This window comes from Providencia sp. wls1914, from assembly GCF_009706645.1.
In the GTDB taxonomy this organism is placed as follows: domain Bacteria; phylum Pseudomonadota; class Gammaproteobacteria; order Enterobacterales; family Enterobacteriaceae; genus Providencia; species Providencia zhijiangensis.
Map to the genome: position 1 here is coordinate 1 of NZ_WLUN01000010.1, position 40673 is coordinate 40673.

Below are 40673 nucleotides of genomic sequence, written 5' to 3' on the forward strand. Positions count from 1 at the left end.
ATCAGACAATCTGTGTGAGCACTTCACAAGTACACTTCAATGGTAAGGAGGTGATCCAACCGCAGGTTCCCCTACGGTTACCTTGTTACGACTTCACCCCAGTCATGAATCACAAAGTGGTAAGCGCCCTCCCGAAGGTTAAGCTACCTACTTCTTTTGCAACCCACTCCCATGGTGTGACGGGCGGTGTGTACAAGGCCCGGGAACGTATTCACCGTAGCATTCTGATCTACGATTACTAGCGATTCCGACTTCATGGAGTCGAGTTGCAGACTCCAATCCGGACTACGACGTACTTTATGAGTTCCGCTTGCTCTCGCGAGGTCGCTTCTCTTTGTATACGCCATTGTAGCACGTGTGTAGCCCTACTCGTAAGGGCCATGATGACTTGACGTCATCCCCACCTTCCTCCGGTTTATCACCGGCAGTCTCCTTTGAGTTCCCACCATTACGTGCTGGCAACAAAGGATAAGGGTTGCGCTCGTTGCGGGACTTAACCCAACATTTCACAACACGAGCTGACGACAGCCATGCAGCACCTGTCTCAGAGTTCCCGAAGGCACTAAAGCATCTCTGCTAAATTCTCTGGATGTCAAGAGTAGGTAAGGTTCTTCGCGTTGCATCGAATTAAACCACATGCTCCACCGCTTGTGCGGGCCCCCGTCAATTCATTTGAGTTTTAACCTTGCGGCCGTACTCCCCAGGCGGTCGATTTAACGCGTTAGCTCCGGAAGCCACTCCTCAAGGGAACAACCTCCAAATCGACATCGTTTACAGCGTGGACTACCAGGGTATCTAATCCTGTTTGCTCCCCACGCTTTCGCACCTGAGCGTCAGTCTTTGTCCAGGGGGCCGCCTTCGCCACCGGTATTCCTCCACATCTCTACGCATTTCACCGCTACACATGGAATTCTACCCCCCTCTACAAGACTCTAGCTGACCAGTCTTAGATGCCATTCCCAGGTTAAGCCCGGGGATTTCACATCTAACTTAATCAACCGCCTGCGTGCGCTTTACGCCCAGTAATTCCGATTAACGCTTGCACCCTCCGTATTACCGCGGCTGCTGGCACGGAGTTAGCCGGTGCTTCTTCTGTTGGTAACGTCAATCGTTGATGATATTAGCATCAACGCCTTCCTCCCAACTGAAAGTACTTTACAACCCTAAGGCCTTCTTCATACACGCGGCATGGCTGCATCAGGCTTGCGCCCATTGTGCAATATTCCCCACTGCTGCCTCCCGTAGGAGTCTGGGCCGTGTCTCAGTCCCAGTGTGGCTGATCATCCTCTCAGACCAGCTAGGGATCGTCGCCTTGGTGAGCCATTACCTCACCAACTAGCTAATCCCATATGGGTTCATCCGATAGCGCAAGGACCGAAGTTCCCCTGCTTTGCTCCTTAGAGATTATGCGGTATTAGCTACCGTTTCCAGTAGTTATCCCCCTCTATCGGGCAGATCCCCATACATTACTCACCCGTCCGCCGCTCGTCAGCGAGAAGCAAGCTTCCCCTGTTACCGCTCGACTTGCATGTGTTAGGCCTGCCGCCAGCGTTCAATCTGAGCCATGATCAAACTCTTCAATTAAAAAGCTTGATGCTCAAAGAATGTTACTGTCGTTTGATTTCCGAAGAAACCAAATTACCTATTAGTTCATATATATGAATTAACGTGTTAGTCACTCTTCAAGACTTAAAATCAAATATTTTTTGATAGTGTCCTGTGAGTGCCCACACAGATTGTCTGATAAATTGTTAAAGAGCGGTGCGACATTTCTTGAGAAATTCGACTCAGTTTTTATCAACTTAGGTCGTTGTCGCGAGGTGGCGTATATTACGCTTTCCCCAGTGAGAGTCAAGCATTTTTTTTGCTTAATCTTTTCAGATTCTCTCGCTGCCAGTTCAGTGTCCATCGCGCTTTGCGTTGGCTTGTTCCCGGTCAGTGGATGCGCATTATAGGGAGTCGCAGAAATCCTGCAACCCTTTTTTTAAGATTTTTTACGGTTTTTAGTTCAACTGCTGCATTCCACAGCAAAACCCCTATTTATACCCACTTACACACAGATTTATCCACAGACTGAAAAAATAGTGAAAATAGTTCGCGCATTACGCAAACGTTTGCGCTACAATTAGCGCGAAAATTCGGCATTGATTTTATTTTGATGCTCTGAAATTGTTAGTGACTTATATATAGATATTGCTTCTTTATCCAAATCCAAGGGATCTATCTCATGCAACAGCTTCGTCCTATTCGCCGTGCCCTGCTTAGTGTGTCTGATAAAACAGGGGTTGTTGAATTCGCTAAGGCGCTTTCTCACCGTGGTGTTGAACTGCTTTCTACCGGTGGAACCGCTAAATTATTAGCAGAGCAAGGCCTTAAGGTCACTGAAGTTTCAGATTACACCGGTTTTCCTGAAATGATGGATGGTCGCGTTAAGACTCTGCACCCGAAAGTTCACGGTGGGATCTTAGGTCGTCGCGGTAAAGATGATGCCATCATGCAGCAGCATAACATCGCACCTATTGATATGGTGGTTGTGAACCTTTATCCATTTGCTCAAACCGTCGCAAAACCAAACTGCACATTAGAAGATGCCGTTGAGAATATCGATATTGGTGGCCCAACTATGGTTCGCTCCGCAGCGAAGAACCATAAAGACGTGGCTATCGTGGTTAACAGTAATGACTATGACAAAATCATCGAAGAGATGGATAACCACGAAAATTCCCTGAACTGGTCAACACGCTTTGACTTAGCTATTAAAGCATTCGAGCACACTGCCGCTTATGACAGCATGATTGCTAACTACTTTGGTGAGCTGGTCGCGCCATATCACGGTGATACTACTCAGCCATCAGGTCGTTTCCCTCGTACCCTGAATTTAAACTTCATTAAGAAGCAAGATATGCGCTATGGCGAAAACAGCCATCAAGACGCGGCTTTCTATATAGAAGAAAATCCAAAAGAAGCGTCGATTGCCACTGCGAACCAAATTCAAGGTAAAGCACTTTCTTATAATAATATCGCAGACACTGATGCCGCTCTTGAGTGTGTTAAATCTTTCGATGAGCCTGCCTGCGTCATTGTTAAGCATGCCAACCCTTGTGGCGTTGCCATTGGTGACAATATCCATGCCGCTTATGATAAAGCATTCAAAACTGATCCAACCTCAGCATTCGGTGGCATCATTGCGTTTAACCGTCAATTAGATAAAGCCACCGTAGAAGCCATCATTGAACGCCAATTTGTTGAAGTGATCATTGCCCCTTCTATTGCTGAAGATGCATTACCTTCTTTATCTACCAAGCAAAACGTACGCGTTCTGGTGTGTGGTGAGTGGAGCAAGCCTGTTGCTGGTTTAGATTTCAAACGCGTGAATGGAGGTTTACTGGTTCAAGATCGTGACTTAGGTATGGTCGAAGCGGAAGATTTACGCGTCGTGACCACACGCCAGCCAACTGAGCGTGAATTGAAAGACGCACTGTTCTGCTGGAAAGTGGCTAAGTTCTTGAAATCAAATGCGATTGTTTATTCTAAGAATGACATGACTATCGGTATTGGTGCAGGCCAAATGAGTCGTGTGTACTCTGCTAAGATTGCAGGGATCAAAGCTGCTGATGAAGGTTTAGAAGTCGCAGGCTGTGCAATGGCATCCGATGCATTCTTCCCATTCCGCGATGGCATCGATGCCGCTGCCTCTGTAGGCGTGACTTGCGTTATTCAACCAGGTGGATCTATTCGTGATGATGAAGTAATTGCCGCTGCGAATGAACATGGCATCGCAATGATCTTCACTAACATGCGTCACTTCCGTCACTAATTGCTAGGGGTTTCTATGAATATACTGATTATTGGTGGTGGCGGCCGCGAGCACGCTTTAGCATGGAAAGCCGCACAATCTCCATTAGCTGATAAAGTGTATGTTGCGCCGGGTAACGCGGGTACTGCACTGGAACCTGCTCTGGAAAATGTCGATATCTCAGCAACTGACATTGATGGCTTACTCCAATTTGCCAAAGACAAGCAAATCGGTTTAACCATCGTAGGCCCTGAAGCACCATTGGTTATCGGTGTGGTTGATGCATTCAAGCAAGCTGGCTTAACCATTTTTGGGCCAACTCAAGGTGCTGCGCAGTTAGAAGGTTCTAAAGCGTTCACCAAAGATTTCTTAGCGCGTCACAGCATTCCGACCGCAGCTTATGAAAACTTTACGGAAATTGAGCCCGCTTTGGCTTATTTAGATAAAGTTGGCGCACCTATCGTTATCAAGGCTGATGGTTTGGCTGCTGGTAAAGGCGTGATTGTGGCGATGACGCTGCAAGAAGCTAAAGATGCCGTCCATGATATGCTAGCTGGCAATGCATTCGGTGATGCGGGTCATCGTATCGTTATCGAAGAGTTCCTTGATGGCGAAGAAGCGAGTTTCATCGTCATGGTGGATGGTGAGAATGTCATTCCGATGGCAACCAGCCAAGACCATAAACGTGTTGGCGATGGCGATACTGGCTTAAACACTGGCGGTATGGGTGCATATTCCCCAGCGCCAGTGGTGACAGATACGGTTCATCAACGTGTTATGGAGCAAGTCATTTATCCAACCGTTAAAGGAATGGATCAGGAAGGGAACCGTTATCAAGGTTTCTTATATGCAGGTTTGATGATTGATAAAGCGGGCAATCCGAAAGTTATCGAGTTTAACTGCCGTTTCGGCGACCCAGAAACTCAGCCAATTATGATGCGCTTACAATCTGATTTAGTCGCTCTGTGTTTAGCGGGTGCTAAAGGCGAACTCGCAGGTAAAGATTCCCTGTGGGATGAACGTCCAGCGCTAGGTATCGTGATTGCGGCAGGTGGATATCCAGGTGATTATCGCAATGGTGATGTGATTTCGGGTCTACCAACGTCAGAAGCAGCTGATAGCAAAGTGTTCCACGCAGGTACCAAGCTAAACCAAGCAGGCGAAGTCGTCACTGCCGGCGGACGCGTTCTGTGTGTCACTGCGTTAGGTAATGACATCGCAAAAGCCCAAGCTAAAGCGTACGAAGTTGCCAAGACTATCAATTGGTCTGGCAGCTTCTATCGCAACGATATCGGTTACCGTGCCATCGCCCGCATCAAGTAATAGAACAAATAATAGAAGCAAATAACCCACAAGCTGATAAGAGGAAACTTTTATCAGCTTTTTGCTTTTCTGTTTCTTGTTTTTACCTTTGACCTTCACCCAGCCAATGGCTCTAAGTATTTCGAAGCATAGCTAGGCGGCGAGGTTACTTATGCCCAGGAGCATAGATAACTATGTGACTGGGTTAAGTCACCGAAGCCAACAACGCTAGGATTTGAAAGACGACGAGCGGTGAGATTAGAGCGAATCTTTAGAAGGTTGCCAGCTGCAAAAATTAGTATCCGCCACCATCAAAAGCTGACTTCCCTCTGGTGACTCCAGCCACGCCAAATTCAGCTCTTTCGTCCAGACTTTGGCTCTATCATCAAGCCATTTCTGTGCATACGGTTCGAAAGTAACATCGCGCTGTTCACCATCACAAGTGGTGATTTTACCTTGCTTCCAATACCCTTGATGTAGCTCTACGCCCCCCACAATCAGTGCGGTATTAATATTCAAGATACGGTCAGCTTCAAAGCGCCAACGGCTAATTTCATCAGAGGAAAGCGGGGTTTTGATATTATTTTGCGCGCGCTGCATAAACACAATTTCATTATCTTTACTAAAGCGCAGTTGTTCCGTGATGTTGTTATCCCCTTGATTGAGGACTTGGCTGCGGATTTGCCACAATTTGCCATCACGATATTCGAAGAAATTGACGGAGGTGTCGGTTCGTTTATAGGGGCTATACACCACCATTAAGACCAACGGCTGACTCTTCGCATCATTCAGTCTCCACATTCGAATTACGCCTTCATCGGCAATAAATCCGCTGGCACTAAACTCAGGGAGTCGAGGCGAATTAGAAGAACAGGCGCTTAGTATTGAGACTGCTCCCAACACCAGCAACCTTTGGCGAATAAACAAAAGGGGTAACTTCATACCCCCTCTGATAATTCTCGTAGACAATGTACTTATTTTACAGCGTCTTTCAGTGCTTTACCGGCAGAGAATGCTGGTACAGTTGTTGCAGGAATTTGGATTTCTGCTTTAGTTTGTGGGTTACGACCGGTACGAGCTGCACGGTGGCTAACTTTAAAAGTACCGAAACCGACCAGTTGTACTGCTTCGCCGCTTTTCAGAGAATCTGAAATTGCGCTCAGAGTTGCTTCTAAAGCTGCTTTAGCTTGAGTTTTAGTCAGATCTGCTGATTCTGCGATAGCATCAACTAATTCAGTCTTGTTCATAAATTATCCTTACACAGTGTGTTTATCGTTTGCAAAGCATCGAGTGCGTCGGATATGCCAGATAGACAGCCCCTGATACACGCCCCCGATAGCCACTTCTTCTCGCCCCTAAATGTAGAACAGAGTAGGGGTAAATGTGAAGTCTTAGTACACAGCATTACTGCTTTAAGTCACGTTTTCGCACTTAAAAGTGCAAAATTTACGCGACAGTAATGCCGATATTGCTGACACCCGCTTCGCGGAGGTCAGATTTTAATCCTTTAATTAACTCTAAGTCTCGTTCTTCGCAAGCGGCTAATAAGCGGAAAATGTCCCATTGAATGTCCCACTCTTCTTCCACAGCAGGCACCACTTTTAGCTCTTCATCGGTCATTTCACGCCCTGCTTGAGTCATTTCAAGCATAGCAACAGTACGAATCGATGCTTCACTGACTAAGATTGCGTGCTCAAGGGTTTCACCACTCAGTTTTGCATGAATGAGTTCACCTAAAGCAATACAAGCGTCGATAGCGGGATAAACACCGTACATATCGAAGTCATCGGCGACTGGAATAATTTCTTCTAACTTCTCTAACTGATTGTCGAAATTGACTTTGCTATCTTTGATAACCAAGGTTTCCCAAACTAAATCAAGGATGGCACGATAAACCTTCGCATCAGCAAATTCAGTTTGCTGGCAAAACATTTGATAATTAGGATACATTCTCTCGCACAGGGATGCCATGAAGGTCATATGCTGCCAGCTTTCTAGTTTCTCTAACCTCAAATGAATAGGATTTCTTAACATAATTTCTGACTCATCAATCTCAATACTTCGCAGTTTACCTGAAAATCTGCCAATGCCACATATTTTGCTGATAATTAGCCAATTTTCTCATTCATTCGCTTAAAAAATGTGCGATTCGAAGCGATTCCATCAGCAAAACGGGTCGGTTCTGGCAATCTATACCCCTGAATACACCGTTTTACCCACTCTAGCGAGGAAATAAAACTGACTTTGTGACCCGGAGAAAGATATAAAGGATTACAGCGTTTCTTACTGCGATAAACCCACCCTAATTGCTCTTGAGCCGCTTTCAACATTTCGACACTTTCAGGTTCAGCATTGAGTTCGACAACATCACCACATAAACGGCTTTTTGCTACCCCTATCGTCGCGACATCGGCCAATAATCCAAAATGACAAGCCACCCCAAAACGCCGCGGATGAGCAATACCTTGACCATCCACCAGCACTAAATCGGGCTTATGTTGGATTTTTTCCCACGCAGCCATTAATCCTGGGACTTCACGAAACGAGAGCAACCCGGGTATATAGGGTAATTGAGTTGGGATCCGTGCTATTTGATACTCCACCAATTGCAGCTCAGGCCATGAAAGCACCACAATCACTGCGCGAGTCACAGTGCCGTCTTGCTCAAAACCGACATCTGCACCACCAATAAAACGCGGCGGGACAAACTCATCATGCAAAATGACTTGTTGAGCTAGCTCTACCTGCTGTTGTCGCAACTGCTGAGTATCAATTGCCATCACGGAACCATTATTAATAAGGATTAATCATAGATGATAATGATGCACTTACAAGATCCTGTAAATACATCGCTTAAATCAGAGATACAAATAGCGGCAAATCACTGCAAAGTGACGCCGCTATTGGGAATGAAAGGCTATTGGTGATATTGACGAGAGAAACGGTGAACCGCGTCCACAAACGCACCCGCATGTTCAGGCGCTACATCTTGATGAATACCATGACCTAAATTGAAGACATGCCCTTCACCTTGACCAAAGCCCGCTAAAATATGCTGTACTTCTTGCTCAATACGCGCAGGTGGCGCATATAACATTGAAGGATCCATATTGCCTTGCAGCGCCACTTTGTCACCAACACGGCGACGAGCATCTGCGATTTCGGTCATCCAATCCAAACCTAGCGCATCACAGCCTGTTGCCGCCATCTCTTCTAACCACTGACCGCCACCTTTGGTAAATAGGGTCACAGGTACACGACGACCATCATTTTCGCGGATTAAGCCATCGACAATTTTGTGCATATAGCGCAGGGAGAATTCCAGATAATCACGCTTAGTTAATACGCCGCCCCACGTATCGAAAATCATCAGGGATTGTGCGCCAGCACGCACTTGAGCATTCAGATACAAAATCACGCTATCTGCCAGCTTATCCAGCAGCAAATGCAGCGTTTTTGGGTCTTCATACATCATTTTTTTGATTTTAGTGAACGCTTTGCTACTGCCACCTTCAACCATATAGGTCGCTAATGTCCACGGGCTACCCGAGAAACCAATCAGTGGTACATCACCATTTAAGGCTTTACGGATGGCACGAACTGCGTCCATCACGTAGCCCAGTTCCATTTCTGGATCGGGAATTGGGATATTTTTAACATCGGCAGCGCTTGCTACTGGTCTTTCAAAACGAGGACCTTCCCCTGTTTCGAAATAAAGACCCAGCCCCATTGCATCAGGAATGGTTAGAATATCAGAGAATAAAATTGCGGCGTCTAATGGAAAACGACGAAGTGGCTGTAATGTGACTTCACACGCTAACTCCGTATTTTTACACAAAGCAATAAAATCACCAGCTTCTGCACGAGTTGCTTTATATTCTGGTAGGTAACGCCCTGCTTGACGCATCATCCATACTGGGGTCACATCTACAGGCTGGCGTAGCAACGCACGTAGATAGCGGTCATTTTTCAACTCAGTCATTATTTACTCCATTATTATTGTGGCCGCCGCAAATGGCTAAGGCGCCATATTATACCAGCAAAGGGAAACAATATCAGCGCCAGCGCAATTAGTGGTTATCTTCATCAAATTGACGACATAGCACCACACTATCTTCAATTAATCGCCGAGCTATTGTATCTCCCGGCGGGATCAGCGGCAGTGAGTTATAGTGATACCAGTTAGCGCTCACTAACTCTTTAGGATCTACTTGAATGTCCCCACTATCATAATCCGCTAAAAAGCCCATCATCAGCGAGTGTGGGAATGGCCAAGGCTGGGAAGAGACATAACGAATATTGCGTACTTTTATATGGCTCTCTTCCATCACTTCGCGAGCCACCGCCTCTTCTAAGGTTTCCCCCACTTCCACAAACCCTGCCAGCACTGTGAACAGCGGATTTTGTGAATGGCGACGGTGTTGTGCCAGCAAAATATGATCATCGCGGCGTATACCAACGATAATACATGGGGCAATTTGTGGATAATAACGTTCATGGCAGTGGTCGCACAGGCACGCCCATTCCGTTGAACTATGGCGCATCGCCGTTCCGCAATATCCACAGTAACGATGAGAGCGATAAAATTCCGCGAGCTGTACACCACGCCCTGCGAGGCGAAATAGCCCTTCATCTTGGGAAGCGACCACGCGAGGCGAAGCCATATCCGATGACATTTTTTCAGCAATCAGCCAGACAATTTCCCCTTGCCACTCACCGATCGGAGTCGCGAGTTTTCCCGTTAATCCAAACTGCTGTGCAGCACCTCTAGGTACATCACCTTGGGGCAACCACAACCGCCCCGCAAAGCAGACAAACCACCAGCCGCTTTCGGTTCCTGCTAATGTGTGTTTATTCATTCTGTTTCTCTATTTCAGCACGCTGAGTTGCGGTTAAAGATACGCTTGTTTTATAGATTGTCATACAACCGTTTGATTCGTCACTACCCTTTCACGATTTTGACACTTTTTAGACATTTAAAAGTCACAGCATCTAAAAAGTGTCACACAACTGTCAATTCATTGTCATCTCGAATAATTAGCATGCCAACTAACCAATACGGCGACTCTTACAGAGAGAAACAAGATGAAAGCTATCGTACCTGCAATTTTACTGTCACTCAGTGCGTCTCAAATGGCATTTGCGGCTGACAGCGATTTAACCCAACTTATCGAAGCTGCAAAGAAAGAAGGCCAAGTTTATAGCGTCGGGATGCCTGATACATGGGCGAACTGGAAAGGCACATGGCAGGATTTATCGACAGAATACGGTTTAAAGCATCAAGATACAGACATGAGCTCTGCGCAGGAAATTGCAAAGTTTGCTGCTGAAAAAAATAACGCCACCGCAGATATCGGTGATGTCGGCGCATCTTTCGGCCCTGTTGCTGTGCAAAAAGGTGTGACTCAGTCGTACAAACCGACCACTTGGTCACAAGTACCGGACTGGGCAAAAGATAAAGACGGTCATTGGGCGCTGGCTTATACCGGCACTATCGCGTTTATGATCAATAAAGACTTAGTTAAAGACGCACCAAAAAGCTGGGATGATTTACTTAAAGGAAAATACAAAGTCACCGTTGGGGATGTAGGCATTGCTGCACAAGCCAACAACGCCGTATTGGCTGCCGCTTTTGCTCGTGGTGGTGATGAAAATAACCTGAAGCCTGCCATTGAATTCTTTGGCGAATTAGCAAAACAGAAGCGTTTATCCGTCAATGACCCAACGGTTGCCAACATCGAAAAAGGCGAAGTGGAAGTGGGCATTTTATGGGACTTCAACGCACTGAACTACCGTGACCAAATCAACCGCGACCGCTTTATTGTGGTGATCCCATCCGATGGCAGCGTTATCTCCGGCTACACCACCATCATCAATAAATTTGCTAAAAACCCAAATGCCGCGAAATTAGCCCGCGAGTTTATTTTCAGTGATAAAGGACAAATCAACCTTGCAGAAGGTTATGCGCGCCCAATTCGTGCTCAATACCTGACACTGCCTGCGGATATCCAAGCCAAATTACTGCCAGATGAGCAATACAAAAATGTTCACCCGATTAAAGATGCTGAAGGCTGGGAAAAGTCATCACGCAACTTACCGAAAATGTGGCAGCAGCAAGTATTAATTCACCAGCAATAATCGCAATTAGGAATCAACAGTCTGATGTCTGAAAAAGTCATACTTGTTGTTCTCGACGGTTTAAGTTATTCAGTAGCCCATCAATGTATGGGCTATCTCAATGGTCTTATCAAAGCCGATAGAGCAACACTTTATAAAATGGAGTGTGAGCTCCCATCCATGTCTCGCCCGCTGTACGAATGCATTTTGACGGGTATTCCTCCGGTTCAAAGTGGCATCGTCAACAACGATGTGGTGCGACTTTCTCACTTCGAGAACATCTTTTCACTGGCTCACCAAGCCGGAAAAACCACCGCAGCGGCAGCTTACTATTGGGTCAGTGAGCTGTATAACCACGCGCCATTTGAGGCGAACCGCGACCGATTTACCCATGATAAACAGCTACCGATTCAGCATGGTTGCTTCTACCAAGCAGACCACTACCCTGATGATCACCTGTTTATGGATGCAGAATATCTACGCACCCAGCACGACCCCGATTTTTTGCTGATCCACCCCATGAATATCGATGATGCAGGGCATAAGTTTGGATTTGACTCGTCCCAGTATCGCAATGCGGCTCGCAAAGCAGACATTTATTTATCCCATTACTTACCGATGTGGATAGAGCAGGGCTACCAAATCATCATCACCAGCGACCACGGAATGAATAACGACCGTAGCCACGGTGGTATTTTGCCGGAAGAGTGTACAGTTCCGCTGTTGACTATTGGTAGCGCATTCTCTCATCGCCCCGACGTTCCGATGGAACAAACGGCGATTTGTGGCACCGTTTGCCAGCTACTGGGTGCGCCATTCACAGACAAAACTGTATGCCATGATTTATTAGCAGGAGGTCGCTAATGGCGGATATCCCAGCCAACGACCAGCCCCGCCAGCAAGAGAGAGGCTTAACGATGTTTAACAAGCCCAATGTACATTTTCACTGGCGTGCCGCACTGTTAATCGTGCCGTTTATTGTGCTGTTTTGCCTGTTTCAAATCGCCCCGATGATTTGGGTACTCTTCAACAGTTTTGTCTACGAAGAAGCGTGGTCTTTTGAAAATTACGTTGAAATTTTCTCCAATGATTTCTACCTACAAGCGTTTCAAAACACCCTATGGCTATCGCTAATTTGTAGCTTTGTTGGTTTGCTGATCGCCTGCGTAACGGCATTTTCTATCTACAAAATGCAAGGCAAAGTGCGCAATTTCATGATTTCGTTTACCACCATGGCAAGCAACTTCAGCGGCGTCCCATTAGCTTTCGCATTTATTATTATCTTAGGTTTTAACGGGGCGATTACCCTGCAACTTAAAGCCTGGGGATGGATTGATGATTTTAATATTTACAGCGCCAGTGGCTTGATGCTGCTGTATATCTACTTCCAAATCCCGCTTGGTATTTTACTGCTTTATCCTGCATTCGATGCACTCAAACCTGAATGGGAAGATGCGGCCAAAACCATGGGTGCCAGCAAATTAACTTACTGGCTGAAAGTAGGCATCCCTGTCATTTCCCCTGCACTGTTAGGCACATTTATTATCTTGGTTGCCAATGCTGTTGGCGCTTATGCCAGTACTTACGCACTCACCAGTGGAAACTACAACTTAGTCACTATCCGCATCGCTAGCCTTGTCTCTGGCGACCTGTTCTTAGAGCCAAATATGGCAGCCGCGCTGTCCGTGGTGCTGATTGCGATCCTCGGGTTTATCACCGCCATCCACCACTGGCTATTAAAGCGGAGCTACCATGCTAAATCCTAATATTCGTAGCCCAAAAGCACCGAGCTTACTGTTTCATAAAATGGTTCTCGGCACCGTTGCCGCCATTCTTGCGCTGCCAATTATCGCCACTTTTATTTACTCCATTTCGAGCTCATGGGGTGCGACGATTATGCCTGATGCCCTATCCATCAAGTGGTATCTACAACTGTGGCAAGATCCGCGCTTTTTAATGGCATTTGGGCGATCGCTACTGATCTGCTTTGGCACATTGCTGATCAGCGTACTGGTCATTTTGCCAATGACTTTTGCCGTTTTTTATCGCTTTCCAAAACTCAAAGGGTTGATGGATTTACTTATTATTCTCCCCTTTGCGATCCCACCCGTGGTTTCTTCAGTCGGTTTACTGCAAATCTTTGCTGATGAGCCATTTATGTTGGTCGGTACCCCGTGGATCTTAATTGGCACCTACTTCACCATTACGTTGCCATTTATGTACCGCGCGCTGGCGAATAGCTTTCAAGGGATCAACTTGCATGACTTAATGGATGCTGCACACCTACTCGGCGCCAGCACCTTTAAAGCCTTTTTAATGATAGTCCTGCCAAATATCCGTAAAGGGTTATTGGTTTCTTTACTGATTTCCTTCTCATTCTTAATGGGAGAATTCGTATTCGCCAATATCTTAGTGGGAACCCGCTTCGAAACCTTGCAGATCTATCTGTTTAATATGCGCCAAACTAGCGGACACTTTACCTCTGCGCTAGTGATGTCTTACTTCCTATTTACGTTGCTGCTGACTTGGTTAGCAACGCGCTTGAATCGTGAGGGAAATGAACGATGAGCTACGTCATTGCTGAAAACCTAACAAAATCCTTTGGTCAGAACCAAGTATTCTCCGATATCCAGTTTACGATTGAGCAAGGGGAATTTATTACGCTATTGGGGCCAAGTGGCTGCGGAAAATCCACGTTACTGCGTTGTATCGCCGGGCTTGAACAACCCGACAGCGGGGAGCTGTATATCAACCGCCAGAATATCACCCAGCAGCCAGCTCAACAGCGCGGCGTGGGCATGGTATTCCAAAGCTACGCCCTATTCCCAAATATGACGGTGGCTGAAAACATCGCGTTTGGGTTGAAAATGCGTAAGATACCCGCCAATGAGCGAGATAAAGCCGTGGCGGAAGTCATCGATATGGTGGAATTACAAGGCAAAGAGAACCAATATCCGCACCAGCTTTCGGGTGGTCAACGCCAGCGTGTTGCTCTTGCTCGCGCATTGGTGATGAAGCCGCAAATTTTACTCCTCGATGAGCCGTTATCCGCCCTTGATGCCCGTATTCGTAAACATTTACGCCAGCAAATTCGTGAAATTCAGCGAGAGCTGAAGCTCACCACCATTTTCGTCACCCACGACCAAGACGAAGCGATGATTATGTCTGACCGCATCTTCTTAATGAACAAAGGCTCGATTATCCAAAGCGATACTGCGGAAAATATCTATACTCAGCCGGCTACTGAATTTGTGGCTCGGTTTATGGGGCACTACAATCTGGTGGACGCTGAAAAAGCCAATGGGATGCTGGGCGTGAATTTACAAGGCACCCTAGCCATTCGCCCTGAATCCATTTATGTTCGCGAAGTGGGACGGCAATATGGCAACCATATTTCGGCGCCTGTGGATGCCGTGATCCTTGACCACCAGCTTTTAGGGAATATCATTCGCTATAGCGTGAACACGCCTGCGGGGGATATGACCGTGGACTTGCTCAACCGCTCATCTGAGCGTTTATTTGAGCCAGGCACACGCCTTGAGTTAATGTTTAATAAAAATGAAATTCGAGCTCTAAGCTAGTCAACGATAAGCTAGTCAGTGAAAGGAACCCCATGCAAAACCCATCTACACAAACCAAATTAGCGATTTTTGATCTCGATGACACCCTGATCCGTGGCGATAGCAGCGTACTTTGGACGCAATATTTATGGGATAAGAAAATCATTACCGACCCGCGTTTTGTCGAAGCCGATAAAGAGATGATGGCACAATACAACGCGGGCAATTTGGATATGGTGACTTACTTAAAGTTTAGTTTGCAGACCCTTGCTGGCATCAAGACAGAGCAAGTCGATGAGTGGTTGGATGATTTTGTGGATACCATTATCATTCCGCGCATTTACCCTAACGCACTAAGCACCGTCGCCTCATATCGATCTCAAGGGATCCCGATCATTGTGATCTCCGCAACGGTTACCTTTATCGTGAAGAAGGTAGCGGATCGCCTTGGCGCCGATGTCACGATGGGTATTGATATTAAGCGTTCAAATGGCTGTTACACCACCGAAGTCGATGGCATCCCGACCTTCAAAGAGGGCAAAGTTAAGCGTTTAACTCAGTGGATCGCCCACCAGCCCATCACCGATGCGTATATTTATTTCTACACCGATTCCGCCAATGACTTACCAATGTGTCATTTCGCCGATGAGACGTTCATCATCAACGGCGACCCGCGCCTACTCCAAGCCGCCAACGAAAATCACTGGCCGCAATATTCGTGGAATTTGTAAAACCCCATTTTTAATCTTTAATTTTTAATTTCTAGGTTTTGTTTTTTTACCTAATACACTGATTTCCCCTAAATTATTCAAGCTAGAAGAAGGCGGCAAGCGAGGATATCCCTAGGAGCATACATAAGTATGTGACTAGGGTAGCCGAGAGAAGCCAACGCACTTATCGCTTGAAGAATGGCGGGGAAACTCTATACTGATTAACTCTTGTCGGAGTGCCTAGTATGCATATGCATCAGGCTGAGACCGTTAATTCGGGATCCGCGGAACCTGATCGGGTTAATACCCGCGAAGGGAACAAGAGTAATCATTCAGCGCAATTTTCGCTTATTTATTTGGCGAAAAACTAGCCGCAACGCCTTACCATTACTCCTCCGAACTCCAGACAAGCAACTTTCTTTCGATAAACCCGCTATTGGCGCTTTACGCCCTATAGCCTGTGACGATGTCAGGAAATTGCTATGTCCAATAATGCTAATAATTCAGTTATACCGAGTACCGATATTTCCCCTAAAGCTGCGCCAGCACGCACTCGAAAAGAGCAACGTGACGCCGCAGAAGACTTTATCAATACCCTTTCCGGTGTTTCATTCCCTAACTCTGAACGTATTTACCTGCAAGGCTCGCGGGACGACATCCAAGTTCCCATGCGCGAAATCCAGCTCTCCCCGACACTTATCGGCGGTGACAAAGATAATCCCAAGTTTGAAGATAACGAAGCCGTTCCTGTGTATGACACTTCAGGCCCTTACGGCGACCCAGCTTCTGAACTCAATGTTCACAAAGGATTGAAAAAAATCCGTGCACCGTGGATCAGTGAACGCGCCGATACCGTTGCCGTCGAAAACCTAAGTTCCGACTTTACCCAGCAGCGCTTAGCGGATGCGGGCTTAGACCACCTGCGCTTTAATAATCGCCCTGCACCACTGAAAGCGCAAACAGGCAAATGCGTCACTCAGTTGCATTATGCTCGCCAAGGCATTGTGACCCCTGAAATGGAATTTATCGCCATTCGTGAAAATATGGGGCGTGAACGTATTCGCAGCGAAGTTTTAAGGCAACAACATCCAGGGCAAAGCTTCGGTGCTATTTTGCCAGAAAATATTACGCCGGAATTTGTACGCCAAGAAGTGGCTGCGGGTCGCGCTATCATCCCTGCGAATATTAACCATCCAGAATCTGAGCCGATGATTATCGGGCGCAATTTCTTAGTGAAAGTGAACGCGAATATCGGTAACTCCTCGGTGACTTCATCCATCGAGGAAGAGGTGGAAAAACTGATTTGGTCTACTCGCTGGGGCGCAGATACGGTGATGGATTTATCCACTGGTCGCTATATTCACGAAACCCGCGAATGGATTTTACGTAATAGCCCAGTACCAATTGGTACCGTGCCTATCTACCAAGCCCTCGAAAAAGTGAACGGCGTTGCTGAAAACCTCACTTGGGAAATGTTCCGCGATACCCTGCTAGAACAAGCCGAACAAGGGGTAGATTACTTCACTATCCACGCTGGGGTTTTACTGCGCTACGTGCCAATGACGGCGAAGCGCCTGACCGGCATTGTCTCCCGAGGCGGCTCTATCATGGCGAAATGGTGTTTATCCCACCACCAAGAGAACTTTCTGTATGAGCATTTCCGTGAAATTTGCGAAATTTGCGCCGCTTATGATGTATCGCTGTCTCTTGGAGATGGGTTACGTCCGGGTTCTGTGCAAGATGCCAACGATGAAGCGCAATTCTCAGAGCTGCATACCTTAGGTGAACTAACCAAAATTGCGTGGGAATACGATGTGCAGGTAATGATTGAAGGCCCGGGGCATGTGCCAATGCAGATGATCCGCCGCAATATGACCGAAGAGCTAGAGCATTGCCACGAAGCGCCATTCTATACTTTAGGCCCCCTAACCACCGATATCGCTCCGGGCTATGACCACTTCACTTCCGGTATTGGCGCGGCGATGATTGGCTGGTTTGGTTGTGCAATGCTGTGCTACGTGACGCCAAAAGAGCACCTTGGTTTACCGAACAAAGAAGATGTCAAACAGGGGCTGATCACCTATAAAATTGCTGCCCACGCGGCTGACCTCGCGAAAGGTCATCCAGGGGCGCAGATTCGTGATAATGCGATGTCCAAAGCGCGTTTTGAGTTCCGTTGGGAAGACCAGTTTAACCTCGCCCTAGACCCTGAAACCGCTCGTAAATATCACGATGAAACCTTGCCGCAAGCGTCAGGGAAAATCGCCCACTTCTGCTCTATGTGTGGACCAAAATTCTGCTCCATGAAAATTTCCCAAGAAGTTCGTGACTATGCTGCACAAAAGGAAGCGGGTATGGAGCAGATGTCGGAAGCATTCCGTGCTCACGGTAGCGAACTCTATCATGGGACTGAGATTGCTGAGGTCGTGAGTGATGAACAAAACGCTTAATCTCCCAAAAAGTCCATTTCCACCGACCGAGCATTGCCTCGGTCTATATCCGGTTGTGGATTCTATTGAATGGATTGAACGCCTGCTAAATGCAGGTGTTTCCACCTTGCAATTGCGCATCAAAGACAAGCAAGACCACCAAGTTCGCGATCAAATTCAGCAAGCAATAACGCTTGGCAAGCAGCATAACGCCCGATTATTTATTAATGACTATTGGCGTTTAGCCATAGAGCTGGGCGCCTATGGCGTACACTTAGGGCAAGAAGATCTGGAAACCACCGACCTAGTTGCTATTCACCAAGCTGGGCTACGGTTGGGGATCTCCACCCACGATCCTGATGAAGTCGCGATTGCCAAAACCGTGCGTCCGTCTTATATCGCCCTTGGGCATATCTTCCCAACCCAGACCAAGCAGATGCCCTCCTCGCCACAAGGTTTAGAGGCGTTAAAGCAGATGGTAGAGGAGACGCCAGACTATCCGACCGTGGCCATCGGTGGGATCTCCATTGACCGCGTACCTGCGGTGCTTGCCACTGGCGTTGGCAGTGTAGCGGTTGTCAGTGCCATCACCCAAGCCGATGATTGGCAAAGTGCAACACGAACATTGCTGGATCTGGTTGAATCGACCTCTCGCTTAAAGGAAAACGACCATGCTCAATGATCTCGAATTTATGCGTTATAGCCGCCAATTGCTGCTTGAGGATGTCAGTCCTGAAGGGCAACAAAAACTCAAACAGAGCAAGGTATTGATTGTCGGTTTAGGTGGACTAGGCTCCCCTGCAAGTTTGTATCTCGCGGGGGCGGGTGTCGGTGAATTATGGATAGCGGATCATGATGACCTGCATGTGTCTAACTTGCAGCGCCAAGTGCTGTATGACACACAGGATATTAACCAGTCGAAAGCTCAGCTGGCCGCAGCGCGTTTAAAGCGGCTTAATCCCCATACCAAGATGCACATTTTCCAACAAAAGCTGGATGCTGAAAGTTTGCTTCCCTTAGTGGAGCAGGTGGATTTGGTGCTGGATTGCTGTGACAACATGGCCACTCGCCATGCGGTCAATGCCGCGTGCGTCATTAGCAATATCCCGCTCGTCAGTGGCAGTGCCGTTGGCTTTGGCGGGCAATTGATGGTGCTTGAGCCGCCTTTTCAATCGGGCTGCTACGCCTGCTTGTATCCCGACCAAGAAGAGCCTCAACGTAACTGCCGCACAGCGGGAGTATTGGGGCCAGTGGTAGGTGTGATTGGCACGTTACAAGCGTTGGAAGCCATCAAATTGCTGGTGGGGTTACCCTCTCCGTTAAGTGGAAAACTGCGCCTGTTTGATGGAAAGCAGCAGCAATGGAATACCTTGCAACTCACTCGATCAAAACAGTGTCCCGTCTGCCGAGAAGCTACATGCATATCATAATCAATGACCAGCCGATGGAGGTTGAATCGCCCATAACCGTCCACCAGCTATTAACACAACTCGGGCAAAGTACATCCGGCTCAGCACTGGCGATTAACCAAATAATCATTCCCAAAAGCCAGTGGGAGAGCCATTTTTTGAATGAACAAGACAACATTCTGCTGTTTCAAGCTATCGCAGGGGGTTAATGATGTTAAAAATTTCTGATGTCACTTTTCAGTCACGTTTATTTACTGGAACAGGCAAGTTTGCCAATCCAACATTAATGCAGCAAGCCATCCAAGCATCGGGTAGCCAGCTGGTGACCATGGCGATGAAGCGCGTTAATTTACGCGGGCAAGATGACGGTATTTTGCAGCCACTTCAAGAGTTGGGAGTTAAGTTACTTCCCAACACGTCCGGCGCGAAGAATGCCCAAGAAGCTATTTTTGCCGCACGTCTCGCTCGTGAAGCCCTCGGCACTCATTGGGTAAAACTCGAAATCCATCCCGATGTCCGTTACTTATTGCCAGATCCTATTGAAACGTTACTCGCCGCAGAGCAACTGGTTAAAGAAGGGTTTGTCGTGTTGCCGTATTGCAGCGCGGATCCCGTGTTATGTAAGCGACTGGAAGAAGTGGGCTGCGCGGCGGTGATGCCTCTCGGCGCGCCAATTGGTACCAATAAAGGCTTAGTGACCAAGGAGATGCTGCAAATTATCATCGAACAGGCCAATGTACCCGTGGTGGTGGATGCAGGAATTGGTGCCCCTAGCCACGCTGCCGAAGCCATTGAAATGGGGGCTGATGCGGTACTAGTCAATACAGCCATCGCTGTCGCTAAACAGCCCGTATTAATGGCACAAGCCTTTAAAATGGCAGTTGAAGCGGCACAACTCGCTCGTCAAAGTGGGCTTGCGGCACCCAAACAGCGAGCAGAGGCATCCAGCCCTCTGACTCAATTTTTGGAGGCGCTGCAATGATTGAAAGCTTTCGGGAGCGTTGGGAACAGCTGGATTGGGACGATCTCACATTACAGATCAATAGCAAAACCGCCGCGGATGTAGAGCAAGCATTACAGAGTGATACATTGACTCTCGATGACTTTATGGCGCTACTTTCCCCTGCGGGGCGGCATTACATCGAACCGATGGCACAAAAGGCGCAGCGCTTAACACGTCAACGCTTTGGTCATACTGTTGGATTTTATGTTCCTCTGTACCTTTCCAATTTATGTGCCAATGACTGTACCTATTGCGGGTTTTCGATGAGCAACCGCATTAAGCGCAAAACCCTCGATGACGCCGAAATTGTCCGTGAATGTGAAACCATCCGCCAAATCGGTTTTGACAGTTTGCTCTTGGTAACGGGTGAACATCAAACCAAAGTCGGAATGGACTATTTTCGCCGCCATATTCCAGTGATCCGCTCCTATTTCAGTTCGCTCATGATGGAGGTTCAACCCTTATCAACCGAAGAGTATCGCGAGCTAAAAACCTTGGGATTAGATGGCGTGATGGTATACCAAGAAACCTACCATGAGCCGACTTATCAACTTCATCATTTAAAAGGCAAAAAACAGGATTTTCATTGGCGATTAGCAACGCCAGAGCGCCTTGGCCAAGCGGGTGTTGATAAAATTGGATTGGGAGCATTAATTGGGCTTTCCAGTAGCTGGCGAACGGATTGTTATATGGTGGCAGAACATCTGCTGTATATGCAGCAATACTATTGGCAGAGCCGCTATTCCATTTCATTTCCACGCCTACGCCCTTGTGCAGGGGGAATCGAGCCCGCCTCACTGATGGGGGATGCGGAGCTGGTTCAGTTAATCTGTGCATTTCGCTTGCTTGCCCCGACTGTGGAATTGTCGCTGTCCACCCGAGAATCCCCTTATTTTCGGGATCATGTGGTACCACTGGCGATTAACAGTGTCAGTGCGGGCTCTAAAACTCAACCAGGAGGCTATGCGGATTCGAAAACCGAGTTAGAGCAGTTCTCGCCCCACGATAACCGCAGTGCTGCACAAGTCGCCCACGCCTTAGTGCAAGCAGGGCTACAACCTGTTTGGAAAGATTGGGATGGCTACTTAGGACGTTAACGGTTCCATTTTCAATGGGAAATATTGAATAGAATATTTCCCATTAAATGGAACTTGGAGAATATGACGTTTGATTTTTAAATAATAATATTAATCTGATCACAAAAACTAAAAGAATACGTCATTAGTCTGACTGAATTAAAATATTAATAATATTTAAAAAATATTTTAATAGTTTTTTAAACTACGATGACATTATGATAATAGTATAACTGAATTTTAAATTTTTATTATCTTCGTTAAATAACAATTTAAGTTAGGAAAGTTGAATATCTAGCATTAAATATAACCAGCGGTAACCAACCAAAAATACTTTATTTATATCAACTAGATAAATTAATCTTCCGTTGAGTATTTTGTGATGCATATTCTAATTTAATAATTAAATATTGCCACTTCTATTCCTCTTTTTTAATCACTCTGTGTCTTTAGTCAAAAAAATAACTGGTCAGATATTTATTTTGTCGTTATTCATGATAAAAGAATATTGCAACGAAGTGATGTTTGTCTTCATTGCAATAATGAAAGTATAAAAATAATGCATCACGATGATGCTGGAGAATGAGAATAATGAATATTGTTGACCGTTTTATTTCTTATACAAAAATTAACACCACCACGAATAGGGAAAAAGGCGCCGCAGGCATCATGCCATCCTCTGAAGGCCAGCGCGTTCTTGCCAAACAGTTAGTTCAAGAGTTAGAAGGCTTAGGCTTACAGGATATCAAACTACGTGATACGGCTATCGTGACCGCAACACTGCCTTCCAACCTTGATTACAAAGTGCCTACAGTGGCATTTTTCGGTCACTTAGATACCAGCGCAGAACAAACTAACGACACCAAAGCGCAAATTTTGCCTTACAACGGCGAAGATATTTGCATGAACAAAGAACTCAATATTTACCTGCGTAAAAGTGAGTTCCCAGAATTAGAAAATTACCTTGGTGATGACATCATCGTCACCGACGGTACCAGCCTGTTAGGCGCTGATGATAAAGCGGCTATCGCCTCGATAATGGATATGTTGCAGTACTTTAAACAAAACCCAGACATCAAACACGGGGACATCAAAGTGGGCTTCGTTCCGGATGAAGAACAAGGTCTACGCGGCGCGAAAGTATTTGATGTGAAAGAGTTTGGTGCCGATTTTGCCTACACATTAGACTGCTGCGGTATTGGCGAGTTGGTGTATGAAAACTGGAACGCTGGGGATGTTGAAATCGTCTTTACAGGTAAATCAGCTCACCCAATGTCCGCGAAAGGCAAACTGGTGAACTCCCTGCTAATGGCACAGAAATTTATCGCGATGCTGCCAGGCGGCGAAGCACCTGAATATACCGAAAACCGTGAAGGTTATTACTGGGTTAAGCAGATGTCCGGTAACAGCGCTCGCACAGTGCTGAAAATGGATGTGCGTGACTTCACCGAAGAGGGCTACCGCGCTCGTATGGCATTCCTGAAAAAATTAGCGGGTCACTGTGAAGACTTATGGGGACCAGAAAGTGTCACTTGCACTTTAGCTGACCGTTACTCAAACGTGTTCAACAGCTTACAAGGTGAAAACCGTTATCCAATCGATATTGCCCACGCCGCTTATGAAGCTTGTGGTATTACGCCAAAAGTGATCCCAATGCGTGGAGGCTATGATGGAGCCGCGCTTTCACAAAATGGACTTCCTTGCCCGAATATTTTCACCGGTGCTCATAACTTCCACTCGATTTATGAATATCTGCCAGTGAAATCCCTGTATGCCGCCAGTGATGTTTTAAAACAAGTGGTACAAATTACGGCTGAACGTTTCAAGCCAGGAGCTAAAGCATGATCCCAATTCTAACGGTTCTGATTATCGTTGTTTTGGTTGCTCGCTTTATTTTGAAGGGATACAAAGCTGAACCCGTGTTATTAATTGCGGGTTTGGCATTGATGATTTTCACTCTAGCCTTAGGCTGGGGTCCGATCCTACCGAAAAGCGTCGCAACCACGGGCATTACTTGGCTTGATCCGTTTGAAGTGATGCGCGACCTATTTAGTAGCCGTGCTGCTGATCTTGGTCTGATGATCATGGCATTAATGGGTTTTGCTCACTATATGGATCATATCGGTGCCAACGAAGCCGTGGTACGTGTTGCAACTAAGCCTCTGAAAAATATGCGCTCGCCTTATGTGCTGCTATTTTTCTCATTCTTGTTAGCGAGTATCTTACAGTTAGCTATTCCATCGGCGACAGGCTTAGCCGTGCTGTTAATGGGTACGATGTTCCCAATTATGATTGGTTTGGGACTCTCTCCTGCCTCTGCCGCTGGGGTTATCGCAACATCCCTTGGGGTTGCTTATACACCAACCGCGATTGATGCTATCCGTGGTGCGAAAGCCGTTGATATGTCTGTCGTTGAATATGTCCTTTACTACCAAGGGCCTGCGGCATTAGCCACGGTGCTAGTGGTCGGTATTACCCATATTTTCTGGCAACGTCATTGTGACCGAAAACAGGGTTTCGTCCCTGAAATCGGTAAAGCAGTCCAGTCTCACGACAAAGAAGCAACAACCAAATCGGTACCGGGCTACTATGCCATTTTACCGATGCTGCCAATCATTATGGCGGTCGGCTCTTCCAACCTGTTCTTTGAGGGAGTTCATCTCGATGTTGTGACCATCGTACTGATTGCTATGGCGATTTGTATGGTACTGGAAACCATCCGAGTACGTAACTTCAAGCAAGTGTGTAATGGCTTTCAAACCTTTTTGAATGGGATGGGGCATGCGTTCAGTAACGTAGTCGGGCTGTTAGTCGCTGCGGGCGTGTTTGCTCACGGGATCAAAGTCAGTGGTGCCATCGACCAGTTAATCCTTGGCGCTGAATCCGTTGGTTTACCACCGTTTGCAATGGCGATTGTGTTCGCCTTAGTCACCTTAGCTGCCGCAATCATTATGGGTTCTGGTAACGCACCATTCTTAGCATTCGTGGAATTGATCCCTCAAATTGCACACAGCATGGGGGTTAACCCAATTGCGATGATCCTGCCAATGCAGCAGGCTTCTCATATGGGGCGCGGCATGTCTCCGGTTTCGGGGGTGATAATCGCCGTATCCAGTGGTGCCAAACTTCAGCCATTCGATGTGGTGAAACGAACTGCCATACCGTTGATGGTGGGCTTTGTGGCTCACTGCGCAATTATCGGCATCTTCTACTAAATCTACTGTTATCTTTAATTAGGCCTGCAATTGCAGGCCTTTTTGTTATTATTTTTGACACTGGCAAGCTGAATGATGATGCGAGTGGTGGCTGTGATGGCTTTCGTTACCACAGCAAGCATCTATCGCCTTATTGATAATTTCAGCTAGCGTATTCACCGTTCCTAAGATAGTCGGCAGTTGGTCACAGACATTTGCACAGTCTGAACGCTCTGGATTTGGGATAGTCGGAGGGATCAAACTGTCACAAAGAATTTCTTGCAAGACTAAAGCGAAGTTGGCTATGCCAGTGGTGTAGATATAAGAACGCCCCCCCGTTTGCTCAGCTAGGCGGGCATATTCTTTTGTGACTCTGTCTCTATCCGCTAGGCTTGGGAAACGGTCAAGATTGGTTGGCGCATCATCCGGTGTCCCTTGATAGGTATACACTTTGACATGAGCATGTTGAGCAACGTCAATCGCTTCATTGTTTTTGGCTATTGCCGCACTGGTAAGTCGGCCACCTCCTCCCTCCATGCCTTCGTCACCTAAGACAAAAATGGCTCGACGAGCGCCATCACGCCAATCAAAGTATTTACTCACATCAATAACGGCACGACAAAGATCTTCTTTATTACCTGCATGGTCAATACCATCAGCCTCTTTAAAAGGTGGGCGCGCTTGTAGGCTGCTTTCGTTAACCCCTTTTAAGATTAAATAATCACTCACTGATTGATCAAACTTAGTACCAGACCAAACACCTTGTATCCCTAAGAATGTGGCGCGTAAATGTGATGGGCAATTTGCTGCCGCTTTTTCAATAGCAGCGTCAATTTGTTGGCTTAAATCCGTAGATTCATCAGACATGGAGCCGCTAGTATCAATCACCACGACCAAATCTAAGGCAATATCCCCCGTCCCTGTAACAAGCTGCGAGGTTTGATTAACCATAATACTTGGCGCTCCAAACGAAGCCATATTTTGCATCATGCTGCTAGACGTCATTTTATTATTATTTTCAATGTCATTACTTTCTGTATTTTTACCCATATTTATATTCCTGTTAAATTCATAGCATTTGACTTATTGGATTTTAATATTTGAATAATATATTTAGATAATATTTTTATGACGTATTTAACTACCCCCTAATTGATTCAATCGAGGGCGGTATTATTAATTTATTCGCATTTGCATTGACACAACAATTAATATCAACGCACTGATAAATATTAATTTCTTCAGTTAAAAATCAATTCATTAACAAATAAAATTAGTTAAATATTTTTACTCGACATCATATTTTCAGAAAAACAAAGTCTAATTAATTGAATTATAAAGCATACATTCATGAATCAATCACTACCCTTCAATTATTAGTAGTTCCTAATAAATGAGATAATGTTCATCACGTTATTGTTCACCTATATTACTTCAAAATTTTAATTGCCAAATTTATTCACCGTGAAAATAGTCAATTAAAAACACAAGCTTATAGAGAAATAGCTTCAACTATTTCCTAACTGAATTATTAATCCTAACTATAACCCTATATGAAATGAAAATATTAATAATACCAAGCCTTACTATTTTTAATTATCGCTCTCCCCAAGACACACCTTAATTACCATCTAATTCAATACACGACGACCAATCTCGAAAGTCCCAATAGCGGGCTTTCTTCTTATATGCATACAATGGAGACCCCATGAGTTTAAAGCAGCGCAGTTTAGTTCTCTTGCACACCACCCGTTTCGTCACTTTTGCGACACTCAGTCCTGAAAATGTTCCGTGGGCAACCACTGTCGAACCAAAAATTCTGTTCAATCCAGTGCGGTTTCTTTGGTATTCCGCTCATCAAAGCCAACATTCTCAAAATATTCGTTATCACTCTCAAGTGAGCGGAACACTGTTTAATTATCATTTACCTGAATTTGGTTCGGCTGGTTTTGATGGGGCTCAGTTTACGGGGGTTGCACGTGAATTATCAGTTGATGAGTCTGCGGATGCTTATCGTGAATTTCATCAAAATTCGCTTTTCGATGAGACTCAAAATGTGTTGCCTTCTATTGTCCTTGAGCAACTTCAAGAAAATGGTCATTCACGTTTTTATGAGCTTATTGTTGAACAGTGGTGGTTATTTGATATGGCTCACTGGTTGACGAGTCAAGAAAGTCGTCGCATTCCTGTGCCACTGAGTTACCTTAATAATGAATAGCTGGCAATTGGCAGGCAAAAAAAAACCGGTATCTTTCGATACCGGTTTCTACTAAGCGATTTGCAAATCAGAAATTAGTTCTGATTGTCGCTGGTGAAGCCTGCATTTAACAGTTCTGCTAAGTTCGCTGTTGCTTCATCTGCGCTAACTTGTGGAGCTTCCACAGCTTCGCTCAGATGGCGACGACGGATACGATCTTGGTGGTACGCGAAACCAGTACCAGCTGGGATCAGACGTCCAACAATAACGTTCTCTTTCAGGCCGCGTAATTCATCACGCTTACCTGCTACCGCTGCTTCTGTCAGTACGCGAGTTGTTTCTTGGAACGATGCCGCTGAGATAAAGGATTCTGTTGCCAGAGATGCCTTAGTAATACCCAACAGATCACGCTCAAAGTTAGCTGGAATCTTGCCTTCAGTTTCCAGTTTACGGTTAGAAACTTTAACTCGTGAGTATTCAACTTGCTCACCTTCGAGGAATTCAGAACTTCCTGCATCCGCGATGGTAACTTTACGCAGCATCTGACGAACGATAACTTCGATGTGTTTATCGTTAATCTTAACGCCTTGTAAGCGGTAAACTTCCTGAACTTCGTTGGTGATGTAACGAGTCACAGCATGAACACCACGCAGACGCAGGATGTCATGTGGAGACTCTGGACCATCAGAAACGACGTCACCGCGTTCAACGATTTCACCTTCGAATACGTTGAGTTGACGCCATTTAGGAATCATCTCTTCGTATGGCTCACTTCCATCTAATGGAGTGATAACCAGACGGCGTTTCCCTTTGGTTTCTTTACCAAACGAGATAATACCGCTGATTTCAGCCAGGATCGCAGGCTCTTTCGGACGACGAGCTTCGAACAGGTCAGCAACGCGTGGCAGACCACCCGTGATATCTTTAGTACCTACGGATTCTTGTGGAATACGCGCTAAAGTATCACCGACGTTGATAGCGATGCCATCATCTAACTGAACAATTGCGTTACCCGGTAAGAAATACTGAGCAGGCATGTCCGTGTTAGGGATCAGAACATCTTTACCATTCGCATCGATTACACGCAGTGCAGGACGTAAGTCTTTACCAGCACTGGTACGCTCAGCGGTATCCATAACAACGATTGAAGATAGACCGGTTAACTCATCAGTTTGACGAGTCATTGACAGACCTTCAAGCATGTCGGAGAAGCTGATGATACCAGATACTTCACTGACAACTGGCATGGTATGTGGATCCCAGTTTGCAACGGTTTCACCGCCGATCACTGCTGCACCATCACCTTTCGTCAAGTGCGCACCGTAAGGAACTTTATAGCTCTCTTTAGTACGACCGAATTCGTCAATCAGACGCAGTTCTGTATTACGAGAAGTAATTACCAGCTTGCCTTCTGAGTTAGTAACATATTTCGCGTTGAACAGTTTCAACGTACCTGTGTTACGAACTTGGATGCTAGATTCTGCTGCCGCACGAGATGCCGCACCACCGATGTGGAACGTACGCATCGTCAGCTGTGTACCCGGCTCACCGATTGATTGTGCCGCGATAACACCGATAGCTTCACCTTTGTTGATGATATGACCACGAGCAAGGTCACGACCATAACAGTGAGCACACACACCGAAGTCAGTTTCACAACTTACTACGGAACGTACTTTCACACTGTCAACAGAGTTAGCTTCTAACAGGTCACACAGTTTTTCGTGTAACAGTGTATTACGTGGAACCAGAATATCTGCAGTACCTGGGATCAGGATATCTTCTGCAGTTACACGTCCAAGTACACGTTCACGCAGTGGTTCTTTAACGTCGCCACCCTCGATAACCGGAGTCATCAGGATACCTTCGTGAGTACCACAGTCATCTTCAGTGACAACCAAGTCCTGAGCAACGTCAACTAAACGACGAGTCAGATAACCGGAGTTCGCAGTTTTCAATGCGGTATCCGCAAGACCTTTACGAGCACCGTGGGTAGAAATAAAGTACTGGAGAACGTTCAGACCTTCACGGAAGTTCGCCGTGATTGGCGTTTCGATGATGGAGCCATCTGGCTTAGCCATCAGACCACGCATACCGGCCAGCTGACGAATCTGCGCTGCAGAACCACGAGCACCGGAGTCGGCCATCATAAAGATACTGTTGAAGGAAACTTGTTGTTCTTCTTGGCCGTCACGGTTAATGACTGCTTCAGTAGACAAGTTTTCCATCATCGCTTTAGCAACACGTTCGTTTGCTGCTGCCCAGATATCGATAACTTTGTTGTAACGTTCGCCTGCTGTAACCAGACCAGACTGGAACTGTTCCTGAATTTCTGCAACTTCTGCTTCTGCTTCGGCGATGATCCCAGCTTTTTTCTCTGGAATAACCATATCGTCGATACCAACCGATGCACCAGAACGTGCCGCGTAGGCAAAACCGGTATACATGATTTGGTCCGCAAAAATAACAGTTGGTTTCAGACCCAGTACGCGGTAACAGGTGTTCAGCATTTTGGAGATTGCTTTCTTACCTAACGCCTGGTTAACCAGAGAGTAAGGCAGACCTTTCGGTACGATCATCCATAAAATTGCACGGCCAACAGTGGTATCAACTAAACCAGTGTTAATCGTAATGTTACCTTCGCTGTCTTTCACTTCTTCAGTGATACGAACTTTAACGCGGGCATGCAGTGAAGCATGACCTGAACGGTAAACACGCTCAGCTTCTTTAGGACCGGCTAAAACCATGCCCTCGCCTTTCGCGTTTACGCAGTCGCGCGTCATGTAGTAGATACCTAATACAACGTCCTGAGAAGGAACGATGATTGGCTCACCACTTGCCGGAGACAGGATGTTGTTGGTTGACATCATCAACGCACGTGCTTCTAACTGAGCTTCCAGAGTCAGAGGAACGTGTACCGCCATTTGGTCACCATCGAAGTCGGCGTTATATGCCGCACAAACGAGTGGGTGCAATTGGATAGCTTTACCTTCGATCAGAATTGGTTCGAAAGCTTGGATACCCAGACGGTGAAGTGTTGGTGCACGGTTCAGCATAACTGGGTGTTCGCGGATAACTTCATCCAAGATATCCCAAACAACCGCTTCTTCGCGCTCAACCATTTTCTTCGCAGCTTTAATGGTTGTTGCCAGACCACGTAATTCTAATTTGCCGTAGATAAATGGTTTGAATAACTCAAGTGCCATTTTCTTAGGCAGACCGCACTGATGCAGACGCAGGTATGGACCTACGGTGATTACAGAACGACCTGAGTAGTCAACACGCTTACCAAGTAAGTTCTGACGGAAACGACCTTGTTTACCTTTGATCATATCTGCCAAAGATTTCAGAGGACGTTTGTTAGAACCTGTGATTGCGCGACCACGACGACCGTTATCTAACAGTGCGTCAACCGCTTCTTGCAGCATACGTTTTTCGTTACGTACGATGATGTCTGGCGCAGCCAGATCCAGAAGACGTTTCAGACGGTTGTTACGGTTGATTACGCGACGATACAGATCGTTCAGATCCGACGTTGCGAAACGACCACCATCCAGTGGTACTAATGGACGCAGATCAGGTGGCAGAACTGGCAGAACGTTCAGGATCATCCACTCTGGTTTATTACCAGATTGAATAAACGCTTCTAACAGTTTGATACGCTTAGTCAACTTTTTACGCTTGGTTTCTGAGTTAGTTTCGTTTAACTCTTCACGCAGCGTTTCACACTCGTTCTCAAGATCGAGGTTTTTCAGCAGACCTTGGATTGCTTCCGCACCCATTTTCGCGTCGAATTCGTCACCGAACTCTTCTAGCGCATCTAAGTATTGCTCTTCTGTCAGAATCTGGGCGCGCTCAAGGCTGGTCATCCCGCCTTCAACAACAACATAAGATTCAAAATACAGAACGCGTTCGATATCGCGCAGTGGCATATCGAGCAGCAAACCGATACGTGATGGCAGTGATTTTAAGAACCAAATATGCGCAGTTGGAGACGCGAGTTCAATATGACCCATACGCTCACGACGCACTTTAGTTTGTGTAACTTCAACGCCACACTTCTCACAAATCACACCACGGTGTTTTAAACGCTTGTACTTACCGCACAGGCATTCGTAGTCTTTTACTGGCCCGAAAATACGCGCACAGAAAAGACCGTCACGCTCAGGTTTGAACGTACGGTAGTTAATGGTTTCTGGCTTTTTAACTTCACCAAATGACCATGAACGGATCATGTCAGGTGATGCCAGAGCAATCTTGATCGCATCAAACTCTTCGGTCTTGGTTTGCGCTTTCAGAAACTTAATTAAGTCTTTCACTAAATGGCTCCTGTCGGAGTTAGACCTGTCAGGTGAGTGCTCGAAGCGACTCTCCCCAAATCCCAGTGCTTACATGGGCCGGAAGGCAAACCTTCCGGCACAGAACGAATTACTCGTCTTCCAGCTCGATGTTGATACCCAGTGAGCGGATTTCTTTCAGCAATACGTTGAAAGATTCCGGCATACCAGGTTCCATCTGATGGCTGCCATCGACGATGTTTTTATACATCTTCGTACGGCCGTTAACGTCATCCGATTTAACTGTAAGCATTTCTTGAAGGGTATAGGCTGCACCGTATGCTTCCAGTGCCCACACTTCCATCTCCCCGAAACGCTGACCACCGAACTGCGCTTTACCACCCAGCGGTTGCTGAGTAACCAAGCTGTAAGAACCAGTTGAACGGGCGTGCATCTTATCGTCAACCAAGTGGTTCAGTTTCAGCATGTACATGTAACCTACGGTGACTTGACGCTCAAATTTCTCGCCAGTACGACCGTCGAACAATGTAATCTGACCTGAAGTTGGCAGACCGCCCAGTTTCAGCAGTTCTTTAATTTCTTTCTCTTTTGCACCATCAAACACTGGTGTTGCAATTGGCATACCTTTTCTCAGGTTCTCTGCCAAACGCATAACTTCTTCATCAGAGAAAGTATTTAAGTCAACTTTCTGACGCGGATCATCACCTAAATCGTAAGCTTTCTGGATGAATTCACGCAGTTTGGCAACTTCTTGCTGCTGTTTAAGCATAGCATTGATTTTTTCACCAATACCTTTAGCAGCCATACCTAAGTGAGTTTCCAGAATCTGACCGATGTTCATACGTGATGGTACGCCCAGTGGGTTCAGAACGATGTCAACTGGGTTACCGTTTTCATCGTAAGGCATGTCTTCAACTGGGTTGATTTTTGAGATAACACCTTTGTTACCATGGCGACCCGCCATTTTATCACCCGGTTGAATCTGACGTTTAACAGCCAGATAAACCTTAACAATTTTCAGTACGCCCGGTGCAAGGTCATCACCTTGAGTGATCTTGCGACGTTTTGCTTCCAGTTTCTTAGCGAACTCAGATTTCAGTTCATCGTACTGTTCAGCTAATTGCTCTAACTGGTTCTGTTTCTCTTCATCAGCTAATGCTAATTCTAACCAACGGTCACGAGGCAGTTTGTCCAGTTTATCAGCTTCAATACCACCGCTGATCAGTACAGAACGGATACGAGAGAACAGTGCAGATTCAAAAATACGCAGCTCTTCTGTTAAGTCTTTCTTCGCATCACGTAACTGAGTTTCTTCGATTTCCAGAGCACGTTTGTCTTTCTCTACGCCATCACGGGTAAATACTTGTACGTCGATAACCGTACCAGATACGCCGTTAGGAATACGTAAAGAAGAGTCTTTAACGTCTGAAGCTTTTTCACCGAAGATAGCACGCAGCAGTTTTTCTTCTGGCGTTAATTGGGTTTCACCTTTAGGGGTAACTTTACCAACCAGAATGTCTCCGCCTTTCACTTCTGCACCGATATAAACGATACCGGATTCATCAAGTTTAGACAGTGCTGCTTCACCAACGTTTGGAATATCCGCAGTGATCTCTTCAGGCCCTAATTTGGTGTCACGAGACACACAAGAGAGTTCCTGAATGTGAATAGTTGTGAAACGGTCTTCTTGAACAACACGCTCAGAAACTAAGATGGAGTCTTCGAAGTTATAACCATTCCATGGCATGAATGCCACGCGCATGTTTTGACCCAGTGCTAATTCGCCGAGGTCTGTTGAAGGACCATCTGCTAACACATCACCACGTTCAACTGGTTCACCTAAAGATACGCAAGGCATCTGGTTAATACAGGTGTTCTGGTTAGAACGAGTGTATTTAGTCAGGTTATAGATATCGATTCCAGCTTCGCCCGGATACATCTCATCTTCGTTAACTTTGATAACGATACGAGAAGCATCAACGTATTGAACTGAACCACCACGTCTTGCAACAGCAGTAACACCGGAGTCAACCGCTACTGCACGTTCCATACCTGTACCAACTAATGGTTTGTCAGCACGTAAAGTAGGAACCGCTTGACGTTGCATGTTCGCACCCATCAATGCACGGTTGGCGTCATCGTGTTCAAGGAATGGGATCAGTGACGCACCAACAGAAACAACCTGTTGAGTCGAAACGTCCATATATTCAACTTGTTCACGGCTGAATAAGCTTGACTCGCCTTTGTTACGGCAAGTAACTAATTCTTCGATGAAACGGCCATCGTCGCTTAATACGGTGTTTGCCTGAGCAATGATGAAGTTACCTTCTTCGATTGCAGACAGGTAATGGATTTCATCAGTTACGATGCCATCACGGACTAAACGGTATGGAGTTTCTAAGAAACCGTACTCATTGGTCTGTGCATAAACAGATAATGAGTTGATCAGACCGATGTTCGGACCTTCAGGGGTTTCGATTGGACAAACACGACCATAGTGAGTTGGGTGTACGTCACGTACTTCGAAGCCTGCACGTTCACGAGTCAGACCACCTGGGCCTAATGCAGAGATACGACGTTTATGCGTAATTTCAGACAGTGGGTTGTTCTGGTCCATAAATTGAGACAGCTGGCTGGAACCAAAGAACTCTTTAACTGCTGCTGAAATTGGCTTAGCGTTGATCATATCCTGTGGCATTAATGCATCGAGGTCGCCCAGAGAAAGACGCTCTTTCACTGCACGCTCAACACGAACCAGACCTACACGGAATTGGTTCTCAGCCATTTCGCCAACGGAACGAATACGACGGTTACCTAAGTGGTCGATATCATCGACTTCGCCTTTACCGTTACGGATATCGATGAGTTTACGCATAACATCAATGATGTCTTCTTCACTCAGGATACCAGAACCTTCGATTTCATCACGGTTCAGTGAACGGTTGAACTTCATACGACCTACAGCAGACAAGTCGTAACGGTCTTCAGAGAAGAACAGGTTATCGAACAGGTTTTCTGCAGCTTCGCGTGTTGGCGGCTCACCAGGGCGCATCATACGGTAGATTTCTACCAGTGCACTTAAACGATCGTTAGTTGGGTCGACGCGAACGGTTTCAGAGATATAAGCACCGTGGTCTAAGTCGTTGGTGAACAATGTTTCGATTGTTTTGTGACCAGACTGGCTCAGACGTGCCAACATATCTAATGACAGTTCCATGTTCGCTGCACAAATCAGCTCACCGGTGCTCTCATCGATGTAATCTCTTGCAACAACTTTACCTGCGATGTATTCAACAGGAACTTCGATATTGCTAACTTCTTCTTTTTCTAACTGACGAATATGACGAGCAGTGATACGACGGCCTTTTTCAACATAAACTTTGCCGTTTGCTTCGATATCGAAAGAAGCAGTTTCGCCACGCAGACGCTCAGGAACCAGCGTCATCATCAGTTTGTTATCGCGGATTTGGAATACAGTTTTGTCGAAGAACAGATTTAAGATTTCTTCGGTGTTGTAATCCATTGCACGCAGAATAATGGTCGCAGGTAATTTACGGCGACGGTCAATACGTACAAACAGGTTATCTTTCGGATCGAATTCGAAATCAAGCCATGAACCACGGTAAGGAATAATACGTGCGTTATACAGCACTTTACCTGAAGAGTGAGTTTTACCTTTATCGCTATCGAAGAATACACCAGGACTACGGTGTAACTGGGAAACGATAACACGCTCAGTACCGTTGATAACAAAAGTTCCGTTTTCAGTCATGAGTGGAATTTCACCCATGTAAACTTCTTGTTCTTTGATGTCTTTAACGGTGCCTTCTGGAGCTTCTCGCTCATACACGATCAGGCGCAGTTTTACACGCAGTGGTGCAGAATAGGTCACGCCGCGAATTTGACATTCTTTAACGTCAAAAACAGGCTCGCCTAAACGATAGCTGACATATTGCAGTTCAGCATTACCGCTGTAACTCTGAATTGGGAATACGGAACGGAAAGCAGCTTCCAGACCATTCTGGCCATCAGGATCTTGCTCGATAAACTTCTGGAACGAGTCAAGTTGGATGGAAAGGAGATAAGGTATATCCAAAACTTGTGGACGTTTACCAAAATCCTTACGAATACGTTTTTTCTCGGTATAGGAGTAAACCATAGGTTTCCTCAGCTCGTTGATCAGTGACCCAAATCGTTCGCCTTTAGATTAAGGGCAGAACAGGAACGCGTTTTTTGAAGAAATGGAAAATGAATACTTTCCTGAATACCCATTTCTATTACTCTTAAATCATTTCATTGCGTTGCAGTTGCTACCGAGCTACCCGAGCGGGTCGTAGCGCAGAACACAGTATATTAAGTCGTCAAATAGAAAGAAGTATTGGAGGGTTGTTTGTTAACATTAAAACTGCGTGAAAAGCTGTTAACACCCATCACGCTTTACAGCGCAAAAAGGCTGGTGATTAAAAAATCACCAGCCATCAGCCTAATTACTTAAGCTGCGTTCTTGAAATTGAACTTATTTAAGTTCAACAGAAGCGCCTGCTTCTTCAAGAGATTTTTTCAGAGTTTCAGCTTCGTCTTTGCTTGCAGCTTCTTTGATAACTGCTGGAGCTGATTCTACCATGTCTTTAGCTTCTTTCAGGCCAAGACCGGTTGCACCACGAACTGCTTTGATAACTGCAACTTTGTTCGCACCAACAGATGCCAGAACAACGTCGAATTCAGTTTTTTCTTCAGCAGCTTCAGCTGGGCCCGCAGCAACAGCAACAGCTGCAGCAGCAGAAACGCCGAATTTTTCTTCCATCATAGTAATCAGTTCAACAACGTCCATTACAGACATTTCTGCAACTGCATCAAGGATTTGGTCTTTAGTGATAGACATAACAAGTGTTCCTAAAATTCAGAAATAGTTTATACGTTAAAAAGCAACGAAGGAAAGGGCTTATGCAGCTTCTTTCTGATCGCGCAGAGCAGCCAGAGTACGAACCAATTTGCCGGCAGCGGCTTCTTTCATGGTTGCCATCAGGCGTGCGATTGCTTCATCGTAAGTTGGGAGAGTTGCCAGACGATCGATATCTTTCGCTTGGATTAACTCACCTTCAAAGGCCGCAGCTTTAATCTCAAATGCTGGATTCGCTTTCGCGAACTCTTTGAACAGACGAGCGCCAGCGCCCGGATGTTCGTTAGAGAAAGCAATTAAGGTTGGACCAACAAACGCGTCTTTCAGTACATCATAAGCAGTACCTTCAACAGCACGGCGAATCAGCGTGTTACGAACAACACGGATATAAACGCCAGCTTCGCGACCTGCTTTACGCAGTTCAGTCATTTTTGCTACAGTTACGCCGCGTGAATCAGCAACAACTGCAGAAAGCGCGCCTTTGGCTACTTCGCTGACTTCAGCAACAATCGCTTGTTTGTCTTGAAGATTTAGTGCCATTAGCTTCTTGCTCCTGGATTAACCGGGAAAACCCGGGACTCACATCACTCAAACACAACATTATGTAAGAGCGCTAAAACACGGTGAGCAGAATAGAAATCCAGAATTAAATTCTAGGTATCTCTGTCACCGTCTACGCAGGTAAATTAAGTAGCTACTAGTAACTAATAAACTACACCTGCGGTCTTGGACGGGGTCTGGAAAGGCCAGACTCCATACCGAAATTTGTGGTTTGTTGGGCACATTTCTATACCCAACAAACTCGAGGCGTCAAATTTTATACAAATTTGCCGCAAAGGTAAAGCCTAATTGCCAATTAGCAGATGCTAACGGAATTAAACTGCTGCTGACAGACCAGATTGGTCGATAGCAACACCTGCGCCCATGGTAGTGGACAGGCTGATTTTCTTGATGAAAACGCCTTTAGCAGAAGCTGGTTTTGCTTTTTTCAGCGCGATCAGCAGTGCTTCTAAGTTTTCTTTCAGTTTGTCAGCGTCGAAATCAGCTTTACCGATAGTGGTGTGGATGATTCCGTTTTTGTCGTTACGGTAACGAACCTGACCAGCTTTAGCGTTATTAACCGCTTCAGCAACGTTAGGAGTTACAGTACCAACTTTCGGGTTTGGCATCAGACCACGTGGGCCCAGAACTTGACCTAATTGGCCAACAACGCGCATTGCATCTGGAGAAGCAATAACAACGTCAAAGTTCATTTCACCAGCTTTGATTTTATCAGCCAGATCTTCCATACCAACCAGTTCAGCGCCAGCAGCTTTAGCAGCTTCAGCGTTTGCGCCTTGTGCGAACACAGCAACGCGAACTGAACGGCCAGTACCGTTTGGCAGTACAGTTGCACCGCGAACGTTCTGGTCAGATTTACGAGCATCGATACCAAGATTGATAGCTACGTCAACGCTTTCAACGAATTTAGCAGTCGCTAATTCTTTCAGCAGAGCAACGGCTTCATTGATGTCATACTGTTTAGTTACATCAACTTTCTCACGGATATTGCGCATGCGCTTAGTCAGTTTAGCCATTCTATTAGTCCTCCACTACCAGGCCCATGGAACGAGCAGTACCAGCGATTGAACGCATCATCGCGTCAACGTCAGCACCAGTCATATCCGCAGCTTTAGTTTCTGCGATTTCGCGAACCTGTGCAGAAGTCACTTTACCAACTTTGTCTTTGTTCGGCTTACCAGAACCAGACTTAACGCCAGCCGCTTTTTTCAGCAGAACTGCTGCCGGTGGAGTTTTAGTTACGAAAGTGAATGAACGGTCTGCATAAACAGTAATAACAACAGGAATTGGTAAACCTTTTTCCAGGCTGTCTGTTTTTGCGTTGAACGCTTTACAGAATTCCATGATGTTCACACCTTGCTGACCCAGTGCTGGACCAACCGGTGGACTTGGGTTTGCCATACCAGCTGCTACTTGCAGCTTAACGTAGGCTTGTACTTTCTTAGCCATGAATATTTCCTCAAATTGGGTAATAACGCCTTAATGGATTAAGGCTCCCCGTTACATTAACGCCCCGCAACACACCGTTTGCGCAGTATGATGCCAAGCATAAAAAACAAAAGGCGCGAAATTGTATGAAAATTTCGCGCCTTTTGCAAGTCTGCTATTCGGATTAGTTAGGCTTTTTCTACCTGTCCGAAGTCTAACTCAACTGGAGTTGCACGACCAAAAATAGAAACAGAGACTTTTAAACGGCTCTTTTCATAGTCGATTTCTTCAACAACACCGTTGAAGTCAGCGAATGGACCTTCGCTAACACGAACCATTTCACCTGGTTCAAATAGCGTTTTAGGACGTGGCTTATCACCAACTTGTTGTAAGCGATTCATGATCGCATCAACTTCTTTATCACTAATTGGTGCTGGACGATCTGAAGTCCCACCGATAAAGCCCATTACACGCGGAACACTGCGTACTAAGTGCCAAGAGTCATCATTCATGACCATTTGAACTAATACGTAACCAGGGAAGAATTTACGCTCGCTCTTACGGCGCTGGCCGCTACGGATCTCAACAACTTCTTCAGTTGGAACCATAACATCGCCAAATAACTCTTCCATATTATGTAATTTGATATGTTCACGCAGAGACTGTGCTACGCGACCTTCAAAACCAGAGAATGCCTGAATGACATACCAGCGTTTTTTAGGTAAATCTGACATTTAGAATAACCTCAGGCTTGTAATAAATGAAACTAAACGCACTAGGATACCATCTAATCCCCACAGGATCAGTGACATTACAGCCGTTACAGCAGCAACAATCAAAGTCGTTTGTAATGCTTCCTGGCGAGTAGGCCAAATGACTTTCTTCACCTCGATGCGAGCTTCGCGCGCAAACGCCAGAGTTGCTTTACCTTTTGTGGTCCACAAAGCAACAGCACCAGCAATAGCTACTACAGCCACAACTGCAAAAGCACGCAGTGCGAGATTATATTGACGGAAGTAATAGTTGCCCACGATAGCAACAATTAATAAGACACAGACAACTACCCATTTGAAGATGTCTGCACTGCGTCCACTTCCTTGAGCTTCGCTATTCGCACTCATAATTCAACCTGTTACCATGAAGTATGTATAAAGCTCGCTTGCCTTACCTATGCAGTATGGCAATCAGAGCACACCAATAGAATATGCCAGCATACCCAGTAAATTTAATGACCACCCTATTTCGAAAATAAATTTCTTTTCGTGGCAGCGGTAAAATATACCATAACTTCTGAGCAAAACCTTAATAAATCTCATATAACTGTATCGGGCTCTCAATACAGTCAGTCAATCGTTGTTTCAGAGCCTATCTCACCAATAATTATGAAAACGATTGATGAGATAGGTTCTTAGGTTTAAGCGCTAACATTTTAAAAACTTGAGTATAAAAAGGGCATCAGTCGATGCCCTTTTTACTAAAGTGGTTCTTTCTTATTCAGAAAGAGCGGTATTATGCAATGATTCTTGCAACAACACCCGCACCTACAGTACGACCACCTTCACGGATTGCGAAACGTAAACCATCATCCATCGCGATTGGGTGAATCAGAGTCACGATCATGTTGATGTTGTCGCCTGGCATTACCATCTCTACGCCTTCTGGCAGTTCGATAGTACCGGTTACGTCAGTTGTACGGAAGTAGAACTGTGGACGGTAGCCTTTGAAGAATGGAGTATGACGACCACCTTCATCTTTGCTCAGAATATAAACTTCTGATTCGAATTGGGTGTGTGGCTTGATTGAACCTGGTTTAGCCAGTACTTGACCACGTTGAATTTCTTCACGCTTAGTACCACGCAGCAGAACACCAACGTTCTCACCCGCACGACCTTCGTCCAGCAGTTTACGGAACATTTCAACGCCAGTACAAGTTGTTTTAGCCGTTGCTTGGATACCAACGATTTCAACTTCTTCACCAACTTTGATGATACCACGCTCAACACGGCCTGTTACTACTGTACCACGACCAGAGATTGAGAATACGTCTTCGATTGGCAGCAGGAATGGCTTGTCAATTGCACGCTCTGGTTCTGGGATGTAAGAATCCAGGTAGCCTGCTAATTCAACAATTTTCGCTTCCCACTCTGGGTTGCCTTCCAGCGCTTTCAGTGCTGAACCGCGAACAACTGGAGTGTCGTCGCCTGGGAAATCGTATTGAGACAGAAGTTCACGAACTTCCATTTCAACTAATTCTAACAGTTCTTCGTCGTCTACCATGTCACATTTGTTCAGGAAAACGATGATGTAAGGAACACCTACTTGGCGACCTAACAGGATGTGCTCACGAGTTTGTGGCATTGGGCCATCAGTCGCAGCAACAACCAGAATTGCACCGTCCATCTGCGCAGCACCAGTGATCATGTTTTTAACATAGTCGGCGTGACCTGGGCAGTCTACGTGTGCGTAGTGGCGAGTTGGAGTGTCATATTCTACGTGAGAAGTAGAAATGGTGATACCACGCGCTTTTTCTTCTGGTGCGTTATCGATTTGGTCGAATGCACGAGCGTTACCGCCGTAAGTTTTAGCCAGAACAGTAGTGATTGCTGCTGTCAGGGTAGTTTTACCATGGTCAACGTGGCCGATTGTACCAACGTTAACGTGCGGTTTTGAACGTTCAAATTTTTCTTTAGACA

At 46.0% G+C, this 40673-nt stretch carries 29 protein-coding genes, 1 rRNA gene, 4 pseudogenes and 1 riboswitch; of the genes and pseudogenes, 17 read left to right on the forward strand and 17 right to left on the reverse strand.

Annotation, left to right across the window (positions count from 1 at the left end; all coding sequences use genetic code 11):
• Positions 1-43 precede the first annotated feature (43 nt).
• A 16S ribosomal RNA gene (locus GKR74_RS07695) occupies positions 44-1584 on the reverse strand.
• Positions 1585-2227: 643 nt separating this feature from the next.
• Here GKR74_RS07695 and purH point away from each other — a divergent pair.
• The gene (gene purH / locus GKR74_RS07700; RefSeq protein ID WP_154603130.1) at positions 2228-3817 is read left to right on the forward strand and encodes a bifunctional phosphoribosylaminoimidazolecarboxamide formyltransferase/IMP cyclohydrolase; all 1590 of its coding nucleotides are present in this window, start codon (positions 2228-2230) and stop codon (positions 3815-3817) included.
• 15 nt (positions 3818-3832) lie between these two features.
• Entirely contained in the window at positions 3833-5119 is a 1287-nt protein-coding gene (gene purD, locus GKR74_RS07705) for a phosphoribosylamine--glycine ligase (RefSeq protein WP_154603131.1), read from the forward strand.
• A gap of 237 nt (positions 5120-5356) precedes the next feature.
• Here purD and GKR74_RS07710 read toward each other — a convergent pair whose 3' ends face one another.
• The 6 genes from GKR74_RS07710 to nudC form a co-directional block, all read right to left on the reverse strand.
• The gene (locus GKR74_RS07710; protein WP_154603132.1) at positions 5357-6040 is read right to left on the reverse strand and encodes a DUF1481 domain-containing protein; all 684 of its coding nucleotides are present in this window, start codon (positions 6038-6040) and stop codon (positions 5357-5359) included.
• A 32-nt stretch (positions 6041-6072) separates the two neighbouring features.
• Positions 6073-6345 carry an HU family DNA-binding protein gene (locus GKR74_RS07715; RefSeq protein WP_006657071.1) on the reverse strand — a complete coding sequence of 91 codons (273 nt, stop codon included), beginning with the start codon at positions 6343-6345 and terminating at the stop codon, positions 6073-6075.
• Between the two features lie 199 nt (positions 6346-6544).
• Positions 6545-7132, reverse strand: coding sequence for a YjaG family protein (locus GKR74_RS07720; RefSeq protein WP_036953566.1), 588 nt, complete (start codon positions 7130-7132; stop codon positions 6545-6547).
• 74 nt (positions 7133-7206) lie between these two features.
• Positions 7207-7878 carry a deoxyribonuclease V gene (gene nfi, locus GKR74_RS07725; protein WP_154603133.1) on the reverse strand — a complete coding sequence of 224 codons (672 nt, stop codon included), beginning with the start codon at positions 7876-7878 and terminating at the stop codon, positions 7207-7209.
• Between the two features lie 137 nt (positions 7879-8015).
• Positions 8016-9080: a uroporphyrinogen decarboxylase gene (hemE, locus tag GKR74_RS07730; protein ID WP_154603134.1), complete on the reverse strand. Its 1065-nt coding sequence runs from the start codon at positions 9078-9080 to the stop codon at positions 8016-8018.
• A gap of 88 nt (positions 9081-9168) precedes the next feature.
• Entirely contained in the window at positions 9169-9957 is a 789-nt protein-coding gene (gene nudC, locus GKR74_RS07735) for an NAD(+) diphosphatase (RefSeq protein WP_154603135.1), read from the reverse strand.
• A 226-nt stretch (positions 9958-10183) separates the two neighbouring features.
• On the opposite strand from nudC, the gene GKR74_RS07740 reads away from it, so the two are divergent.
• The 14 genes and pseudogenes from GKR74_RS07740 to dcuC all read left to right on the forward strand — a co-directional run bounded on the left by GKR74_RS07740 (position 10184) and on the right by dcuC (position 24617).
• On the forward strand, positions 10184-11236 hold the full coding sequence (locus GKR74_RS07740) for an ABC transporter substrate-binding protein (RefSeq protein ID WP_154603136.1): 1053 nt from the start codon (positions 10184-10186) through the stop codon (positions 11234-11236).
• Positions 11237-11260: 24 nt separating this feature from the next.
• Positions 11261-12079 (forward strand): alkaline phosphatase family protein, encoded by an 819-nt coding sequence (locus tag GKR74_RS07745; protein WP_154603137.1) that lies wholly within the window; start codon positions 11261-11263, stop codon positions 12077-12079.
• Complete coding sequence (locus tag GKR74_RS07750; protein WP_154603138.1) at positions 12079-12981, forward strand: ABC transporter permease; 903 nt, start codon at positions 12079-12081, stop codon at positions 12979-12981. The genes GKR74_RS07745 and GKR74_RS07750 overlap by 1 nt, the downstream gene beginning before the upstream one ends.
• Positions 12968-13807 (forward strand): annotated as a pseudogene (locus tag GKR74_RS07755) (ABC transporter permease). The gene GKR74_RS07750 and the pseudogene GKR74_RS07755 overlap by 14 nt, the downstream one beginning before the upstream one ends.
• Entirely contained in the window at positions 13780-14796 is a 1017-nt protein-coding gene (locus GKR74_RS07760; protein ID WP_154603140.1) for an ABC transporter ATP-binding protein, read from the forward strand. Before GKR74_RS07755 ends, GKR74_RS07760 begins: the two are co-directional and overlap by 28 nt.
• A 32-nt stretch (positions 14797-14828) precedes the next feature.
• The gene (locus GKR74_RS07765; RefSeq protein WP_154603141.1) at positions 14829-15506 is read left to right on the forward strand and encodes an HAD family hydrolase; all 678 of its coding nucleotides are present in this window, start codon (positions 14829-14831) and stop codon (positions 15504-15506) included.
• Between the two features lie 201 nt (positions 15507-15707).
• Positions 15708-15820: riboswitch (TPP riboswitch) on the forward strand.
• Positions 15821-15967: 147 nt separating this feature from the next.
• Positions 15968-17935: a phosphomethylpyrimidine synthase ThiC gene (gene thiC / locus GKR74_RS07770; RefSeq protein WP_154603142.1), complete on the forward strand. Its 1968-nt coding sequence runs from the start codon at positions 15968-15970 to the stop codon at positions 17933-17935.
• Positions 17919-18617, forward strand: a pseudogene (gene thiE / locus GKR74_RS07775) (thiamine phosphate synthase). Before thiC ends, thiE begins: the two are co-directional and overlap by 17 nt.
• A complete protein-coding gene (locus GKR74_RS07780; protein WP_154603144.1) occupies positions 18586-19344 on the forward strand; it encodes a HesA/MoeB/ThiF family protein in 759 nt (252 codons plus the stop codon). The pseudogene thiE and the gene GKR74_RS07780 overlap by 32 nt, the downstream one beginning before the upstream one ends.
• The gene (thiS, locus tag GKR74_RS07785) at positions 19332-19532 is read left to right on the forward strand and encodes a sulfur carrier protein ThiS (protein WP_154603145.1); all 201 of its coding nucleotides are present in this window, start codon (positions 19332-19334) and stop codon (positions 19530-19532) included. Before GKR74_RS07780 ends, thiS begins: the two co-directional genes overlap by 13 nt.
• 2 nt (positions 19533-19534) lie before the next feature.
• Positions 19535-20299, forward strand: a pseudogene (locus GKR74_RS07790) (thiazole synthase); the annotation flags it as partial.
• A 2-nt stretch (positions 20300-20301) separates the two neighbouring features.
• On the forward strand, positions 20302-21423 hold the full coding sequence (gene thiH, locus GKR74_RS07795; RefSeq protein ID WP_154603146.1) for a 2-iminoacetate synthase ThiH: 1122 nt from the start codon (positions 20302-20304) through the stop codon (positions 21421-21423).
• A 570-nt stretch (positions 21424-21993) separates the two neighbouring features.
• Positions 21994-23259 (forward strand): annotated as a pseudogene (gene pepT, locus GKR74_RS07800) (peptidase T).
• Positions 23244-24617: a C4-dicarboxylate transporter DcuC gene (gene dcuC / locus GKR74_RS07805; protein ID WP_154603148.1), complete on the forward strand. Its 1374-nt coding sequence runs from the start codon at positions 23244-23246 to the stop codon at positions 24615-24617. The pseudogene pepT and the gene dcuC overlap by 16 nt, the downstream one beginning before the upstream one ends.
• Positions 24618-24665: 48 nt before the next feature.
• Here dcuC and GKR74_RS07810 read toward each other — a convergent pair whose 3' ends face one another.
• Positions 24666-25646 carry a VWA domain-containing protein gene (locus tag GKR74_RS07810; protein WP_420720235.1) on the reverse strand — a complete coding sequence of 327 codons (981 nt, stop codon included), beginning with the start codon at positions 25644-25646 and terminating at the stop codon, positions 24666-24668.
• Between the two features lie 658 nt (positions 25647-26304).
• Here GKR74_RS07810 and GKR74_RS07815 point away from each other — a divergent pair.
• On the forward strand, positions 26305-26814 hold the full coding sequence (locus tag GKR74_RS07815) for a pyridoxamine 5'-phosphate oxidase family protein (protein ID WP_154603149.1): 510 nt from the start codon (positions 26305-26307) through the stop codon (positions 26812-26814).
• 74 nt (positions 26815-26888) lie between these two features.
• On the opposite strand, the gene rpoC is transcribed toward GKR74_RS07815, so the two are convergent.
• The 9 genes from rpoC to tuf form a co-directional block, all read right to left on the reverse strand.
• Positions 26889-31112, reverse strand: coding sequence for a DNA-directed RNA polymerase subunit beta' (rpoC, locus tag GKR74_RS07820; protein WP_181477894.1), 4224 nt, complete (start codon positions 31110-31112; stop codon positions 26889-26891).
• A 109-nt stretch (positions 31113-31221) separates the two neighbouring features.
• Entirely contained in the window at positions 31222-35250 is a 4029-nt protein-coding gene (rpoB, locus tag GKR74_RS07825) for a DNA-directed RNA polymerase subunit beta (protein WP_036953635.1), read from the reverse strand.
• Between the two features lie 357 nt (positions 35251-35607).
• A complete protein-coding gene (gene rplL, locus GKR74_RS07830; RefSeq protein WP_006657047.1) occupies positions 35608-35973 on the reverse strand; it encodes a 50S ribosomal protein L7/L12 in 366 nt (121 codons plus the stop codon).
• Between the two features lie 60 nt (positions 35974-36033).
• Positions 36034-36531: a 50S ribosomal protein L10 gene (gene rplJ, locus GKR74_RS07835; RefSeq protein WP_006657046.1), complete on the reverse strand. Its 498-nt coding sequence runs from the start codon at positions 36529-36531 to the stop codon at positions 36034-36036.
• 335 nt (positions 36532-36866) lie between these two features.
• The gene (gene rplA / locus GKR74_RS07840; RefSeq protein ID WP_132497207.1) at positions 36867-37568 is read right to left on the reverse strand and encodes a 50S ribosomal protein L1; all 702 of its coding nucleotides are present in this window, start codon (positions 37566-37568) and stop codon (positions 36867-36869) included.
• 4 nt (positions 37569-37572) lie between these two features.
• Positions 37573-38001 (reverse strand): 50S ribosomal protein L11, encoded by a 429-nt coding sequence (gene rplK, locus GKR74_RS07845; RefSeq protein ID WP_006657044.1) that lies wholly within the window; start codon positions 37999-38001, stop codon positions 37573-37575.
• A gap of 167 nt (positions 38002-38168) precedes the next feature.
• Positions 38169-38714: a transcription termination/antitermination protein NusG gene (gene nusG, locus GKR74_RS07850; RefSeq protein ID WP_006657043.1), complete on the reverse strand. Its 546-nt coding sequence runs from the start codon at positions 38712-38714 to the stop codon at positions 38169-38171.
• Complete coding sequence (gene secE, locus GKR74_RS07855; RefSeq protein ID WP_154603150.1) at positions 38715-39101, reverse strand: preprotein translocase subunit SecE; 387 nt, start codon at positions 39099-39101, stop codon at positions 38715-38717.
• A gap of 388 nt (positions 39102-39489) precedes the next feature.
• The coding region (tuf, locus tag GKR74_RS07860) for an elongation factor Tu (RefSeq protein ID WP_154601249.1) at positions 39490-40673 on the reverse strand (1184 nt) is incomplete at its 5' end.

Coding starts and splice junctions, on each gene's coding strand:
- purH (WP_154603130.1), top strand. CDS start 2,228: ATGCAACAGCTTCGTCCTATTCGCCGTGCCCTGCTTAGTGTGTCTGAT.
- purD (WP_154603131.1), top strand. CDS start 3,833: ATGAATATACTGATTATTGGTGGTGGCGGCCGCGAGCACGCTTTAGCA.
- GKR74_RS07710 (WP_154603132.1), bottom strand. CDS start 6,040: ATGAAGTTACCCCTTTTGTTTATTCGCCAAAGGTTGCTGGTGTTGGGA.
- GKR74_RS07715 (WP_006657071.1), bottom strand. CDS start 6,345: ATGAACAAGACTGAATTAGTTGATGCTATCGCAGAATCAGCAGATCTG.
- GKR74_RS07720 (WP_036953566.1), bottom strand. CDS start 7,132: ATGTTAAGAAATCCTATTCATTTGAGGTTAGAGAAACTAGAAAGCTGG.
- nfi (WP_154603133.1), bottom strand. CDS start 7,878: ATGGCAATTGATACTCAGCAGTTGCGACAACAGCAGGTAGAGCTAGCT.
- hemE (WP_154603134.1), bottom strand. CDS start 9,080: ATGACTGAGTTGAAAAATGACCGCTATCTACGTGCGTTGCTACGCCAG.
- nudC (WP_154603135.1), bottom strand. CDS start 9,957: ATGAATAAACACACATTAGCAGGAACCGAAAGCGGCTGGTGGTTTGTC.
- GKR74_RS07740 (WP_154603136.1), top strand. CDS start 10,184: ATGAAAGCTATCGTACCTGCAATTTTACTGTCACTCAGTGCGTCTCAA.
- GKR74_RS07745 (WP_154603137.1), top strand. CDS start 11,261: ATGTCTGAAAAAGTCATACTTGTTGTTCTCGACGGTTTAAGTTATTCA.
- GKR74_RS07750 (WP_154603138.1), top strand. CDS start 12,079: ATGGCGGATATCCCAGCCAACGACCAGCCCCGCCAGCAAGAGAGAGGC.
- GKR74_RS07760 (WP_154603140.1), top strand. CDS start 13,780: ATGAGCTACGTCATTGCTGAAAACCTAACAAAATCCTTTGGTCAGAAC.
- GKR74_RS07765 (WP_154603141.1), top strand. CDS start 14,829: ATGCAAAACCCATCTACACAAACCAAATTAGCGATTTTTGATCTCGAT.
- thiC (WP_154603142.1), top strand. CDS start 15,968: ATGTCCAATAATGCTAATAATTCAGTTATACCGAGTACCGATATTTCC.
- GKR74_RS07780 (WP_154603144.1), top strand. CDS start 18,586: ATGCTCAATGATCTCGAATTTATGCGTTATAGCCGCCAATTGCTGCTT.
- thiS (WP_154603145.1), top strand. CDS start 19,332: ATGCATATCATAATCAATGACCAGCCGATGGAGGTTGAATCGCCCATA.
- thiH (WP_154603146.1), top strand. CDS start 20,302: ATGATTGAAAGCTTTCGGGAGCGTTGGGAACAGCTGGATTGGGACGAT.
- dcuC (WP_154603148.1), top strand. CDS start 23,244: ATGATCCCAATTCTAACGGTTCTGATTATCGTTGTTTTGGTTGCTCGC.
- GKR74_RS07810 (WP_420720235.1), bottom strand. CDS start 25,646: ATGGGTAAAAATACAGAAAGTAATGACATTGAAAATAATAATAAAATG.
- GKR74_RS07815 (WP_154603149.1), top strand. CDS start 26,305: ATGAGTTTAAAGCAGCGCAGTTTAGTTCTCTTGCACACCACCCGTTTC.
- rpoB (WP_036953635.1), bottom strand. CDS start 35,250: ATGGTTTACTCCTATACCGAGAAAAAACGTATTCGTAAGGATTTTGGT.
- rplL (WP_006657047.1), bottom strand. CDS start 35,973: ATGTCTATCACTAAAGACCAAATCCTTGATGCAGTTGCAGAAATGTCT.
- rplJ (WP_006657046.1), bottom strand. CDS start 36,531: ATGGCACTAAATCTTCAAGACAAACAAGCGATTGTTGCTGAAGTCAGC.
- rplA (WP_132497207.1), bottom strand. CDS start 37,568: ATGGCTAAACTGACTAAGCGCATGCGCAATATCCGTGAGAAAGTTGAT.
- rplK (WP_006657044.1), bottom strand. CDS start 38,001: ATGGCTAAGAAAGTACAAGCCTACGTTAAGCTGCAAGTAGCAGCTGGT.
- nusG (WP_006657043.1), bottom strand. CDS start 38,714: ATGTCAGATTTACCTAAAAAACGCTGGTATGTCATTCAGGCATTCTCT.
- secE (WP_154603150.1), bottom strand. CDS start 39,101: ATGAGTGCGAATAGCGAAGCTCAAGGAAGTGGACGCAGTGCAGACATC.